Annotated in this window: 39 protein-coding genes, 1 tRNA gene and 2 pseudogenes; 16 read left to right on the forward strand and 26 right to left on the reverse strand. The window is 64.4% G+C overall.

The window, feature by feature from the left end; all coding sequences use genetic code 11:
* The 4 genes and pseudogenes from GH737_RS01100 to GH737_RS01115 all read left to right on the forward strand — a co-directional run.
* Window positions 1-282, forward strand: a pseudogene (locus tag GH737_RS01100) (molybdopterin molybdenumtransferase MoeA); the annotation flags it as partial.
* 83 nt (window positions 283-365) lie between these two features.
* Window positions 366-1,115, forward strand: coding sequence for a cytochrome b/b6 domain-containing protein (locus GH737_RS01105; RefSeq protein WP_230558552.1), 750 nt, complete (start codon window positions 366-368; stop codon window positions 1,113-1,115).
* Window positions 1,112-1,858 carry a molybdopterin-dependent oxidoreductase gene (locus GH737_RS01110; RefSeq protein WP_155263021.1) on the forward strand — a complete coding sequence of 249 codons (747 nt, stop codon included), beginning with the start codon at window positions 1,112-1,114 and terminating at the stop codon, window positions 1,856-1,858. The genes GH737_RS01105 and GH737_RS01110 overlap by 4 nt, the downstream gene beginning before the upstream one ends.
* 70 nt (window positions 1,859-1,928) lie before the next feature.
* Window positions 1,929-3,167, forward strand: coding sequence for an NnrS family protein (locus GH737_RS01115; protein ID WP_230558553.1), 1,239 nt, complete (start codon window positions 1,929-1,931; stop codon window positions 3,165-3,167).
* Between the two features lie 29 nt (window positions 3,168-3,196).
* On the opposite strand, the gene GH737_RS01120 is transcribed toward GH737_RS01115, so the two are convergent.
* The gene (locus GH737_RS01120; protein ID WP_155263022.1) at window positions 3,197-3,370 is read right to left on the reverse strand and encodes a hypothetical protein; all 174 of its coding nucleotides are present in this window, start codon (window positions 3,368-3,370) and stop codon (window positions 3,197-3,199) included.
* 109 nt (window positions 3,371-3,479) lie between these two features.
* On the opposite strand from GH737_RS01120, the gene GH737_RS01125 reads away from it, so the two are divergent.
* The 3 genes from GH737_RS01125 (at window position 3,480) to GH737_RS01135 (ending at window position 5,735) form a co-directional block, all read left to right on the forward strand.
* The gene (locus tag GH737_RS01125; protein ID WP_338061757.1) at window positions 3,480-4,616 is read left to right on the forward strand and encodes a sensor histidine kinase; all 1,137 of its coding nucleotides are present in this window, start codon (window positions 3,480-3,482) and stop codon (window positions 4,614-4,616) included.
* A complete protein-coding gene (gene fixJ, locus GH737_RS01130; RefSeq protein WP_155263024.1) occupies window positions 4,613-5,230 on the forward strand; it encodes a response regulator FixJ in 618 nt (205 codons plus the stop codon). The genes GH737_RS01125 and fixJ overlap by 4 nt, the downstream gene beginning before the upstream one ends.
* Before the next feature lie 79 nt (window positions 5,231-5,309).
* Window positions 5,310-5,735, forward strand: a complete 426-nt coding sequence (locus GH737_RS01135) for a hypothetical protein (protein WP_155263025.1) — start codon at window positions 5,310-5,312, stop codon at window positions 5,733-5,735.
* A gap of 111 nt (window positions 5,736-5,846) precedes the next feature.
* On the opposite strand, the gene GH737_RS01140 is transcribed toward GH737_RS01135, so the two are convergent.
* From GH737_RS01140 to GH737_RS16055, 9 genes and pseudogenes are all read right to left on the reverse strand, one after another.
* Window positions 5,847-6,074 carry a hypothetical protein gene (locus tag GH737_RS01140; protein ID WP_155263026.1) on the reverse strand — a complete coding sequence of 76 codons (228 nt, stop codon included), beginning with the start codon at window positions 6,072-6,074 and terminating at the stop codon, window positions 5,847-5,849.
* 47 nt (window positions 6,075-6,121) lie between these two features.
* Window positions 6,122-9,775, reverse strand: coding sequence for a DUF4886 domain-containing protein (locus tag GH737_RS01145; RefSeq protein ID WP_196232908.1), 3,654 nt, complete (start codon window positions 9,773-9,775; stop codon window positions 6,122-6,124).
* 47 nt (window positions 9,776-9,822) lie between these two features.
* Complete coding sequence (locus GH737_RS01155; protein WP_230558554.1) at window positions 9,823-11,115, reverse strand: MFS transporter; 1,293 nt, start codon at window positions 11,113-11,115, stop codon at window positions 9,823-9,825.
* Window positions 11,112-12,452: a glycoside hydrolase family 30 protein gene (locus GH737_RS01160; protein WP_155263028.1), complete on the reverse strand. Its 1,341-nt coding sequence runs from the start codon at window positions 12,450-12,452 to the stop codon at window positions 11,112-11,114. The genes GH737_RS01155 and GH737_RS01160 overlap by 4 nt, the downstream gene beginning before the upstream one ends.
* A 71-nt stretch (window positions 12,453-12,523) precedes the next feature.
* Window positions 12,524-14,017, reverse strand: coding sequence for a tryptophan halogenase family protein (locus GH737_RS01165; protein ID WP_155263029.1), 1,494 nt, complete (start codon window positions 14,015-14,017; stop codon window positions 12,524-12,526).
* A gap of 11 nt (window positions 14,018-14,028) precedes the next feature.
* Window positions 14,029-15,993 (reverse strand): glycoside hydrolase family 3 protein, encoded by a 1,965-nt coding sequence (locus GH737_RS01170; protein WP_155263030.1) that lies wholly within the window; start codon window positions 15,991-15,993, stop codon window positions 14,029-14,031.
* A 14-nt stretch (window positions 15,994-16,007) separates the two neighbouring features.
* A complete protein-coding gene (locus GH737_RS01175) occupies window positions 16,008-18,908 on the reverse strand; it encodes a TonB-dependent receptor (RefSeq protein WP_196232909.1) in 2,901 nt (966 codons plus the stop codon).
* 94 nt (window positions 18,909-19,002) lie between these two features.
* Complete coding sequence (locus tag GH737_RS01180; protein WP_230558555.1) at window positions 19,003-19,860, reverse strand: substrate-binding domain-containing protein; 858 nt, start codon at window positions 19,858-19,860, stop codon at window positions 19,003-19,005.
* 39 nt (window positions 19,861-19,899) lie between these two features.
* Window positions 19,900-20,040: pseudogene (locus GH737_RS16055) on the reverse strand (LacI family DNA-binding transcriptional regulator); the annotation flags it as partial.
* Between the two features lie 112 nt (window positions 20,041-20,152).
* On the opposite strand from GH737_RS16055, the gene GH737_RS01185 reads away from it, so the two are divergent.
* The 5 genes from GH737_RS01185 to GH737_RS01205 all read left to right on the forward strand — a co-directional run bounded on the left by GH737_RS01185 (window position 20,153) and on the right by GH737_RS01205 (window position 28,573).
* Window positions 20,153-21,670 carry a beta-N-acetylhexosaminidase gene (locus GH737_RS01185; RefSeq protein ID WP_155263033.1) on the forward strand — a complete coding sequence of 506 codons (1,518 nt, stop codon included), beginning with the start codon at window positions 20,153-20,155 and terminating at the stop codon, window positions 21,668-21,670.
* A 1-nt stretch (window position 21,671) separates the two neighbouring features.
* Complete coding sequence (locus tag GH737_RS01190) at window positions 21,672-22,457, forward strand: cupin-like domain-containing protein (RefSeq protein ID WP_196232911.1); 786 nt, start codon at window positions 21,672-21,674, stop codon at window positions 22,455-22,457.
* A gap of 109 nt (window positions 22,458-22,566) precedes the next feature.
* Entirely contained in the window at window positions 22,567-24,711 is a 2,145-nt protein-coding gene (locus tag GH737_RS01195; RefSeq protein ID WP_230558558.1) for a beta-glucosidase, read from the forward strand.
* Window positions 24,711-26,600, forward strand: a complete 1,890-nt coding sequence (locus tag GH737_RS01200; RefSeq protein WP_230558559.1) for a glycoside hydrolase family 15 protein — start codon at window positions 24,711-24,713, stop codon at window positions 26,598-26,600. Before GH737_RS01195 ends, GH737_RS01200 begins: the two co-directional genes overlap by 1 nt.
* Window positions 26,597-28,573: a glycoside hydrolase family 125 protein gene (locus GH737_RS01205; RefSeq protein WP_155263036.1), complete on the forward strand. Its 1,977-nt coding sequence runs from the start codon at window positions 26,597-26,599 to the stop codon at window positions 28,571-28,573. Before GH737_RS01200 ends, GH737_RS01205 begins: the two co-directional genes overlap by 4 nt.
* Before the next feature lie 55 nt (window positions 28,574-28,628).
* On the opposite strand, the gene GH737_RS01210 is transcribed toward GH737_RS01205, so the two are convergent.
* From GH737_RS01210 to GH737_RS01260, 11 genes are all read right to left on the reverse strand, one after another.
* Window positions 28,629-29,639 carry a cupin-like domain-containing protein gene (locus GH737_RS01210; protein WP_155263037.1) on the reverse strand — a complete coding sequence of 337 codons (1,011 nt, stop codon included), beginning with the start codon at window positions 29,637-29,639 and terminating at the stop codon, window positions 28,629-28,631.
* 138 nt (window positions 29,640-29,777) lie between these two features.
* Window positions 29,778-29,852 (reverse strand) — tRNA-Gln (locus GH737_RS01215).
* Window positions 29,853-29,940: 88 nt separating this feature from the next.
* Window positions 29,941-31,047 carry a branched-chain amino acid aminotransferase gene (locus GH737_RS01220; RefSeq protein ID WP_155263038.1) on the reverse strand — a complete coding sequence of 369 codons (1,107 nt, stop codon included), beginning with the start codon at window positions 31,045-31,047 and terminating at the stop codon, window positions 29,941-29,943.
* 69 nt (window positions 31,048-31,116) lie between these two features.
* Window positions 31,117-31,947, reverse strand: a complete 831-nt coding sequence (locus tag GH737_RS01225) for a pyrroline-5-carboxylate reductase family protein (protein ID WP_196232912.1) — start codon at window positions 31,945-31,947, stop codon at window positions 31,117-31,119.
* Window positions 31,944-32,453: a type III secretion system chaperone family protein gene (locus tag GH737_RS01230; RefSeq protein ID WP_155263057.1), complete on the reverse strand. Its 510-nt coding sequence runs from the start codon at window positions 32,451-32,453 to the stop codon at window positions 31,944-31,946. Before GH737_RS01230 ends, GH737_RS01225 begins: the two co-directional genes overlap by 4 nt.
* A gap of 2 nt (window positions 32,454-32,455) precedes the next feature.
* A complete protein-coding gene (locus GH737_RS01235) occupies window positions 32,456-32,758 on the reverse strand; it encodes an accessory factor UbiK family protein (protein ID WP_155263040.1) in 303 nt (100 codons plus the stop codon).
* Between the two features lie 119 nt (window positions 32,759-32,877).
* The gene (locus GH737_RS01240) at window positions 32,878-33,396 is read right to left on the reverse strand and encodes a TspO/MBR family protein (RefSeq protein ID WP_155263041.1); all 519 of its coding nucleotides are present in this window, start codon (window positions 33,394-33,396) and stop codon (window positions 32,878-32,880) included.
* Window positions 33,389-34,117, reverse strand: coding sequence for a TlyA family RNA methyltransferase (locus GH737_RS01245; protein WP_155263042.1), 729 nt, complete (start codon window positions 34,115-34,117; stop codon window positions 33,389-33,391). The genes GH737_RS01240 and GH737_RS01245 overlap by 8 nt, the downstream gene beginning before the upstream one ends.
* 5 nt (window positions 34,118-34,122) lie before the next feature.
* Entirely contained in the window at window positions 34,123-36,045 is a 1,923-nt protein-coding gene (gene dxs / locus GH737_RS01250; RefSeq protein ID WP_155263043.1) for a 1-deoxy-D-xylulose-5-phosphate synthase, read from the reverse strand.
* Window positions 36,046-36,118: 73 nt separating this feature from the next.
* Window positions 36,119-36,589: a Fur family transcriptional regulator gene (locus GH737_RS01255; protein WP_155263044.1), complete on the reverse strand. Its 471-nt coding sequence runs from the start codon at window positions 36,587-36,589 to the stop codon at window positions 36,119-36,121.
* Window positions 36,590-36,627: 38 nt separating this feature from the next.
* The gene (locus GH737_RS01260) at window positions 36,628-37,005 is read right to left on the reverse strand and encodes a MerC domain-containing protein (protein WP_155263045.1); all 378 of its coding nucleotides are present in this window, start codon (window positions 37,003-37,005) and stop codon (window positions 36,628-36,630) included.
* A gap of 106 nt (window positions 37,006-37,111) precedes the next feature.
* On the opposite strand from GH737_RS01260, the gene GH737_RS01265 reads away from it, so the two are divergent.
* Together GH737_RS01265 and cutA are read left to right on the forward strand one after the other, a co-directional pair.
* Window positions 37,112-38,179 carry a COX15/CtaA family protein gene (locus GH737_RS01265; protein WP_155263046.1) on the forward strand — a complete coding sequence of 356 codons (1,068 nt, stop codon included), beginning with the start codon at window positions 37,112-37,114 and terminating at the stop codon, window positions 38,177-38,179.
* Window positions 38,176-38,499, forward strand: a complete 324-nt coding sequence (gene cutA, locus GH737_RS01270; RefSeq protein ID WP_155263047.1) for a divalent-cation tolerance protein CutA — start codon at window positions 38,176-38,178, stop codon at window positions 38,497-38,499. The genes GH737_RS01265 and cutA overlap by 4 nt, the downstream gene beginning before the upstream one ends.
* A gap of 24 nt (window positions 38,500-38,523) precedes the next feature.
* Here the strand turns inward: cutA and GH737_RS01275 are convergent, their stop codons facing one another.
* Window positions 38,524-39,243, reverse strand: coding sequence for a Crp/Fnr family transcriptional regulator (locus GH737_RS01275; RefSeq protein ID WP_155263048.1), 720 nt, complete (start codon window positions 39,241-39,243; stop codon window positions 38,524-38,526).
* A 154-nt stretch (window positions 39,244-39,397) separates the two neighbouring features.
* Here GH737_RS01275 and GH737_RS01280 point away from each other — a divergent pair, with 154 nt between their 5' ends.
* Window positions 39,398-39,577, forward strand: coding sequence for a hypothetical protein (locus GH737_RS01280; RefSeq protein ID WP_155263049.1), 180 nt, complete (start codon window positions 39,398-39,400; stop codon window positions 39,575-39,577).
* A gap of 11 nt (window positions 39,578-39,588) precedes the next feature.
* Here GH737_RS01280 and GH737_RS01285 read toward each other — a convergent pair whose 3' ends face one another.
* From GH737_RS01285 to GH737_RS15065, 4 genes are all read right to left on the reverse strand, one after another.
* The gene (locus tag GH737_RS01285) at window positions 39,589-39,891 is read right to left on the reverse strand and encodes a hypothetical protein (RefSeq protein WP_155263050.1); all 303 of its coding nucleotides are present in this window, start codon (window positions 39,889-39,891) and stop codon (window positions 39,589-39,591) included.
* Window positions 39,892-40,037: 146 nt separating this feature from the next.
* Entirely contained in the window at window positions 40,038-40,559 is a 522-nt protein-coding gene (locus GH737_RS01290) for a hypothetical protein (RefSeq protein WP_155263051.1), read from the reverse strand.
* A gap of 118 nt (window positions 40,560-40,677) precedes the next feature.
* Entirely contained in the window at window positions 40,678-41,466 is a 789-nt protein-coding gene (locus GH737_RS01295; protein WP_155263052.1) for a Crp/Fnr family transcriptional regulator, read from the reverse strand.
* A gap of 175 nt (window positions 41,467-41,641) precedes the next feature.
* The gene (locus GH737_RS15065; RefSeq protein ID WP_196232913.1) at window positions 41,642-41,941 is read right to left on the reverse strand and encodes a hypothetical protein; all 300 of its coding nucleotides are present in this window, start codon (window positions 41,939-41,941) and stop codon (window positions 41,642-41,644) included.
* On the opposite strand from GH737_RS15065, the gene rplM reads away from it, so the two are divergent.
* The gene (gene rplM / locus GH737_RS01305) at window positions 41,919-42,398 is read left to right on the forward strand and encodes a 50S ribosomal protein L13 (protein ID WP_155263054.1); all 480 of its coding nucleotides are present in this window, start codon (window positions 41,919-41,921) and stop codon (window positions 42,396-42,398) included. The genes GH737_RS15065 and rplM overlap by 23 nt on opposite strands.
* The last annotated feature ends 123 nt before the right edge of the window (window positions 42,399-42,521 follow it).

The raw sequence follows: 42,521 nt of genomic DNA on the forward strand, positions 1-42,521 counted from the left end.
AGCGCGCGGCTGCTGCTCGCGCCGCTGCTCGCCGGGCTCGTGGGGCTGGCGACCGGTCGCGCGCTGGCGTGGCGAAGGGTGCCGCTTGCCTCTGTGCTGGCGGAATGCGGGGCGCGCGAAACATTCCATCGGGCGCGTTCAGTGCACGGCGACGCGCAAATCATCGAATTCCAGGATTCGAGCGCGCAAAAGGCGCTTGCCCAGGCGGACCTGCTCGTCCGCCAGCGCGCGAATTCACCCGCGCTCGAGCCCGGAGCCGAAGTGGACGTGCTCGACTTCTAGTCCTGACCGGCAAGCTATCGCCGGCGCCCCCCATTCGCTATTCTCGTCCCGCGGAGAGGCAGCGGATGGACCAGCCTGCGGCAATGAACGAGCCGATCGAGGCGGATGTGCCGCCGCCTGCGCCGCCCCGCATCGTCTATCGCCACCGCCTGCCGACGCGTATCTGGCACTGGGTCAACGCCCTCACCGTGTTCGTCATGCTGATGAGTGGCCTGATGATCTTGAACGCCCATCCGCGGCTCTACTGGGGCCAGTACGGCGCCAACTTCGACCATGCCTGGCTGGAGCTCGGCTCCCGGCCGTTCCCCGGCTGGGCGACCATCCCGTCGACCTACAACCTCGCCGCCGCGCGGCGCTGGCACCTCGCCTTCGCCTGGGTCCTCGTCGCCGGGCTGGTGCTGTTCCTGCTCGTCAGCCTGTGGAACCGTCACGTCCAGCGCGACCTCACCCCGACCGGCGAGGAGGTGAAGCCGAAGCACATCTGGAACGACATCCGCCAGCATGCGCGGTTGCGTTTTCCGACCGGCGACGCCGCGCTCCGCTACAACATCCTCCAGAAGCTCAGCTATGCGGCAGTAATCTTCGTCCTGCTTCCGCTGATGCTGCTCACTGGCCTCGCCATGTCGCCGGCGATCGACGCCGCCTGGCCGTGGCTGCTCGACATTTTCGGCGGGCGGCAGTCGGCGCGCTCGATCCATTTCATTTGCGCCGCCGCGATCCTCGCGTTCATCCTCGTCCACCTCGTGATGGTGGCGCTCGCCGGACCCATCAACGAGATCGTCTCGATGATCACCGGGCGCTTCCGCGTGCCGCCTGAAAGGACCGAGGAATGATCGGCCGGCGACGGTTCATCGCCGCGGCTTCGTCGGGGCTGCTGCTCGGCGGCTGCGACCGGTTGAACAACAGCCCGGGCTTCCGCTCGGTGCTGCGCTCGGCCGAGGGGCTGAACTTGCGCGCGCAGCGGCTGGTCTCGGCTCGCGACGCGCTGGCGCGCGAGTACAGCGAAGCCGACATGTCGCCGTTCTTCCGGTCGAACGGAACCGCCCATCCAGGCACGCCCGAATATGCGCGCCACCTCGCCGAGAATTTCGCCAACTGGCGGTTGGTCGTCGACGGCCTCGTCGCGCGGCCGCTGTCGATCCCGCTTCACGTGCTCAAGTCGATCCCGCACCGGGTCCAGATCACGCGCCACGACTGCGTCGAGGGATGGAGCGCGATCGGCGAGTGGCACGGGCTCGAGCTGTCGCGAATCCTCGAAGCCGCGGGCCTGAGCACGCGCGCGAAATATATCGTCTTCCACTGCGCCGACCGGTTCGGCGACAAGCCTTACTACGAGAGCATCGACCTGATCGACGCCTTTCACCCGCAAACGATCATGGCGTGGGGCATGAACGGCCATTTGCTCCCCGTCCCCAACGGCGCGCCGCTCCGCCTCCGGGTCGAGCGCCAGCTCGGCTACAAGCATGCCAAGTACGTCCAGCGCATCCAGGCGGTCGAGACCCTTGCCGGAATCCACGGCGGCAAGGGCGGCTACTGGGAGGATAATGTCGACTACGAATGGTATGCCGGCATCTGACTGCGCGAGGCAATGGTGGATTCGGTAATTACCTATGGGGGCGGCGGTAACGACGGGCTAGTGCAGGCCCATGCCTGAAGTATCGACCGGCGAGAGGATCGTGACTCGCGGCGAGCAGATGCTCGCGTTGCGGCGGCGGCGAATGGCCGCCTCGCACCCGTTTTTCCGCGGCGGCTTCCGGCCGTTCTTTTTCGGCGGAGCGGCCTGGGCGCTGATCGCGCTGACCTTGTGGATTTGTTCGCTCACCGGCGAGATTACGCTTCCGACTGCGATCGATGCGCTCTCCTGGCACCGGCATGAAATGCTGTTCGGCTTCGTCGGCGCGATCATCAGCGGATTCCTCCTGACCGCCGTCCCCAACTGGACCGGACGCCTGCCGATCGCCGGCTGGCCGCTCGTTGGCCTGTCCGCCCTGTGGCTCGCGGCGCGGCTCGCCTTGCTCTTCTCCGGACTGACCGGCCTTTGGCTCGCCGCCCTGCTCGACGTCGGCTTCTTCTTCGTGCTCGGGCTTCTCGCCGCGCGCGAGGTGCTCGAATCGAAGAACCGCAACCTGCCCATCGTCGGGGTGATCCTGCTGTTCGGAACCGCGGACGCGGTCGACTATCTCGCGATCACCGGCACCCTCGGGGCGCCCGATCTCGGATGGCAGATCGCCCTCTCGCTGGTCGTCCTCCTGATCTCGCTCATCGGCGGCCGGATCATCCCGTCCTTCACGCGCAATTGGATGGCCAAGCAGGGCATTAAGAATGGCTTGCCGACGCAGGCGGGCCGCTTCGACCTGTTCGTCATCGCCGCGACGGCGGTGGCGCTCATCGCCTGGCTTGCAGGCCCGGCGGAAGCGCCCATCGGAATCGTGCTGCTCGCAGCAGCGGTCCTGCAAGCAGCGAGACTGGCGCGCTGGCGCGGCTACCGGGCGGTCGCCGATCCGCTCGTTCTGGTCCTCCACGTCGGCTATGCTTGGGTGCCGATCGGCCTTGCGCTGCTCGGCTGCAGCTTGATGGGCCTCGTCCCTCGGAGCGCGGCGATCCACGCGCTGACGGCCGGCGCGATGGCGACGATGATCCTGGCGGTGATGACCCGCGCCAGCCTCGGCCACACCGCGCGCGAGCTCAAGGCGAACGCAGCGACGACCGCCGTCTACGCACTCGTCACCGTGGGCGCGATCCTGCGCGTCGCTGCCTCGCTGCGGCTGATCGACTATAATTTGGGTATCGAAGTCGCGGGGCTCGCCTGGGGCGGCGCCTTCCTGCTGTTCCTGATCGCTTACGCCCCGGTGCTGTGGAAGCCGCGGCTTGGCGAGAAGCGCTGATCGGCTTGGGCAACTGCTGCGACGGAAGCTTATTCGCCCGTTGCGTTCTTCTTGCCGGCATCCGCGATGGCGCGGTCGATAAGGCGCAGCGAGCGGGGCCGGCCCTCGGCCTCGACCCTTCGGCGATAACGGGCAAGGCGGTGCGCGAGGTCGGACGGGGGAAGCCCCTCGACGTCCTTTGCGGTGGAATCGATCTCTTTCATCCTAATCGAGGGAGTAACCGCAGCCACCGCGCCTTTCGATAAGTATGTTCCCTGATGATTCGGGCAAGGCAACCTGCCACCACGCCCAGGCAATGCTATGAGCCAACCCATGAACCCGCCCGCATCCCCGACGCCGGTCGAGGCGGAAGCCCATCTCCGCACGATCCTCGCGACCGTTCCGGACGCGATGGTGGTGATCGACGAGCGCGGCTCGATCCTTTCGTTCAGCGCGGCGGCGGAAAAGATGTTCGGCTATGCCGAGGCGGAAGTCGTCGGCAGGAACGTGAAGATGCTGATGCCGTCACCGGACCGGGAGCGGCACGATCAATATCTGGAAAACTATCTCACAACCGGAAAGCGAAAGATCATCGGCATCGGCCGGGTGACGACGGCGCTGCACCGCGACGGCAACACCTTCCCGATCGAGCTTGCCGTCGGCGAAGCCTGGAGCGCCGAGCGCCGCATCTTCACCGGTTTCATCCGCGACCTGACCGAGCGCCAGGAAACCCTGCTTCGGCTGCAGGACCTGCAATCGGAGCTCGCCCATGTCGGCCGCGTCAGCGAAATGGGGACGCTCGCTTCGTCGCTGGCGCACGAGCTCAACCAGCCGCTGACCGCCGTTGCCAGCTACTGCGAAAGCGCCCGCGACCTGCTCAGCGATGACCCGGACGAGGAAACGCTCGCCATGATCCGCGAGGCGATGGACGAAGCCGCAAAGCAGGCAGTCCGCGCCGGCCAGATCGTCCGGCGCCTGCGCGACTTCATGACCTACGGCGAAACCGAACGCCGCGTCGAAAGCCTGCAGCGGCTGATCAACGAGGCCAATGCGCTGGCGCTCGTCGGCTCGCGCGAGTACGGAATCGACCTGCAGATGTCGCTGGACGCGAGCGCGGACCTCGTCCTCGTCGATCGCATCCAGATCCAGCAGGTGCTCGTCAACCTGATCCGCAATGCCATCGACGCGATGATCGGCAGTGCTGTCCGTGTCCTCTCGATCCGCACCGCGGCGGGGCCCGACAGCTTCGTCACGATCACGGTCGAGGACACCGGCTCGGGAATCCAGCCGTCGGTCGCACCCCAGCTGTTCCAGCCGTTCGTCACCTCGAAGCAGAACGGGATGGGAATCGGCCTGTCGATCTGCCGGACGATTGTCCAGGCGCATGGCGGGCGGATATGGTTCGAGCCGGGCGCGCGCGACGGCACCGCCTTTCACTTCACCCTTCCTTCCGGAGAAACCAGGGCATGAGCAACGAAGAGCATCGGCTGGTTCACCTCGTCGACGACGACGAAGCGATCCGCCGCTCGGTCGGGTTCATGCTCAAGACTTCGGGCTTCCAAGTGCGCACTTACGAGAGCGGCACCGATCTCCTGAGGGCCGCGGCCGGCCTCGAGCCGGGCACCATTCTCCTCGACATCCGGATGCCGGGGATGGACGGGCTCGAGGTGCAGTCGGCGCTTCGCGACAAGGGCATCGCGCTCCCCGTCATCATCATGACCGGCCACGGCGACGTCAGCCTTGCCGTCCACGCGATGAAAGCCGGCGCCATCGACTTCATCGAAAAGCCGTTCGAGAAAGCCGTGCTGATCGGCGCGATCGAGCAGGCGATCGACCGGCTCGAACATGCTGCCGTCAGCCGCGACCGCGCCGACGAGGCGGCCGTCAGGCTCGAGGCGCTGACCCCGCGCGAGCGCGAGGTTCTCGACGGCCTCGCCAGGGGCCTGCCCAACAAGACCATCGCGTACGACCTTGGCATCAGCCCGCGCACCGTCGAAATCCATCGCGCCAATTTGATGACCAAACTCGAAGTGAGGAGCCTGTCCGAAGCGCTCCGAATCGCCTTCGCCGCCGAGAGCAAGTAGCGCCTCAGGGAAATTACGGATTCCGGGAAGGCACGTTCGCAATCCATATCGAGCGCCGTTCGATGAATGGGAGTGATCGATGACGACCCGCCAGCAAACTCAAGTCCTTGTTGCCCGCGACGAGATCGTCGCACCGCCTGAGCCACGCGCTTGCGAAGACCAGAGCTTCGAGCTTCCGGGCCGCCTCTATGTGGCGATGATCACGATGTTCACCGGCTTCGTGGCGGTGCTGGCCCTTGCCTTCACCGGCGGGCACATGGGCGTCGCTTATGGCGTGATCTTCGCCTTCATCGCCGCCTTCTTCGCGATCCCGGCGATGTTCCCGGGAATGGCGCCCGACGACCGCCGTAGCAAGGCGCTCAGCTGGGCCATGTTCAACTACAAGGGCGTGACGACCGCCACCGGCCGCACGAGCGCGAAAGACGCGACCGTCCTCGTGCTGCTCCTGCCGAGCCTGATCCTGTGCTTCGCGGTCGCAGTGGCGCTGATCGCAGCGGTCGTCTGAACTGCCGGACGCCGTTGCAGCGTTGGCCCCGGACCTAGCCGCTTCTGGGGCCAGCGTACCGCTGCTCGGCTGGCCGGCGGCGATCCTCATCGCCTCCGCAATGTCCCTGCCCTACTCGCTCTGGCGCGCGCGAACCTGGAAGTCGACAGTGAAGCCGGCGAACAGGTACCGGCCCATGGGACCGAACATCTGCGGATAGCTATTGCCATTGCCCTGCGCGAGGCCCTGCATCGGCTGATCGCGGTCGAAGATGTTGACGCCCATGCGCAGGTTGAGACCAAAAGCCGACGCGGCTCGCGGATTTACGCCGATTCGCGGCGGAACAACGAACTTAGCCACACAGCAATATCAATGACTTAGAAAATCCTTGCGGAACGAGGAAGGCCCTAATTCCGACGCCCGATGGAGTCGTTTAGTGAGGCACATGCGGCCGGTTTGATGCCTTCGATGCGAACGCGCCGATCCTGCCTCAGGTCGCGCGCATCACGGACCAGAGGCTCCGGGCCGCTGCCCAGCCCGCGCCAGAGCGCGCTGTTGAATGCTTCGCTGTCGAGACGGTCTTCGCTGGCGAAATTCTGGTCCTTCATCGCCGCTGCCCAGTATCCCGCATCGTGATTGCTGCAGTCGGTTGCCGGCGATCGGCTCGCAACGAATCGTTCGGCAGGGATCGGCAACTCGGTTGTTCGCAGCACTTCTGCCGCGTCCGCGCGATAACTCCATCGCGACTGGCTGGGATCAAAGATGTCGACCATCGGCATGGCGAGCGCATCGTTAAAGCCCAGCGGCTCCAAACCGAGCACCGTTTCGATCGTGCGCAGAATGTTGATGGTCGTGTAGCGCGTGGAAACCAGCACATTCTGGCGCACATATGGTCCCACCACGAAAGCGAGACTTCGACGGGCGTCGACGTGGTCGGCGCCGTTCTGCGCGTCGTCCTCGATGACGAAGATCAGAGTGGAATCCGCCGCCTTGCCGCGGGAGATCCGCTCCACGATGAGTCCCAGAGAATAATCATTGTCGGCGATTTGCGTCTCGACCGTGTTCACACCGTCGATCGCCTGGTCGAAGTCGCCGAAATGGTCGTTCGGCAGGCGCAGCAAAGTGAGCTGCGGAAGCGTTCCCGCCGCCTCTTGCTCGTCATATTCGCGCTGCCATTCGAGCACTCGCCAATAGTCAGGCAGCTTCATGTCGAACCCACGGAAATAGGGGTCGCTGCGGCCCGCGAGGAGCCGGTCCCCGGCGGTGAAAATCTGCCGCTTCTCCTTGAAGGGTTCGCGCACGACAGGCACGAAGCCCGGTGCGGCCGCGTCGTAGATACTTGCGTCGGCGAAGCCGTAGTTGCGGACCGAGATGCCCTCGCGGATCGCGGCGTCCCAGAGAAACCCCTCGTTCGGGCGGTCGTCGTCATCCGGATCCGCGGCAGTGAGCAAGGCCGGTCCCGGCAGGAGATCGGGATCGGGCGACAGCTTCGGGTTCGTCGCGACGCGTTCCGCGTGTGATTGCTGCGTGTAGATGAAGCGGTCCGCCTCTTCCGCTTCATAGGCAAGCCCGCGGTCCGCATAGTTTACGGGCGCCGTCTTCTCGATCAGGTCCGTGGCCCGCGCGGCCGTCGACCAGGCCCAACCCGTCGCCGACACTTCTCCTGAATCGTAGAAATTGTCGAGAGTCACAAACTGGCGGGCAAGGCGGTGATGGTTGGGCGTGAGCGCCCCGCCAAGGATCGCAAGATGCGGGTCGCCGTTCCCGATCTCCAGGTCACCGAGCACCTGATCATAGGTACGGTTCTCCTTGATGATGAAAACCACGTGCTTCACGCGCTTACGGATCTCCGCCATCCGCGCGTCAGCCGCTTCGCGTTCCGCCGTACCTGGAAGACCGATGTTTTTTGCGACCTGCGAAGTCGCCGCGGCGAGCGCGTGCTGGTCCGGGAAGGGGAACTCGAGGAGGCCCGACTTCTCGAGCTGATAAATATACTGGTTGGCCGCGCCGCACGCCTGGGACTGGCCGCGATAGATTGCGAGCTCGGGCGGGCAGCCCTGCTTGTTCGGGCCCGGTGGGCTCTTGCGGTTGACGACGAAAACCCGGCTCGCCTTCGCATCGGTCGCGACGGAACTCGGGTACCAGCCGGTCGGGATCAGCGCCTGAACCGGATTTGCAGCCTCACCCGGGTCGACGACAGCAACGGCATTGATTCCGCCGAGCGTCACCAACAAGCGTGAATTGGGTAAGACGGCCAGGCCATTGGGATTGAGGCCCTTCCCGAGTTGCGGAGCGACCAGTGATTCCGGAAACGCAAGGCGGGGCTCTGCGACAAGATCGCCAGTGCCCAAGTCGATTATCGCCAATCGGTCGGCATTATCTTCAGTCGCGATCAAGCGCTTCGATGCCGGGTCGACGAGAATCGCCGTGGGCTCGCCGATCGTCGCGACGCGACTGAAAACCTTTATCCGATCGCCTTCGACGACAAGCTCGACCAGCTGGCGGTCTCGCGGCGAAGACACCCAGGCGCGACCGCCGTCGACCCACGCGATCGCGAAGGGGAATTCCCCGCCCGGAACGCCCCTTGCCGACGGATCGATTTTTCCCGGCCTAAGGTCCTGCTCCGCAACAACTTTCCTCGCAGTTAGATCGACGAGGCTGACCGAGTCATTGTAATAATTCGCTACCAGCACCCGGCGGCCGTCCGGACTGAAGGCGACGCCGGCGGCCTGCGGACGCACGCCCGCGCCGAGCCCCGCTTTATGCCCGAGAATGACCTTCGCGGTGAGCCCGAACTTGGAGCCCTGCCGCGTGAAAAGGTACAGCGCGTCATCGACTCCCCCGCCGACGATGAAGGCGCGCCCGTCGGGGCCCCACGAGATCCCTCCGAAACTGTTCGGCACCTGCACGCTCTCGATCCAACGCGCGTCCTCGCCGTCGATCGCATAGCGGAACACGTATTGTGTGGACTGCCCCTCCGCGACTTTCCCGTCCATGCGATTGAAGCGATTGAAGCCGCTCGTCAGGATAAGCATTTCGCGCTTGTCAGGGCTCACAGCAACCGCAGCGGCGCCGTCGGCGACGTAGGACGGATAGGGTCCCGTGTTCACCACCAGCGGGCTAAATCGGGCGCCCGGTGCCGCAAGCGGAGTGATCGCTTGACCCGTCGGCAGGAGCTGCATCGCCGGTTGAGCGGCAGGTGCGGTCGACGCGAACGCCTCGCACTGGCCCATCGTCCGGAATGCAACGTCCTGCAATTTGACGGCCAAGGGTGGAGCAATGCCGAGATCTCGAGCGGCGGCCTCGGTTGCTCCAAGCTTTCGAGGGTCCGTGTGCGTGACCGCTGCGAAGATCGTCAGCGCTTCGAGATAATAGCCCTCGTTCGAAGCGTGGTAATGATCCGGCGCCCATAGATCGATTTGGCCCGGCGTCAGCCCATCATAGGGGTTGGGGTCGCCGATCTTTTGGGCGATCGCACAATTGAAGGCCTCACCGACAGGTACGATGCGGCTGATCGAAGGAACGGCCGCTCGCACCTGGTCGTCAGCCTTGCGCAAATCCACGGCCATGCGCTCGACCGGTTGACCAGACCAATGATTGCCTTCCGGATATGTGAGATCGGGCCGAGTCCATGTGGCGACGAGGCTGATGTCCACCCGTGGATTGCGTTGACGAAGAAGCGTCGCGAGACCCTTCGCTGCGGGAATTGTGTCGGAAACGTCTCCGGGTTTGTCGGGGCTCAGCGTGCTGTACTCCTGGAGAACGACCGCATCCCAGGGCCGATCGATGACGGTCCGCTTGTTGGCCAGGTGCCAGGCTAATGTCTGGCCGGCCGCGGTTTCGAGCGACACGTTGTAGCGAAGCCCCGCCTCGTCGGCGAAGCGCTTGAAGAGTGCGGGGACGCCGGCCATCCCGTCACCGTTCAGATCGCTCACACTGCCCGTGCGGTAGGTCATCGCGTCGGAATCGGCCCCGAACGTGAAGCTGTTGCCGACGAACAGGATCGATCTCGGCGGTTCAGCGGCCACAACGACGGCGGCAGCAAGCAATGCGGTGATCATCGCCGAATCTGCCAGTTGCTCGGGAACACGGACATCAAGATCTCCGATCAGCTTATCGGGGAGGCGGCCGTCGGCGGCTCAATCGCGGCTACGCGATTGGTGCGCGCCGCCACTGCAAAGAAGGCGACGAAAGCATATGCGGCGAGCGGGACGGCAAACGAGGCGCCAAGCCCGAAGCGGTCGGCGATCATGCCGACCGCGATCGGCAGCAGCGCACCTCCGAATATCGCCAGACACAACAGGCCCGACGTCGAGCTCTGCGAAACGCCCGACCGTTCGAGCGTTATCGTGAAGATCGTCGGGAACATGATGGAATTGAAGAAGCCGATCGCGAGGGCTGCATAGCCGGCAACTGGCCCCTGGCTCGTAAGGACGGTAAAGCAAAGCAGTGCGTTGACGCTTCCGCAGCCCGCCAGCAACCGTGCCGCCCGGACTTTCGTCAGAAGTATCGTCCCTACCAACCGTCCGCACAGCGCGCCGCCCCAGTAGAAGTTGGCGAGATAGACGCCGGCGGCCTCGAACGGCAGGCCGAGAACCGAGCGATGATTGAGGAAGTTGATCATGATGCTGCCGATCGACACCTCTGCGCCAACATACAGGCCGATGGCGGCAGCGCCGAACAGCGCCCACGGCGAGTGCAAGGCTTCGAACGTTCCTGCCGGGGCGACTGTCCGATGGTTCGGAGCTACACGGTCCAGGAATCCGCGCAGTGCGACAAACAAAAGAAGCAACCCGACCAAGCCCGCAGCCATGATCACGAATGCACGATCGACTGCAGTGAGCACCTCCGCCCGGTGGGCGAGATTCATTGCATGATGCGGAACGGCGCGCAGCGCAGGATCGCCAAGCATCACCAGAGAGCCGAAATGAACTCCGACGACCACTCCAAGCGAGTTGAAAGCCTGCGCGAAGTTCAGCCGTAGGTGGCTGTGTTCCGGTGCCCCGAGCTCGGCAGCCAACGGGTTGGCCGCAACCTGCAACGCCGTGAACCCGCCGGCGAGCACGAACAGCGCCGCAAGGATCGGCCAGAAACTGTCCGCATTCGTGCTGACGACCACGAGGAGGCAGCCCGCCGCCATAATGCCAAGCGACCCGAGGATCATGTCGACCGCTCCGATGCGGCTGATCATCCAGGCCGCCGGAAGCGACAGCAGGCCGTAGGCAAGAAAGAAGACGATCTGGGTAAGGAGCGCTTCGGTGTAATCGAGGCGAAAGGCAGCGCGGAGCGCAACGATTAGCGGATCATTGTTCGATGTGATGAAACCCCAGGCGAAGAACAGGCTTGTGACCGCCGCAAGGGCCAGCAACGTGCGCCGCTTGTCGGGATCGGCCGCACTCACTTGCCGCCGCTTCGCGCCTTCCATCGCAACGTCGCTACAGAGTCAACCGGAAGCGCGACTTCGTAACGTTCGCCGTCGAGGGCGATCGTCAAGGGGCCTGTTCCAGACTTGCGATGCAGGATGGCCACACGAGTTCCGTCCGGATTGATGAAAGCCGACGCCTCAACCGCCTCGCCTCGCTTCGCAGTGGCAACGCGATACGCGCCCGGAAGCACGAACCGGCTCGCGTGGCCAAGCACATAATATTCGACGTTGCGGATGATTGCGCCGGTTGACGGATCGATCGTCACGACGCCGCGGCAATCGCCGCAGCCGCCCGTGTGCGGTCCGTGCTTCGGATCGAGCGCGAGGTTCCAGAGCAAAGTCCCCCGCGACCAGTGATTCGAAGCGCCGATGATGAGCTTGTCCGTCATCCACCCCAGCACCTCGGCGTACTTCGGCGACCATTGCCCTCCCGAACATTCGGTGACCCACGCATCCTTGGCCGGATAGGCATCGTGGACCCGCGATTGCGCCGGGACATCGCCTTCGTAGCAATGCCAGGCGACGCCGGAGACATACTGCCGGGCGCGCGGATCCCGAAGCACCGTTAGCGGCATCTGCGGATCGTCCCAGTTATGGTCGTAGTCGAGGATCTGGGCCTTCAGGCCGCGCGTGCGAAATGTCGGCCCCACATAACCGCCGATGATTACGGCGCGGTCAGGGGAATTTACGCGCATTCCCGGATAGTCGTCGGGTTCGAAATCGGGCTCATTCTGGATCGTGATCATCGACACCGGCACGCCCTCGCGCCCGAAGCCCTCGACCGTCCGTGCGAGATAGTTCGCAAACGGCTGGTAATATTGCGGCTGGAGCTGCCCGGTGATCAGGCTTCGTGAAGTCTTCATCCACGCCGGGGCGCTCCACGGGCTGATCATCACCAGCAGGTCCGGATTGATCGCCAGGGCTTCACGAGTGCGCGGAAGGACGTATTTCTTCGCCGGCTCAATGGAGAAATGGCGGAGCTCGGGATCGGGCACGTTCCCGGGCGTGTCGTCGTAGCTGTAAGCGCGGGTGGAGAAGTCCGAGGCGCCGACCGTCAGGCGCGTGAAGGAAAGCCCGAGGCCGCTATTCGCCCGCCCAAACAGCTCGGCCATGATTGCCTTGCGCTTGCTGTCGGGAAGGTTGCTCAGAAGGATGGCGGATGCATCGGTCATCGCCGCGCCGAACCCGTGCATCTCCTGGAAACGCTTGGACGTATCGATCGTGACCGCTTCGTCTCCGGCGGCACGCCCGGCCGGGGCCTGCTGAGGCTGCCGAGCGAGTTTCTGCGCTTCGTCGGCCGTCGTCAGCCACATTTCTGCAGGCGACGGCTTGTCAGCGCAGGCGGCTGCCAACAATGCAGCGAAAGCGATTGCCGCGAAGCGCCTCACGCCATTTCTTCCGCCGGACAATATTTCCTCACATATTCGTCGTGTGGCGGCATGACATCGACGCAGCGTCCAATCGTCGTTGCGATGTTGCCGAGGAACTGCTCGATCTGCGCATCGCTCTTGATCGCGACGAGCGGGTCGTGGCTGCGCGGCACGATGCCCTGTCCGATGAACACCTCGATCCAGCTCTCCTCACTGAAAAGCTCTTCGTCCTCCCGAAAAATGCGACCGTTGGAGCACCACAGGTCGATCTTGCGTTGGAGGGTCGCCGGCAACTCCATCCTCCGACAATGCTCCCAGAAAGGGCCTTCCCGCTCGTTCGCCCAATAATGAAGAATGAGAAAGTCGCGGACGCGCCCCCACTCGAAATCCGACTGACGGTTGAACTCGTCGATCGTCGCCTGGTCGGTCTCAGCGTCCGGGAACAGGCGAACCAGCCGGATCGCCGCCGCCTGGACCAGGTGGATGCTGGTGGATTCGATGGGCTCAAGAAAGCCCGCGGCAAGGCCGATGGCTACGCAATTGCGGTTCCACATCTTGCGCCGCTTGCCGGCGAGGAAACGAAGCTTGTTGGGGTTGGCGAGTTGCTCGCCGTCCAGATTGGAGAGGAGGAGCTTTTCCGCCGCTTCCTCGTCGAGGTGTTTGCTCGAATAGACGAGGCCGTTGCCGGTGCGATGCTGGAGCGGAATCCGCCACTGCCACCCGGCATCGCGAGCGGTCGCCCGCGTGTACGGAGTGAGAGGGGCGACGCGGCTGCAGGGCACAGCGATTGCGCGATCGCACGGCAGCCAATGGCTCCAGTCTTCGTAACCCGTCTTCAGCACCTGCTCGATCAGCAGCCCGCGAAAACCCGAGCAGTCGATGAAGAAGTCGGCATCGAGATTACGGCCGTCCTCGAGTGTGACGGAAGCGATATCGCCGCTGTCATGCTGAGCGACATCGACGATCTTGCCTTCGGTGCGCCGAACGCCGTGTTGTTCGGCGAGGCCGCGGAGATATCTGGCGTAAAGCGTGGCATCGAACTGGAAAGCGTGTGCGATATGCCCGATTGGGGATTCCGCCATGTGAGGCCTGGCATGCATGAATTTGTTCGCAAGGGCCGCAGCGGTATTGATCGAATAATCGGCGAAGTCTCGTGCCCGCCCCCGGTGATGCGCCTGCAGCCAGTAATGGTGGCAGCGGAGCCATTCCCAGTCTTGCCCGATGATCCCAAATCCGTGGATATAGCTGTGGCCGGGCCGCCACCAATCGACGAACTGTACGCCGAGCTTGAACGTGCCCCGCGTGCGCTGCATGAACTCGACTTCATCGAGCTGCACCAACTCATTGTATTTCTTGATTGCGGGGATCGTCGCTTCGCCCACCCCGACGGTGCCGATCGCTTCGCTCTCGACGACTTCAATGTCGTAGAGACCCTGAAACAGTTTGCCGAACAAAGCGGCGGTCATCCAGCCCGCAGTGCCACCGCCGACGATGAGGATTTTTCGCATCGGCCGGCCGATTAGCGACTTTCGACTGGGCAGGCCATGACCGGTTGAGCTTCCGGCAGCCGCCCGAGTGTCGATCGGCTGCCGAGCGTGAGGCCATAGCCGCGGCGGAACTGTATTCCGCCCTTCTTGGCCAGGCAGTCGCCCGCGGGCCAGTCGAACGGTAGCCGGCCCGTAAACGCAAAAGCGGGGAGTCCGTCGGGACCGGCGACCAGCATGTCCGCGAGCCCCATTCCCTCGGTTCCCGGGAGCCAGGCGGCGATAAACGCATCGGATCTGTTGATCAGGTCGTTCGCTGCAACCGGCCTGCCGGAGAACAGCAGCGTCACAACCGGCACGCCCTTGCCGCTCACGCGCGTGAGGGCCGCCAGGTCCGCCGGATAGCGGCTCGTGTGGCGCACGCTTCTCGGGAAGCTGATGTCGCCGGCGCCTTCAGCGTACGGATTTTCGGCGGCAACCATCACGATGGCACTATAGCCGCCGAGGTCCGCCACTTTGCCGTCAGGGCTGTAATCGACGTTGCCGGCGCCGATCGTCTTCCGCAACGCCGACAGGAGCGTGTCGGCGTTCGGGTAGTCCGACGTCTTCGTATTGTCGCCCTGCCACGTCAGGGACCAGCCGCCGGCCTGCATCGGTAGACTGGCGGCGCCCTTGCCGACGACGAGAACCTTGCCGGTGCGCCGCAGTGGCAGGACGCCGTGATCGTTCTTCAAGAGCACCAGCGATTTGCGGACAGCCTCGCGCGCGAGCATGCGGACCTCAGGAGAGTGCATGACTGTCGCGTCGGGATGCTGGCCCGTCGCCGGGGAGCTATCGAACAGCCCGGACTCCAGCTTGACCCGGACGATCCGCGACACCGCGTCGTCGATCCGGCTCATCTTGATCCGCCCGGTCCGCACATCGGCGATCGTCGTGCCGATGAACTTCTTCCAATCGTCGGGGACCATGACGAGGTCGATGCCGGCGTTGATCGCCTGGGGGCAATGCCATTTGGTGCAGCCCGGCACCTGCTCGATACCGTTCCAATCGCTGACGACGAGGCCATCGAAACCGAGCCGCCGCTTCAGCACGTCGCCGATCAAGTGGGCGTTGCCGTGCATCTTGCCCCAATGCTTGCCGCTCGCCGTGTCGGTGAAGCTGGAATAGCTCACCATCACGGTCTGAACGTTGGCCATGAGCGCGCCGTAATAGCCTGCGGCATGCGTCGCCGCGAGATTGGCCTCGCTCGTGCGAGTCTCGCCCTGGTCCTTGCCGTGGAAGGTGCCGCCGTCCCCGAGCCAATGCTTCGCAGTTGCAAGGACCGACGTGGGCGAACCAAGCTGCCCTTGCAGTCCGCGCACCATGGCTTCGCCATAATCGCGCACGAGCTCGGGATTCGAGCTGTAGCTTTCGTACGTTCGTCCCCACCTGGGGTTCTGGACCACGGCCAAGGTCGGTGCGAACGCCCAGGTGATGCCGGTCGCTCGGACCTGGCTTGCGGTCGCGCGGCCGATCCGTCCGACCAGCGCGGGATCGTGCGCGGCGCCGAGCCCGATGTTGTGTGGGAAGAGCGTCGCCCCATAGACATTGTTGTGGCCATGGACCGCGTCGGTGCCCCAGATCACCGGCACCTTCACCTTCATGTCGGTCGACATGCTCGCGCGGTAGAATGCGTCGGACAGCTTGAGCCAGTCATCGACGCTGGAGTGCATGTTCATCGACGGCCAAGCGCCGCCGCCATTGAGGATCGACCCAATATAATAGCGGCGAACCTCGTCCGGAGTGACCGAGCGGATGTCAGCCTGCGTCATCTGCCCGACCTTCTGCTCGAGGGTCATGCCGGCGACGATTGCATGCACGCGCGCGTCGAGCGCCGGATTCCGCGGCGCCGGATTGACCGCCCTGGGCCAGGGATCAGCGGCCGTCGCCGCGGACGCGAGAAGCGCGCCCGCGACGCACAGCATCACTTTCGGCCGAAAACGACCGGCCAAAGCCTTCATTCGAAATCGCCTAGCTAGAAGTGGTAACTGGCGCCGAGCAGCCACGACCGTCCGTATTTCTCGACACGCTCCAAGGTCGGAGAATCGTTCACGATGAAGTAAGTCCGATAGGGGGAGTTCAGCACGTTGCTGACCTGGAGCAAAATGCCGAGCCCGTTAAGCCTTGAGCCGGGCTGGAACGTGTAGCCGATCTGCGCATCGACTTGTTCGTCTGGCTGGGTGAGCGGGTGATCAAGGTTCGCAAAGAGTGCGACGACTTCGCCCTCGAACTTCGACCGGTGACGCCACGACGCTCGCGCTTGGAAGCCGTACCTCTCGTAATAGGCAGTCACATCGTAAACCCATTTGGAGAAGCCAGGCAGCACGTTGTTGGCGAGTTGGTCTGCCGCTGCCTTGTCCAGCTTGTAGTCGGTGTAGGATATGCTGCCCGTTGCGCCAAAGCCTTCGAGTATGGGCGTCAGCCGCCCGAACTCGAACGCGCCGCTCACCTCGACGCCGCCAACCCAGCCGCCCTGTCCGTTTGCAGGCGCGCTGAGGGAGCCGATCGGACTGATCGTACATCCGTTACAACTGGCTTGGAGCGTGGCCAGGTCGGCCGGCGGGGCCGTTATCCCCGTGAAATCGGCGGCGAGAACCTGCGTATAGATGTAGTTATCCAACCACATGTAGAAACCGTGGACGGAGAAATAGCTCGCCTTGCCGCCATACCATTCATAGCCGATGTCCAGTTCCTTGGCGCGCCATGGCTCGAGCTTGGGGTTGCCGCCCCCCGCCGACCAGGGGTGGACCTCTACACCCGGGCCGCAAGGTTGATTGGGCGGGACGATGACCTTGCAAACCGACCCATCGAAGCCGGGAACCAGGTTTGCGCGCATGTCGTCCATGCGCGGTCGAGCCATGACCTTGGCCACCGCGAAGCGGATGCGGTTGCGGTGGTTGATGTCGTAGAAAAGGTTCAGGCTGGGCAGGATATCGGTGTACTTTGCGCCTTCATTGACGTTGATCAGCTCAATCGGTGAGACCGCCGTGTTGATACGCAGACCCGAGGACCTCTGCTTCTGCTGGACCACCTGTACGCCGACATTGCCGTGCAGGTCCCCGGAATCGATATTCGCCTTCGCCTTCCAGGTGAGGATGTCCTCTTTGATGTCCCACGCCTTGTCGAAGTGGGAGGCGTCTTCCAGCGGAACGATATCGAAAACATTTCCGTTGTTGACGAGGTCCGTGACCTTGACGCCGAGAATGCTCATATCGCCCGCGAAGCTCAACGACGTCGGGCCCGTCAGGAATTGCGGATCGACCAGGGTCTGCAGACGATCATTCTTCAGGAAGATGTCGAGCTCGTCGACCCTCTTGTCCTTGTGCCGATGCGTGTAGTCGAGGCCCGCTTCGACCGAGCTGAAGAAGTTGCCGATTCCCGTCCCTTGAAGGTCCTGCCTGAGCGTCAGATCGCCGGACGACAGCGTCTCCTTGATGTGGGGCGATTTCTTGTGCCCCTCAGACCCGTAGCCGCCCCAGGCCGAACGGTCGCCAAGGGACACATTGTTCGCATCAGCGTAATCGAGGCCGAAGTTCGTGACTTGCAGGAAGTCGTTATCGGGGATCACGCGGTCGTAGCTGTCGAAGACCCGGCCCTGCGAGAAATCGTCGAAGCTCAGCCTGCTGCAGCAGCCGTAACCGCCGAAGAGTTCGATGTCCGTTTCATCTCGCTTGTTGGTCGAATAGGACAGATCGGCAAGTAAATGGGTCCGCTCTGCAAGGCGGAAATCATTGTTCAGTCCTGCGGAGAAGAGGTGGTCGACGCGCTTGTTGTCGTTCCACCGCAGAAGCGGCGTGACATTGGTGACATGGTCGGCGACCTGGAACGGAACGCCGTCGCGGGTCTCGGTCTCGACGTCGCTGTAGGTGACGTTGTCGGTCCAGGCAGAGGAAAACCATTCGGCGCCCCGGGTGGTATTGTCCTGCTTGAACCGGGAATAATAGAGATCGAGCACGGAATGGACGGCGTCGCTCGGCCTCCATTCCACGGTGCCCGTTATGCCGTCGCGAATATCGCGCGAGTTGGAGGCACGCACTTCCTGGCCCGACAGGACCTGCACCCCGTCTCCATAATCGGCGTAAAACCAATTCTTGGTCTCGTTGACGTGGCCCGGTGAGTCGAGGTGCGCATAGCTCATCATCCAGCCGAGCGTGCCGGCCTCGTTCTGACCGATGTAGCTGGCACTGCCGCGCCAACCATATTTCGAGAAATCCTGATTACGCCCGCCGCCCTGGTCGAGCTGCCCACGCAGGTTTATCGCGATGGCGCGCTTGCCATATTCGAGCGGCCGAATGGTCCGCAAATCAACCGTGCCGGCGAGGCCCATGCCCGCAATGCTGGCGTCGGGAGTCTTGTAGACCACCACCGCGCCCATGAGCTCGGAGGGATATTGGTCGAACTCGACCGCGCGGTTGAAACCGGAGCTCGCCTGCTGGCGTCCGTTCAACAGAACCGTTGTAAAGTCGGGCGAGAAGCCGCGAATCGAGACGATCTCGGCACGTCCCTTAACGCGCTGCGCCGTGATGCCCGGGAGTCGAGCGATCGATTCGGCAATCGAGGTGTCGGGCAGCTTGCCGATCTCCTCGGCCGAGACGACTTCCACGACGCTGCGTTCCCGTCGCTTGATCTCGATCGAATTCTGCAAGCTGCGGCGAAGGCCGGTGATGACGATTGCACCCGGAGGTGCGGGCTGGGTCGCGTCGGGTTGGCCTGGCGTCGTAGCTGCCGGCGGCGGCAGCGGCTGTTGCTGCTGCGGTGCATTCGGATCGTTGGGGTCCGGGGTCGTCTGCGCGAATGCTGCTGACGGCAGCACGACCAATGACGAACAACCGGCAAGCAAGAGCGCTCGACGCGCTCGCGACGAAGGATTCGGCACCAGTGTCTCCCCTCTTCCGCCTGTCACGAATGCGCGCGACAAGCCGCGTTCCCACTCTCCATGGAAGCGCTTCCATTTTCGTGCGGCAAACATCTTAGGGAGTCAAGAACTCCGGCGGCGGCGACGTCGATTGGCGGACGATGAGTTCAAAAGGCAACGCATCGTAGTGCGGCGCACCGTTCGACTGGCTCTCGGCGAGAAGGTGAACCGCGCGCTCGGTCAGCTCCTTGATGGGCTGACGGATGGTTGTCAGCGGCGGCCAGACAATCTCGGACATTGGCGTGTCATCGAACCCCGTAACCGAAATCACACTCGGGATGTCCAGATGCGCTCGGTGTACTGCGAGCATGACTCCGGCAGCCATGTCGTCGTTCGCGCAGGCGATGGCCGTCACTTTGCGGTCGCCGAGGAGTTGCTCTCCGGCCTCCACCCCCGATCTGAACGTGAAGTCGCCGATGCTCGTCCAGGGCTCATCCTCTATGCCGGATTCCCTAAGCGCTTCCCGGAAGCCATCGTAGCGAAGCGCCGCGGCGCGGTGTTCTGCGGGTCCATTCACGAAACCGACGCGTCGATGACCGAGCGATACGAGATGCTGCGCGATAGCGTGTCCGGCCGCGCGCTCGTCGATTCCGACAGCCGTTACCACGTCGCGCGCGCGCTCCCCCGCAGATACGGCGACCACTTGAACGCCTGCCCGTTGTGCCGCTTCTATGAACTCGACGTCATCGGACAATGGCGGGGACAGAATGAGTCCGGTGGGCCGTTCGCGGTCGAGGATGGATGCGAGTAGGCGCAGGCGATTGGCGTCATCCGGGTCGACCGCGCGCGTGACGAGATCGAAGCCGAGCGAGGAACATCCGCGCAACGCGCCAAGCTCGAGTCCAGCGTTGTAGTAACTGTTCGGCTGAAGGTTGGGACTGTGGGCGTGGATCAGCATGATCTGCGTCCCCATCCCACTCGCAAGCGCCCGCGCCTGGCGGTTGACCGAATAGCCAAGTTCCTCGACCGCGCGCCTGACTCGGTCGCGCGTTTCCGGACGAACATTCGAGCCGTTGTTGAGGACGCGCGAGACGGTGACGCGCGCGACCCCGGCCACCTTGGCGACGTCGTCGATAGTCGAATTCCGCTTCATCGCGCGCGAGCGTGGCAAGCGTTTGGTCTGTTCGCAACGGCTTCAACGGGCTTGCCAGCAGTGGAAGCGTCACCCTAACAATGAAAATGGAAGCGCTTTCATTTGGATCCAGATGGTGCAGATCGTACGAGGCTTGTTGATCCTTTTGGCGCTGTGTCTGGGCGCGCCTGCAGCCGCTGCGCCTCCCGCCTTGATTCCCATGCCATTGGCTGCCGTTTGGCATGACGGGGAAGTCCGGATTGGGGCCGACACAGTCGTCGAAGGACGCGGCGAGGCTGCTTCGACCGCCGACTATTTGGCCCGGGAATTGGGGCTGAAATCGAAGCGCGGCGGGCCCTCGAGAATCCAGCTTTCGCTGGTGCCGACGAGCAAGATCGCGAACCCCGAGGGTTACTATTTGCGCGCGACCGGCAACGAAGTGCTGATCGAAGCATCCGATCCGCGCGGGCTATTCTATGGAGCGCAGACCCTTCGCCAGCTCGTCACGACCAAGTCCGCGTCCCGCACGGTTCCGAACGTAGAAATCAATGACTCGCCCCGCTTCCGCTGGCGCGGATTGTTGATCGACCTCGGCCGTCACTTCTTCGGCAAGCAAACGCTGTTCAAGATCATCGACGAGATGGCGGCGTACAAGCTCAACGTCCTCAAGCTTCACTTGACCGACTATCAAGGGTGGCGGCTGGAGATCCCCGCTTATCCCAAGCTGACGCAAGTCGGCTCGCTGGTCGACGGCAAGCCGCAATATCTCACGACGGCCGACGTGCGCGAGATCGTGCAGTACGCCGCGGAGCGCCACATCATGGTCGTGCCAGAGATCGAGATGCCGGGCCATGCCGGAGCCGCTGCCCGGTCCTATCCCGAGTTTTTCAATAAGACCGGCGACGCGTTCAATCCGGCGTACCCGAAGACTTACGATTTCGTTCGGGGCGTTCTCGCCGAAGTCGCCCGGCTTTTCCCCGCCCCGTATGTGGATTTCGCAGGGGACGAGGTTGGCGACGCGTGGGAGGGAATGGCGGATGTCGATCGGCTCAAGGCCGAGCACGGTCTAAAAACCTCAAACGACGTTCAGGCCTATTTCGGACGCAGGGTCGTTGCGATCATCGAAGGTCTCGGCAAGCGGCCGATGGCATGGGATGACCAGGTCGATGCCCATGCGCCCAATAGCGTGGTCATCCAGTGGTGGCGCAGGGACAAGCCGGAGGTGCTCAAGACCGCTGCAAAAGAGGGCCACGACCTCGTGATTTCACCGGCCGATCAGCTCTATTTCGACTATCACCAGGGTCCAGGCGAGCCGGGGGCGCCGTGGGAAGGAAACAAGGGCGGCCCGCAGTCGATCGGCAAGATGCTGGCGTGGGAACCGATACCCGGCGACTTCACGCCGGAGGAATCCTCTCGCGTGCTGGGCATCGAGGCCTGCGTCTGGACGGAATTCATCGCGACTGAGCGGTATCTGCAGTTCATGACCTTTCCACGACTGCTCGCTCTTTCGGAGATTGCATGGCGCCCCAAAGGCCAGCGCGACGAAGCCGAGTTCACGAAGCGCCTGGAGCCACATATCGAAGCGCTTCGCGCGAGAGGCATCAACGCGAGACGGGGTGAATGGGACGCTTATGAGTTCATCACGAACTGACATGCTCTCCCCAATCACCGAGCGCACAGCGCCGAGCCCCGCGCAGTTCCGCGATGAAATCCTGCCGAGCGGACAACCAGCCGTAATGCGCGGCGTGGCAAATGATTGGCCCCTGGTCGTCGCCGCGCATCACGATTCGCACACGGTCATGGCGTTGATGGCGGCGACCGCGAACGGCCGCCTGGCCAAGGTGCTTCGGGCCGACCCGGCGCAGCAGGGCCGGTTCCACTACGCAGATGACAGTTATGCGATGAACTTCACCCGCGGAGAGGGCAATGTCGCGGGGATCCTAGCGGGACTGCGCGAGCAGGAGAACAGCTACCAACCGTTCGCGATGGCAGCGCAGAGCATGATCGCGGAACATTATTTTCCAGGGTTCGCACAGGCGCATCCAATGCCCTTGGTTCCTCCTTCGGCGGAGCCACGCCTATGGATCGGCAATGCCGCGAAGGTCGCGACCCACAACGATCCCATCGAGAATGTCGCTGTCGTCGCCGCGGGACGCCGGCGCTTCACGCTGTTCCCGCCATCGGCAGAGCCCGATCTTTACCTGGGTCCGCATGACCCGACCCCCGCCGGAGCGCGGATCAGCATGGTGCATGTGACCGCGCCCGACTTCGACCGATATCCTCGGTTCGCTTCAGCGCTCAAGGTCGCGCAGGAAGCGGAACTGCGGCCCGGCGATGCCATCTTCATTCCGCGCGACTGGTACCATCATGTCGAGGCGATCGAGCGCTTGAACGTACTCGTGAACTATTGGTGGGACGAAAGCAAAAGCGACGCATAGGACTGCGCCAGGGGGAGATCTCATGAGGAAGGCAATTCTGCTGGCCGCGTCAGTTGCGATGTTGCTTTGCACGTCAGTCCAAGCAGCACAGCCAAGCGCAGCGCAGAGCATGCCATGGCTCAACAGCGAACTCGCGCCAGAGACACGCGCGAAGGCCGCGCTTGCCGCGATGACGCTCGACGAAAAGCTCAGGCTCATCTTCGGCTATTCAGACCAGGCGCTGACCGAGCTCGCAAAGGTCCCGGATGAGATCGTTGCTCCGGACCTGAAACGCTATGTCGTGAGCCACCAGGTAAAGGGTTCGGCGGGGTTCGTTCCCGGCGTTCCCCGGCTCGGGATTCCCGATCAAACCCAAACCGACGCGTCGATGGGCGTCCGCAACAGCTTCATCCCGAGCACTGCCCTGCCCTCCTCCCTTGCGACGGCGGCGAGCTTCGATCCCGAGGTCCCTCGCGCGGGCGGCGTCATGATCGGCGCCGAAGCGCGCGCTACCCGGCACAACACCATGCTGGCGGGCGGAATCAACCTCGCCCGCGAGCCGCGGAGCGGCCGGAACTTCGAATATGCCGGGGAAGACCCGCTCCTCGCCGGAATCATGGTCGGCGCGCTGATCAACGGCATTCAGTCGAACCATATCATCTCGACGATCAAGCACTTCGCGGTCAACGATCAGGAGACGCTGCGCACGTCGCTGGACGTGACAATTTCCGCGGCCGCGATGAGGCAGTCCGACTTGCTCGCGTTCGAGCTCGCGATCGAGAAAAGCTCGCCCGGCTCGGTGATGTGCTCCTACAATCTCATCAATGGCCGCTGGGGCTGCGAGAACGACTATCTGCTCAACAAAGTTCTCAAGCACGATTGGGGCTACAAGGGCTTCGTGATGAGCGATTGGGGCGCCGTCCATTCGACCGTGGACGCGGCCAACGACGGCCTGGACCAGTTCACCGGCTTTTGTTGCAAGGACGACAAGCCGTGGTTCGCGCCGCCGGCAATGAAAGCGGCGCTGCAATCTGGCGCCATTCCGCGGAATCGGCTCGACGACATGGTGGAGCGGATCCTGTGGGCGATGTTCGCCAAGGGAGTGGTTGACCATCCGGTTCAGGTCTCGCCGATCGATTACGCTGCCAACGCCGCCTTGTCGCAAAAGGCGGCGGAAGAATCTCTCGTCTTGCTGAAGAACGACGGCGACCTGCTTCCGCTGCGCGGCGTGAAGTCGATCGCGGTGTTAGGCGGCAGTGCCGACAAGGGTGTGCTCGCCGGCGCCGGATCGTCCGATGTGACTCCGGTCGGCGGCGCGGTGACGATCGACAATCACACCTATCTACCGTCGCCGCCCGTGGATGCACTGAAGCGGGAGCTGCCCAAGGCGAAGATCGCGTTCGACCCGGGCAGCGATCTCGCTGCCGCCGCTTCGCTGGCCGCGCAGTCCGACGTCGCCATCGTCTTTGTCACCCGCCACAACAGCGAAGGCTCGGAGGCAAGCCTGGAGATGGTCGGCAACCAGGACGCGCTGGTCGCGGCCGTCGCCAAGGCCAACCCCAGGACCATCGTTGTCGCCGAGACCGGCGGCGCAATCTACATGCCCTGGATCGACGAGGTCCCAGCGATCCTCGAAGCCTTTTATCCCGGAATCCGCGGGGGTCCCGCAATCGCCCGAATCCTTACCGGCAAGGTCAATCCGTCCGGCCATCTGCCGATCAGTTTCCCAGCTTCGGCCGACCAGCTCGCGCGCCCGGATATTGCCGGCCTTGGCAAACCGGACGGAACCCCGGAGGAAGTCCTGTATGACGAAGGCGCCGCGATCGGGTACAAATGGTATGACCTGAAAGGCTACAAACCGCTGTTCTGGTTTGGTCACGGACTCAGCTACACCAATTTCGAGCTCTCCAATCTCGCGGCACAGCCCGACGGCAAAGCGATTCGAGTCAGCTTCGCGATGCGCAATGTTGGCAAGCGGCAAGGCAAGGGCGTCGCCCAGGTTTATGTCGCCCCGGCCGACTGGAAGAAGGCCGGGTGGGAAGCGCCAAAGCGGCTCGGCGCATTTGCGAAGGCCAACCTCAAGCCGGGGCAGATCAAGAGCATCGAGCTGACCATCGATCCGCGGCTTCTCGCAACCTACGAGGCGGCCGGGAACAACTGGCACATCCGCGCCGGGGAGTATCGGCTAATGCTTGGCGAGGCGTCGGACGACTTGCTCAAATCGGTGGCCGTTACCTTGACTGACGCCGTCTGGAGTGCGTCGACGACAAATTGATGCTCGATCCCGCCGTCAGAATCGCGCTGCGTTTCATTGCCGCAAGCGCCGTCTGGATCGCATTGTGCGTGCCGGCCACGGCGTCGCATCTCGTCACCGGAAATGGCCATGGCTTTGCAGTCGTCGCGCCCGAGAGCGGGATGGCGACGAAGTTTTACGCGCACCCGCACAGTTTTACCCGACCCGATCCGCGTGATCCCCTGAGCGAAGGCATCGAGACCGCGAACTTCATCAAGTCGCTCCGCTTGGGAAAGCGCGACTCCGGAAACGCCGACTATGTCGATGACTCGCACGTCATCCGACTGCGCCGTCCGGGCGGAACCGGCTACTTCTTCATGCCGTTCGGGCTGGAGCGCTCCGCGCTGGTCATCAGCGGGACGGCGACGGCGTGGTACGTGGAATGGAACCGGCCGCTCCGCTCCCAAGAGAAATTCGTCGGCGGCGCGCGGTTGCTGCGGTTCGAGGGAATCGACGAATCGCTGCTGCTGATTCCGCTGGCCGCAGTGGGAAAAGCGCCGGATGCCCAACCGCTGGCGGCAAGCTCTGCATGGGCGATGGTCGCGCTCGAGGATGAACGTGACGCGGACGACGTCATCAGCGACGTCACACGCTGGCGAGCGGGACTTTCCCCATCGCAACTGATCAACCGGGAAGTCGCCGAATTCAACCGATGGCGCGCGAAGCCCGCCGTGCGCTTCGCGAGCGAGAAGGAACGGCACCTTTGGCGCCAAAGCGAAACGATGCTGCGAATCGCGCAAAGCCGCGAGCCCAACCGCGCCGACCGACACGGCAACGGACTGATCGTCGCCGCACTGCCCGACGTTTATTCGACGCCATGGGTCCGCGACATGGCGTGGGCGACGGTGGCGCTGGCGCGCATGGGTCATCGCGCCGAGGCTCGCGCCGCGCTTCTCGCCTACTTCAACGCGCGGCCGACCGGCAAAATGCGGAGCGAAGTCAACGGTGCGGACTATCAGATCTCCGTCGTTCGCTATTTCGGGAACGGCGAGGAGGAGCCCTTCTTCACTCAGGAGGGCAGCACCAACATCGAATTTGACGACTGGGGCGAGGCGCTGTGGGTGCTCGGCGAATATCTGCGCAAATACCACGATCCGGCGTTGCTCAAGGCCGCCACGTACCGCGGGTCGCTCTACGAAACGGCGCGCGACTTCATCGTCAAGCCGCTGATGGCCAACACCGAGAAGTACGGCGACGGATTGATCGTCGCGGCCGACACCTCGATCTGGGAGGAGCGGCAGAAGGACGAAAAGCATTTCGCCTTTTCGACAGCCATGGCGATCATGGGCCTCCGCGAATTCGCGGAAGTGGCGAGAAGGCCCGGCGATGAGGCCGCGCGCAGCCAGGCACTTGCCGACGCGGCGCTGCTTCAGAAAGGCTTCGACGCGGCCTTCATCCGCGACGGGAGGCTCCGCGGCGCGCTCGAGCCGGGCATGAAGAACGATATCGACGGAGCGCTGATCCCGATCATCAATTTCGGGATCGTCCGCGATCCGGCGGTGATCCGCGACACGGTCGAGCGAATGCGGCTGCTGAAGGTCGCGTCCGGCGGATATCGGCGCGTCCGCGGCACCTACACCGACCCCAAGATCTTCGAATATTGGTATGAGCAGGAGGAGTTCCTGTTCGTCGATTTCCAACTCGCGGAGCTGTACAGACGTCTCGGCCGAAGCCGTGAGGCCGACGCGATCCTGCAGCGGATCACCGACAAGTCAGCGGCCGACCACAACATCATTCCCGAAATGTACATAGCGGTGCCGTGCGAGCTGTTCCCGGGCCGGATCGGCGATCCCACGGGGGCGATGCCGATGGTGGGATACGGCGCGGGTGCTTACGTCCTTCATCTATTGGACCGCGAGAGGATCGAATGAAGCGAGTTGCATTGGCCACGCGCCGCTTCCTCATTGCGGGGACCTGCATTCCGTCGGTCGTGGGCTTTACCGTCCATGCGGCCGACAACAAAGGCGCTGCCGTCGACCAGCACCAGACCGCCGCGCGCACCGTCAATCTTACGCTTGCCGCCGATGACGTGATCCCCACCGGAAACGACTGGATCGCGCTTCCCTCCATTCGCGCCGCCGACGGCGCGCTTGAGAATTTCAACCTCGTTTCGATGCGCTATCGCGGGCTGCTCGAAGTGGCCGGCCTCCCCGACCGTCCGCTGATGGCGCCTTTCATCGAGATCGCCGGCGTTCGGCAGCCGCTCGCGCACCTCCATTGGTTGCTTCGCGATTACTGGATTCCTACCGGGACGATGGAAACGGACGGCGTTCGCGTGCGGCTTACTTACGTCGCGCCGCCAGACAGCCGCGCTGCGATCGTTCGATTTCAAGTCACGAATTTGCGTGCCACCGCATTGCGGGTTGCGCCCGGAATGGAGCTCGACTGGGGCAGGACCAACCGCGTCACCTATACGCCCGAACCGCTGAGGGGCAGGCGCACCATGTCGCCCACCCCGATCGATACGGACATGGAGGTCTTCGAATATGATACCGACGACACGCAGATGGCGTGGGGCTTCGCCTATGTCGGCTCGCAAGGCACGCTTCACACCGACAGCGACAATCCGGGCCTTACCGCGCGGCATGAGAGCGAACTGGCGCCCGGCCAGACGCTCGACATGCATTTCATCATCGGAGCGGGGCTCGAGGAATATAGCGCCGCCTATGCGATGCGCGTGCTCAACAAGAAGATCGACCGCTACGGCCTCGACGGAGTGATCGACCAGGCGGCCGACGACGCCCATCGCCGCACCCGCACCACCGGCGATCCCGACCTCGACCGGATCATGAACCGGAATCTCCTGTTCTCGACCTATTTCGCCTGGGGACGGGCGATCGATACCGAACAGTTCACTGGCATGACGTCGCGCAGCAACCGCTATTATGTCTCGGCGGCCTATTGGGACCGCGATGCATTGCTGTGGAGCTTTCCGGCCATCCTCGACAGCGATGCGCCGCGAGCGCGCGAGATTCTCGATTATGCGCTCGGCATCCAGGCACGCAATGCCGGCATCCACAGTCGCTTCATCGACGGCGTCGTGCTCGAGGATGGTTTCGAGCTCGACGAGCTGGTGGCCCCGTTCGTCGCGCTCGGTTCCTATGTCGACAAGACGCACGACATGAGCATGGTGGAGCGGCACCGCGGGGTCATCCACACTCTGCTCGAGCGGCTGCGCGCGCAACGCGATCCGGCAACGGGACTTTACGCGACCTTCCAGGATTCGCAGGACGAATATGTCCGCAAGCCCTTCTCGATCTACGACAACGTGCTGGCATGGAAGGCCTTCGGCGATCTCGCAAAGATCGCGGCGCTCGAGCACCGGACCGAGGAAGCGGCGTCGCTGACTTCCGAGGCTGCGAAGCTCAAGGCCGCGATTTACCGATACGGCGTGCTCGATGGCGCCGAGGGTGCGGGCGGCCCCATCTTTGCCGCTCTCGTCGATGCGACTAGCGGCGACTTTGTCGACGTTCCCCCCGGGTCGCTCATGAAGCTGCCCGCACTGGGTTTCGTTTCGGAGAATGATGCGCTCTTCCGCCGCACCTATGCCTGGCTGCATTCGCGGCATTACGCTTATAGTTATGCCGACCAGCCGTACGGGCTGCCCGGGAGCTATCGGCTGCCGTTCACGACCTCATGGGAAGTCGCCGACCATTTGCGGCTTGCCGCCGGCCGCGCCCAGGCGCTGAAAATCCTCAAGCAAAGTCCGTGGGACGGCGGGATCATCACAGAGGGCGTCAAGGCCGACACCGGCGTTCCCGACCAGGAGGGTCGCGCGTTCGCAACGGCAGCCGGCTACGTCGCCCACACGATCTGCCAGGAATTTTGTATCGACCGGAGGTAATTTCCGGGCCCGGCGAGTGTCGCCCCTTCAGCTGAACCGGGCGGCGAATGCCGGATCAAGGTTGGCGAAGCGCCTCGGTGAGCATCTTTTTCACGCGCGCGACCAGTTCCGGCGTGCGCTTGCCGAGCACTCCCCGCGCATTTTGCGGGAGGTGCTCGACGGGGTCGCCGTTGTCTCCGAAGATGTAATGGTTGAACATGTTCTGCCAGGCCGCGAGTTCCTTCGGCGGCAAGTCCCTCAACGTGATAACCGCGTGATAGAGCGCATTGAGCGGGGTCAGCAGCGGCGGCTTGGAATCGCGCCACCAGAAATTGATCAACGAGCCGAAATCCTCGAGCGACAGAACGTCGTGCCACCACATGGCGGGAATATAGAGCGCGTCACCGGGACCGAGCTCCGCTCGCTGTGCCGTTTCGAGCGCCTGCGCAAATCGCGGGTACGTCTCGAGGTCTGGCGTATCGATGTCGACCAGGCTGGTCGGCTGGCCAGCCAAGGTGAAATCGAGGGGCCCGACATACAGGTTCTTCAGCTGCTCCGGCGGGAACAGCGTAATCCGCCGCCGGCCGGCTACGACGCATGCGAGGTTCTGCGATTGGTCCCAGTGCGTGGCGGTGTGCGTGCGATTGCCGAGCCACAGCGAAATGAGCGTCTCGCGCGCCATGTCCAGCATCGTCACCGGAATATTCGGAATGAGGCTGGGCAGGTGCTTCCGGATCGGAATTCCCCCTGCATATATTGAGTAAGGCTTCTCGTCGCCGCGTTGGCGCAGCAGCAAATCGAGCAATTGATCGATCGTCGCCAGCTTGCGTTCGAAGTTGAAGCCGCTGAGGTCCGCATTGTAGTTGAAGCGGCCGTCGATCTCGGGCGGCGCGAACCAGGCCTGGAATGGCTCGTCCGTCGCGGCGAAGCGCAGCATTTCGGCGAGTGCCTCGGGCCCGTCTTTGGAGGCGCGGACCGCCGGCCAGTCGGCGACCAGGCCGCGGAACACGGCCGGCTCGCTTCGCGGGACGATCTCGCCCTCGAAGCGCGCGCGATCCATCGGATCATATTCGGCAATCGGCCGCATATCCGTTGGTTAGCAGCACCCACCTGGCTTCGCTATCGACTCCCGCCCCGGTGAATGTCGCGCGTCCCGCCGCGAAGTGCCCGACAGACACGGTAGGCAACAATTGCGGAACGGCTGTTAAGAGAGTCAGCTAAGTGCTGGCTGGGGCGGCAGGATTCGAACCTGCGAATGCCGGTACCAAAAACCGGTGCCTTACCACTTGGCGACGCCCCAGCAGGCGTGGGCCTCGTGCTCCGGGCCCGGAAGAACCGGGGCTTATACCGGCGAAGCTGCGTGTTGGAAGGGGGACGAGGCCCACCGGTCAGTCGATCGGTTCGGTCCAGCCGTAAGGGTCCGGCGCGGTGCCGCGCTGGATGTCGACCAGGGCCGTGCGAAGCCGCTGCGTGACCGGACCGGACGACTCGCCGCCGATCGAGAACTCGCCGTCCCTGCCCTTCACCCGCCCGATCGGCGTCACCACCGCCGCCGTCCCGCAGGCGAAGGCCTCGGTCAGCCGCCCGCTCTGCGCATCGGCACGCCACTGGTCGATCGAATAGAGCTCCTCGCGGACCTCCAGCCCCATGTCGCGCGCGAGCCTGATCAGCGAGTCCCTAGTCACGCCGTGGAGGATCGTGCCGTCGAGCGGCGGCGTCCGGAGCGAACCGTCGTCGAACACGAAGAAGATGTTCATGCCGCCGAGCTCTTCGACCCAGCGCCGCTCGACCGCGTCGAGGAACACGACCTGGTCGCATCCCTCGCGCACCGCTTCGGCCTGGGCGATCAGGCTTCCCGCATAATTGCCGCCGCACTTCGCCTCGCCGGTCCCGCCCGGCGCGGCGCGAACGTAATCGCGCGTCACCCACAGCGAAATGACCGGCGAACCGGACTTGAAATAGGAGCCGACCGACGAAGCGATCACGGCATAGATGAACTCGGTCGAAGGTCGCATGCCGAGGAAGGAACCGTTCGCGATCATGAACGGCCGCAGGTACAGCGATCCCTCTTTGCTGTCCGGAATCCAGTCGCGGTCGGCGCGCACGAGGCCGCGCACCGATTCGAGGAACATCTCCTCCGGCAGCGGCGGCATCGCCATGCGAATTGCGGACTTGGCGAACCGCCGCGCATTGGCCTCCGGACGGAACAGGGCCGCGCCGCCATTCGGCCGGCGATAGGCTTTCATCCCTTCGAAGATTTCCTGCGCGTAGTGCAGCACCGGCGAGGCTGGATCCATCGTGAACGGGTGGCGCGCAGTAATCCGCGCGTCACTCCAGCGGCCGTCCTCATATTCGATCATCGCCATGTGATCGGTGAACACGCGCCCGAAGCCCGGGTCGGCGAGCAGGCGCGCGCGTTCTTCGACCGGCACCGGCTTCGAGCTGGGCTCGAAGGCAATCGCCGCATGTTCTGGATCCAAGACTTCGCCGATCATTGAGGCCCTTTCCGGGCTTCAGCGCCTAGGACAGGCGGGCGGTGACGGCAAGTTGACGCAAGGAGCCCGTCAGCCGTCGACGCCGGCCTTCGCTTCCTCCGCGAGTTCCGCGCCGCGTTGCGCCGCGGCATCGATCGTGACCGCAACCAGCTCGTCGAGCACATGATCGTGGTCGAGCACCTTCAGCCCCACCTCGGTGGTGCCGTTCGGGCTCGCGACGCGCCGCGCGACCGACTCCATGCTCTCCTTGTTCGTCGCCGCCATCCACGCAGTGCCGAGCACCGTTTCGAGCGCCAGCGTGGCGGCGATCTGCTCGGTGAGCCCGCGCTTCACCCCGGCTTTGGCGAGCGCCGCGATGAAGCGCGCGACATACGCAGGGCCGGCGCCGGCGACGGATCCCAGCGCGGCGAGCTTCTGCTCGTCCGCCATCCACATCGCGAAGCCGAGCGCGGAGAAAAGGTTGTTGAGCTGTTCCCGGGTCGAGCCGTCGGCGTCGGGACTGTAGAGACCGGTTACGCCGCGGCGCACCGCGACCGGCAGGTTGATCGACGCACGCACGATCGCCGCTGCGCCCGGCAAGCGTTGGCGGAGGCTCGCGGTTTCGACTCCCGCGAGAAGCGAAACGACGACGGTCCGTGCGCTGAGATACTGGCGAAGTCCGGGCGCAATCTCGTCCAGCTTCTGCGGCTTGAACGCGAGCACCACGAGACTGGGCGGAGGACCCGCCGCAGCGAAGGACGTGACGACTCGCGCGCCTTCGACGGGGATGCCGCTCGGCCGGATAATGGTGAGCGGGGAAAGGTCGAGCCCGCCCGTGCGCCACCCGTCGAGAATCGCCCCGCCCATGTTGCCGCAGCCGACGAACCAGGTCGGATCCGGAATCTGCAACGTTCCCGTCATGCCTCGCCGTGGGTGTCGATCAGCGCCGCGGAAATCGCCTCGCCGGGGGACTTGCCGCCCCACAGCACGAACTGGAATACGGGGTAGAAGCGCTCGCATTCCTCGACCGCGGCCTCGCTGATCGCCTCGGCCTGCTCAAAGCTCAGCCCCTCGCCTTCGCCAGCGTCGAGAATGGTCGAATGGCGAAACACCACCAGGCCCGATCCCGACCACATCTCGAAATGGCCGAGCCACAATTGCTCGTTGATCAGGCTGAGCGCCTCGTAGATCGCCAGCCGCTTTTCCGGCGCGACCTTGATGTCCGGGAAGGCAAGAAACTGGAGCACCTGGTCCTCGGGCCGCCATACCCCGCGCAGCTCGTACTGCGCCCAGCTTCCGGTCGCAGAAGCCACGATCTCGCCCTCGGCCGTGCGCTCGCACGCCCAGCCGCGCGCCTCGAAATACTGCTCGAGGACGTCAATCGGCGGGCCGTCGTCCCGCTCGTCCTGGATTTCTTCGCCGCTCAGATTCACGCCCCCGGCGCGGCCTTCTTGCCGCCGCCGCGCTTGGCGGTGCCCGCGGCGGGGCCGGCAACCTTGGCTTCGAGCGCGGCGATCCGGGCTTTGAGGATTTCGTTCTCGTCGCGCGCCGCGGCGGCCATCGCCTTGACCGCCTCGAACTCGTCGCGCCCAACGAAATCGGCGCCGCCCATCCATTCCTTGAATTTTTCGCGCGCGCTCGATTCGGCTTCGCGGCCCATGCCGGCGAAGGTGCCGGCCATTCCGTTCACCATTTTCACGAAGTCGTCGAACAGCTTGTTCTCGGACTGCATCGCTCAATCTCCTTAGGGAGCGAAATCTCCCTTTCGGCGCGGAAATAGGGGGTCGCGGACCAATCTGCCAGCCCGGCGGCCCTACCTATCCCCAATTGCCTCTACTATCCCCAATTTTCTCAGCCGAGCAGCGGCATCCCCGCGCCCGGGTTCAACGCCTCGATCGTGGCGTTGAGCGTGGCCGCGAAGACGAGCCACACCAGGTACGGGACCAGCAGCAGCCCAGCGGCTCTCCGAAGCCGAATGAACTGGCGCGCCGCCGCCGCTGCGACCACAGCCATCACGAAAATCACCCATTTCGCCAGCGTGATGTCGTGGCCGGCAAAGAAGATCGGCGACCAGGCGAAGTTCAGCGCAAGCTGAACGAAAAACAGGGTCAGCGCCAGGCGCCTGCGCTCCGACCGCGGCTCCGCCATCACCATCGCAAGCGCGATCCCGAGCAGCGCGTAAAGGATCGGCCAAACGATCCCGAACGTCCACCCCGGCGGCATGAACAGGGGTTTGCGAAGGGACGCGAACCAATCGTTGCCATAGCCGCTGTTGGACAGCCAGCCGCTCAGACCGCCGAGGATCTCGATCGCGACCACCGCCAAGAGCGCGGTCTTCCACCAGTCCTTCCGCTGCACGGCCTCAGCCATTATTCACTGCCCCGAGCAGAAATTCGACATTCCCTTCCGACCCGGTGATCGGGCTTTGCGTAACGCCCACTACGCTCCAGCCCTGCGATTGGACCCACGCCCGGGCTTCACGACAGACCCGCTCGTGCACGGAGGGATCGCGCACGACTCCTCCCTTGCCCACCTCCTCGCGCCCCGCTTCGAACTGAGGCTTGATCAGCGCGACAAGCCTCGCCCCGCGCTTGGCGAGCCTGAGCGGCGCCTCCAGCACCTTGGCGAGCCCGATGAAGCTCGCGTCGCACACGATAATATCGACCGCCTCGGGGACGATGCCGGCGGCGAGCGAGCGCGCGTTGGTCTGCTCGTGAACCACGACGCGCGGGTCCTGGCGGAGCTTCCACGCCAGCTGGTTGGTTCCGACATCGACCGCATAAATCTTCGCCGCGCCGCGCGAGAGCAGCACATCGGTGAACCCACCCGTCGAGCTCCCCACGTCCAGCGCCACCGCGCCCGAAACATCGAAGCCGAAATGGGCCAGCCCGTGATCGAGCTTGATCCCGCCACGCGAGACCCACGGATGGTCCTTGCCGCGCACTTCGAGAACAGCGTCCTCCGCGAGCATTTCGCCAGCCTTGCCGAGCTTCTTCTCACCCGAAAACACCGCGCCGGCCATGATCAAAGCCTGCGCCCGCGACCGGCTCTCCGCAAGGCCGCGGCTGACCAGAAGCTGGTCTGCGCGGATCTTGGCTACGCCCGCACCCCTTCGACCTCGGTGCTGTCGACGCGCAGGGCCTTCAGCACCGTCTCGACGATGTGCGGCGCGTTCAACCCCGCCTCGTCATATTGCTTGTCGGGCTTGTCATGCTCCTGGAAGCGGTCGGGGAGGCGCAGGGTGCGGATCTTGAGGCCGGCGTCGAGAAGCCCATCGTCGCTCGCAAGCGTCAGCACATGTGCGCCGAGCCCGCCGATTGACGCTTCCTCGACCGTCACCGCGACTTCGTGATTGGTCAGCAGCCGGCGGATCAATTCGCCGTCGAGAGGCTTGGCAAACCTGAGGTCGGCAACCGTGGTCGAAAGCCCCATCGCGTCGAGCTGGTCGGCCGCTTTCTCTGCCTCCTTGAGCCGCGTGCCGAGCGACAGGATCGCGACCTTCTTGCCCTCGCGCACGATGCGGCCCTTGCCAATCTCCAGCGCGAGCGGCTGTTCCGGAAGTGCGACGCCGCTGCCCTCGCCGCGGGGGTAGCGCACCGCAATCGGCCCGCTGTCGTGAAGCGCCATGGTGTGCACCATGTGGCACAGCTCGGCTTCGTCCGCCGCCGCCATCACGGTGAAGTTCGGAAGCGTGCACAGGTAAGCCAGATCGAACGATCCGGCGTGGGTCGCGCCGTCGGCCCCGACCAGCCCCGCGCGGTCCATCGCGAAGCGCACCGGCAGGTTCTGGATCGCGACGTCGTGCACCACCTGGTCGTACGCACGCTGGAGGAAGGTGGAATAAATGGTCGCAAACGGCCTGTAGCCTTGCGCCGCGAGCCCCGCCGCGAAGGTTACGGCATGCTGCTCGGCGATCCCGACGTCGAAGGTGCGCTCGGGAAACTTCTCCTCGACCTTGTCGAGACCGGTTCCCGACGGCATGGCGGCGGTGATCGCGACGACCTTCTCGTCGCGCTCCATCTCGCCAATCAAGGCCTTGGCATATACGCCGGTGTAGCTCGGCGCCCCGGCGGCAGGCTTGGCCTGGACACCCGAAACCACGTCGAACTTCACGACCCCGTGATACTTGTCGGCGGCGTTCTCGGCCGGCGCGTAGCCCTTGCCCTTCTTGGTGACGACGTGGACCAGCATCGGCCCGATCTCGGCGTCGCGGACATTCTCGAGCACCTCGACCAGCGCCTCGACATTATGTCCGTCGATCGGTCCCACATAATAGAAGCCGAGCTCGTCGAAGAGCGTCCCGCCGGTGAACATCCCGCGGGCATATTCCTCCATCCGCCGCGCCGCGACGTGGAGCGGCTCGGGCATCGCCCGCGCGAGCTTCTGCGCGAGCTTGCGCGGCGCGAGATATTTGCCCGAGCTGACCAGCCGCGCGAGCGCGTTCCTGAGACTTCCGACCGGGGGCGCGATCGACATGTCGTTGTCGTTGAGAATGACGATCAGCCGGTTGCCCGCCGCCTCGGCATTGTTCATCGCCTCATAGGCCATGCCCGCGCTCAAGGCGCCGTCACCGATCACCGCGATGGCGTGATGCGGGTCGCCCGACAACTTGTTGGCGATCGCGAAGCCCAGTGCGGCCGAGATCGAGGTGGAGCTGTGCGCCGCGCCGAAGGGATCGTATTCGCTTTCGCTGCGCCGGGTGAAGCCGCTCAAACCCCCGCCCTGGCGAAGCGTGCGAATGCGCTCCCGCCGCCCGGTGAGGATCTTGTGGGGGTAGGCCTGGTGGCCGACGTCCCAGATCAACTTGTCGTTCGGCGTGTCGAACACATAGTGGAGCGCTACCGTCAGCTCGACCACGCCGAGGCCTGCGCCGAGATGTCCGCCGGTCACCGAGACGGCGGAGATCGTCTCCTGCCTGAGCTCGTCGGCGAGCTGGGGGAGCTGGTCCTTGTCCAGCCCTCTGATGTCGCTGGGATAGTGAACGCGATCGAGCAGGGGCGTGTCGGGCCGGTCTGACATGGCCCGCGGCTTATCGGCTGGCGGCGCCAATGTCACCAACGCACGGCGATTTCAGCGATTCCTCAGATATTGCTCAGCCGGCGGAGCGTTCGCACTCGCCGCAGGTGCCCCTCACCTCGATCACGGGCCGGGGCGCGGAGAAGCCGGCCTCGGCTGCCGCCTTGCGGATACTTGCCGAAAGGGCGTCGTCATCGACGTGCACCGTCTGCCCGCAGCTGTCGCAGATCAGGAAGATGCAGTCGTGCAGGCACTCAGGGTGCTTGTTCGCGACATAAGCGTTGGCGCTCTCGACTCGCCGCGCAAGATTGGCTCCGACGAACAGATCGAGGATCCGGTAGACGCTGTTCGCCGCGATGCGCCGCCCTTCCGCCTTCGAGGCCGCCTCGGCGACGTCATAGGCGCTCGCCGGCTTGTCGAAGCTCGCCAGGGCGTCGAACACGGCTGCGCGCATGCCGGTCCACTGCTCGCCCTGGTCCGTCAGGCGCTCGCGCGCCGCGTCCCTCAGCGCTTCCCCCTCGTGGAGCCGATGATCGTGGCGGGCCATGCAAAGGAGATAGAGCGCAGCCCTCGCCGCGACAAGAATCAGAAGCTCGGGTGCTTGGCCATCATGTTGAGCCGGTGCCCGAGCGCGAGGACCGCCACGCCGACGATCGTGAACGCCGGCTCCAGGCCGCTTTCGTGCAGAGTCATCGCATAAGCCATGATCGCGAGCCCGGCGATTCCGACGGCGCTTGGAAGCACGAATCCGTGCTCCCGGATTCCCCGGCCGAGCGCCACTGTGCCCAGCAACATCGCGAGGGTCAGGCCGACCTCATGGATGATCGGCCTGCCGAGCAGCCCCCCCGCGGAAGCGAGGACGCCGAGCAGTACCGCAGTGGCGACGCAATGGACCGCGCACAGGCCCGAAAGTCCAACTGCAAGCCGGTCGAGCCGGCCGGTCGAGATCGGTCTGGAAGCCATGTGCGCCGGCGCATATAGGCCGATCCCAATCGCGTTACAATATATCATCGGAGCTGCGTTGCCACTTGCCGGGCGGCCTCCGCGACGGGCATAGGCGCCGCGCGGCATGAGCACCCACGCCTCCTCCAGCATTGCGCCCGACGCAACCCGCGGCGCCGGTCCGCGCTCCTTGTCGAACCTGCTTCTGTTTGTCGCCGCGCTGGTCTTCGCGATGGTGGTCATCGGCGGCATCACCCGGCTGACCGAGAGCGGGCTGTCGATCACGCAATGGGACGTGGTCACCGGCGTGGTTCCCCCGCTGTCGCACGCCGACTGGGTTCGCGAGTTCGGCCTCTACAAGCAGACCCCGCAATATCAGCAGGTCGCCGGCCCCGCGGGCATGACGCTGTCGGGGTTCAAGTTCATCTTCTTCTGGGAATGGGCGCACCGCTTCCTGGGGCGCGTCATCGGGCTGGTGTTCTTCGTCGGTGTCGGCTGGTTCGCGGTGAAACGGGAGATCCCGAAGGGATATGGCTGGCGCCTCGGCGCATTGTTCGTGCTCGGCGGCTTCCAAGGCGCGGTCGGCTGGTTCATGGTGGTCTCGGGCCTCGAAGGTCCCCGCACCGAGGTCAGCCCTTACCGATTGTCCGCCCACCTGCTGTTCGCGCTGTTCCTGTTCGGCGCGCTGATCTGGACCGCGCTCGACCTGCGCGGAGTCGCGCGCAACTCCGACGCGCGCCCGGCGCGCCTCACCGGGTGGGGCGTGTTCGCGCTGGCTACCCTTTTCATCCAGCTGCTGCTCGGCGCGTGGGTCGCCGGCTTCCGCGCCGGCTACGTCTCGAACACGTGGCCACTCATGAACGGCGGTTTCGTGCCCGAAGGGATCGACTGGTCGCGCGGGCCGCTGTTCGCCGTTACCCACGACCTGTTCCTGCTCCATTTCCTCCACCGCTGGTGGGCATGGATCGTCGTCGCGGTGCTCGTCGTCTTCGCGCGCAAGGTGCGCAAGGTCGACGGCGCACGGCCTGCATCGATCGCGATCCACAGCGCATTCGGTACGCAGATCATTCTCGGCATCCTGACGGTGCTCTCCGGAATTGCGATCTGGCTCGCTGTTCTCCACCAGGCGACCGGCGCGCTGCTGGTCGCCGCAACGGTGTGGGGCGCGCATATCCTCGGGCGGCGGCAAGCATGAGCATCGTCTCCGTCTACGCCGTGTTCGCCAACGCCGAGGAGGCCGAGCGGATCGGGCGCACGGTCGTCGAGGAGCGCCTCGCCGCCTGCATCAACATCCTTGCGCCGGTCCGCTCGCTCTATCGCTGGAAGGGCAAGATCGAGACCGCCGACGAGGTCGCCGCGATCCTCAAAACGCATCACTGGCGCAGCGACGCCCTGATTGCACGCATTGCCGAGCTCCATAGTTACGACGTGCCGTGCGTCGTCAGCTGGCCGATCGACAAGATCGTCGGCGCCTACGCCGACTGGGTCGAGGACATGGTCATCCGCGACCGCTAGCGCATTGCCGATCCGCGGCCGCTGCTACAATCGGTGCTGGTCGAGATAGAGGTAGGCTGGGTCGAACTCAGCCAGCGCTTCGAGCCCGGCGCGGTCGCGGATCGTGAGCTGCCGGTTCTCGAGCTCGACGAGCGCGCGGCGGCGCAGCTCCTGCAGCGTGCGATTGACGTGCACGACGGTGAGGCCGAGGCATTCCGACAGCTCACGCTGGGTCAGCGGGAAATCGCAGCCGTGCTCGGTCCCCCGCCCGACAATCTCCAGCCGCCGGCAAATCTCGCAGAACAGGTGCGCCATGCGCGAAATCGCCGACCGCTGCCCGAGTGAGAGGACGAGCTCGCGGGTGATCGCCGCATCGACGTTGGTCATGAACCAATAGATGCGCCCGAGCCGCGGCAGGCGCTCGGTGATCTCGCGCAACCGTCCGTGCGGCACGAGGCCGACGGTCGAGTCAGTAAGCGCGACGACGTCGTGGTCGAGCCGCTTCAGGGTGAAGCCGTGCAGGTCGACGAAATCGCCGGGAAGGTGGAGTTCGGTGACCTGCCGCGCCCCGCCCTCGAGGTCCTTGACCCGCGCCATCCAGCCCTCGAGCAGCATGACGCTGTGGCTGAGCGGCTCGCCGCAGCGGACCATCACACGGCCGGCGGGCACGCTCCGCGTTTCCGCGACGGAATTGCGGATCGCCTGCTCCTCGTCGGCGCTGACGTGCGTGCGCTGGCGCAGCTTGTGCAAATGCGCAGTGATCAATCGCTGGCTCCCCCCGGAGCGGTCCGCCCGTTACGCCAGCGGCATGTTATAAAAAGACTGTATTTACAAGGACAAACAGGGCCCCGATGTAACTCATGTGAATCCCCCTCCGGCTTGGCCGTGTTATGGGTTCGGACTGTTTCGGGGGGTTTGCGTGCCTGCTTATCGTCTCTACCGGCTCGACGGCGCCGGGAAGATCTCCACTGCCGACTGGATCCATGCGGACGACGACCATGCCGCCCGCGACCAGGCGCGTGAGCGCGCCGACGGCACCCATTATGAGATCTGGCAGCGCAACCGGCTCGTCGCGAGGATCCCTGATCAGCCCGAGTGATCGAACGGCGGTCAGCCGCTCTTCGATTTACCCATTCTGTACGGCACCTCGTCGAGCTTGCGCCTCAGCTGCTCGATGCTCGCACGTTCGTCGTCATCGCCGGCATATTTCGACTCGAGCTCCACCTCGTCCAACGTCTGCTCGCGGAAGTAGCTGATCGTCAGCCTTCGCCCGAACACGTCGTCGCCGCGGATTTTGAGCTCGGCTTGGTGCTCGGCGGGCAGATTGTCGCGGATCGTCTCGAGATAGCGGATCAAATCATCGAGCGAGGTGTATTCGCTGATGTCGATGAAGTCCTTGACTCGTCTCGGCACGGGCGATGCTCTCCGGCTGCTACTGGACAGGCCTGGGCGAGGCTGGGTGAGCGGCGCCGCGGCACTAATCCCCATCCCCTGACGAGGCAACGCGCGATTGATCGGAATTTTCCGCCGGGGAGCGGCTGGGCGCGCCGCTCTCAACCTCAGACGGGATGAGTCGCGTCACGCGCCTCCCCGGCATCGCCGCTGCACCGGCCGCTGACATTCGACGTCACCTTGGGCGGCTTGCCAGTGCCCTGCGAGACGACTTCGGTCGTGCGCGTGCAGGTCTGGCCGTTGTCGCTGATGGACACGACCGTTGTGCTCGTCCGCCCTGCCGGCATGTTGCCGTAGGAAGCGATGTACGGCGCGGCGCCCGCGCGGCCGTGCGACATCTCCTGGGCCTGGCGCATCATCTCCTGAGTCCGCCGGTGCATCTCCTGCATCATCCGGTCGAAGCCAGCGAACGACGGGAACGGCATCGCCCAGGCGCTGGTCGCATCGGCGATCGGACGCGGTGCGATCGTCACCCTGGGCGCGACATCGCCGACATATTCCACGCGCGCGATCGAGCCGTCGGGCAGCGGCACGTTCATCACGTGGAACTTCGGCGCAGCGGCGAGTGCGGTTCCAGCCAGCGCCGCGGCGGCGACACCCGCAAAAGCGAAAGCGGGAAGCTTGCTCACGATTTCATCCTCCAGTGGTTTGCGATCGAGTGGAGGTTGAAAAATCTATTCGGCGATCCTGAACGCCAGATTGCTACGACGCCGGATTGATTTTCGTCATGGCAGCGGGTGACGACGCTCACGCCGCCGATGACATGCCCCTACCCATCTTGAGCCCTTGCGTGGCGCCCGCGCGCGTCGGCAAACCCAGCAGGAGATAGGCCGGATCGAAATCCGCGGCCTCGGCAAAGCACTGCCAATCGACGACGTCGATCGTGCGGCCGTGCGTCGCGAGCAGGCCCTCGCGACGAAGCGCCTGCATCGTCCGGTCCACGTGGACGGCAGTCAAGCCGAGCGCATCGGCAAGTTGCTCCTGCGTTGCGTCGAGAACGAAGCTGGTCCGGGTGCCGAGACCGGCAAGCTCGAGTCGGACGCCCATTTCGCACAACAAGTGCGCGAGCCGCGACCGCGCGTCCTGGCGGCCGAGGTTGCCGACCCATTTGGCAAGCACGGACGCGTCGGCGGTGCCGTCGCGCCAGAAAGAAAGCGCCACATTCGGATAAGCGATGGCGAGCTTGCGCAACTCGGCGTGCGAGAGGAACAGCACCGTGCTCGGAGAAAGCGCACTGATGCCCCATCCGGCGGTGGGCGCAACGACCGAATGAAGGTCGCACATGTCTCCGGGAATGTGGAAAGCGGCAATCTGCCGCTTGCCGTCGCGCATCTGGTCGAACCGCGCGACGAGGCCTTTCGCAACCAGGCACGCGTGGTTTACCGTTTCGCCCGGATAGACGATGTCGAAATGCGCCTGCGGCTGGGCAACTCGGCACGGAAGGTGCAGCAGCGCCTGCACCTCTTCGGTGCTCAGCGTTGAGCGTCGCAGCAGCCGCGCGACGAACTTCTCGAGTGCCGGATGACCGACGTTCATTGGCTCAGCTCCATCGCGGCGGGAGCAGGGCGCACCCGCTCTCCGGCGCCGAAGCGCGGCAATTGGTGCGGCTTGCCGACGCCGATCGCCGCGAGCGCTGTTCTGATCAGTTAGCGAAACAAGAAGTGAAGCGGCAGGTCGTCAGATGGCCTGCCGCCGCACAGCATCCAATCCGCTAGATGACGCCGAGCAGCCACAGGATGAGGATGAGGATTAGAATGCCGCCGAGACCGATATACATGACACGCTCCTGTATTGGTTTTGCAGCTGAAACGGTGAGCGGCGCATCGATGTTCCAGTCGTTACGGAGGCGGCAGGAAGGCGTTGAAGGTATCATTTTACCCGTCCAGAACATGCCGGATTTGCTTGACTTTCTCCGTCTCACCCGCAAATAGCCCGTCCGACGGCGGTGCCTGCAGGCGCCGCTTTTCTCGTTAGAAAGAAGGACGCCCATGAAGGCGCTGATGAAGACCACAAAGTCGGCCAGGCCGGCCGAGGTCGAGAAGAAATGGCATCTGATCGACGCCGACGGCCTCGTGGTGGGCCGCGTCGCGACGATCATCGCCAACATCCTGCGCGGCAAGCACAAGCCGAGCTTCACCCCGCACGTCGACTGCGGCGATCATGTCGTCGTGATCAACGCCGACAAGGTCCGCTTCACCGGCCGCAAGCTCGACCAGAAAATCTACTACAAGCACACCGGCTTCCCCGGCGGGCTCAAGGAAACGACCGCGGGCAAGGTGCTCGAGGGCCGCTTTCCGGAGCGCGTCCTCGAAAAGGCCGTGGAGCGCATGATCCCGCGTGGGCCGCTTGGCCGCGACCAGATGCGCGCGCTTCATCTCTACAACGGCACGGAGCACCCGCACGCCGGCCAGAACCCGCAAGTCCTCGACGTCGCGTCGATGAACCGCAAGAACAAGGTTGGTGCATAAATGAGCGACACCCGCGAAACCATCGCCGAGCAGCTCGGCGCGACCCCTGCCCCGCCGCCTCCGGCCGAGGCCGAAGCGCCGGCGGCCGAGGCCACCGAGGCTGCTCCGCCACCGCAGGAATCC

It is taken from the genome of Sphingomonas segetis, from assembly GCF_009720245.1.
Classification (GTDB): domain Bacteria; phylum Pseudomonadota; class Alphaproteobacteria; order Sphingomonadales; family Sphingomonadaceae; genus Sphingomicrobium; species Sphingomicrobium segetis.

What these genes read in the sequence shown, in the direction of transcription:
- GH737_RS01105 (WP_230558552.1), top strand. Translation starts at nt 366, where the DNA reads ATGAACGAGCCGATCGAGGCGGATGTGCCGCCGCCTGCGCCGCCCCGC.
- GH737_RS01110 (WP_155263021.1), top strand. Translation starts at nt 1,112, where the DNA reads ATGATCGGCCGGCGACGGTTCATCGCCGCGGCTTCGTCGGGGCTGCTG.
- GH737_RS01115 (WP_230558553.1), top strand. Translation starts at nt 1,929, where the DNA reads ATGCCTGAAGTATCGACCGGCGAGAGGATCGTGACTCGCGGCGAGCAG.
- GH737_RS01120 (WP_155263022.1), bottom strand. Translation starts at nt 3,370, where the DNA reads ATGAAAGAGATCGATTCCACCGCAAAGGACGTCGAGGGGCTTCCCCCG.
- GH737_RS01125 (WP_338061757.1), top strand. Translation starts at nt 3,480, where the DNA reads ATGAACCCGCCCGCATCCCCGACGCCGGTCGAGGCGGAAGCCCATCTC.
- fixJ (WP_155263024.1), top strand. Translation starts at nt 4,613, where the DNA reads ATGAGCAACGAAGAGCATCGGCTGGTTCACCTCGTCGACGACGACGAA.
- GH737_RS01135 (WP_155263025.1), top strand. Translation starts at nt 5,310, where the DNA reads ATGACGACCCGCCAGCAAACTCAAGTCCTTGTTGCCCGCGACGAGATC.
- GH737_RS01145 (WP_196232908.1), bottom strand. Translation starts at nt 9,775, where the DNA reads ATGATCACCGCATTGCTTGCTGCCGCCGTCGTTGTGGCCGCTGAACCG.
- GH737_RS01160 (WP_155263028.1), bottom strand. Translation starts at nt 12,452, where the DNA reads ATGTGGCTGACGACGGCCGACGAAGCGCAGAAACTCGCTCGGCAGCCT.
- GH737_RS01165 (WP_155263029.1), bottom strand. Translation starts at nt 14,017, where the DNA reads ATGCGAAAAATCCTCATCGTCGGCGGTGGCACTGCGGGCTGGATGACC.
- GH737_RS01170 (WP_155263030.1), bottom strand. Translation starts at nt 15,993, where the DNA reads ATGAAGGCTTTGGCCGGTCGTTTTCGGCCGAAAGTGATGCTGTGCGTC.
- GH737_RS01180 (WP_230558555.1), bottom strand. Translation starts at nt 19,860, where the DNA reads ATGGGGACGCAGATCATGCTGATCCACGCCCACAGTCCCAACCTTCAG.
- GH737_RS01185 (WP_155263033.1), top strand. Translation starts at nt 20,153, where the DNA reads ATGGTGCAGATCGTACGAGGCTTGTTGATCCTTTTGGCGCTGTGTCTG.
- GH737_RS01190 (WP_196232911.1), top strand. Translation starts at nt 21,672, where the DNA reads ATGCTCTCCCCAATCACCGAGCGCACAGCGCCGAGCCCCGCGCAGTTC.
- GH737_RS01195 (WP_230558558.1), top strand. Translation starts at nt 22,567, where the DNA reads ATGCCATGGCTCAACAGCGAACTCGCGCCAGAGACACGCGCGAAGGCC.
- GH737_RS01200 (WP_230558559.1), top strand. Translation starts at nt 24,711, where the DNA reads ATGCTCGATCCCGCCGTCAGAATCGCGCTGCGTTTCATTGCCGCAAGC.
- GH737_RS01205 (WP_155263036.1), top strand. Translation starts at nt 26,597, where the DNA reads ATGAAGCGAGTTGCATTGGCCACGCGCCGCTTCCTCATTGCGGGGACC.
- GH737_RS01210 (WP_155263037.1), bottom strand. Translation starts at nt 29,639, where the DNA reads ATGCGGCCGATTGCCGAATATGATCCGATGGATCGCGCGCGCTTCGAG.
- GH737_RS01220 (WP_155263038.1), bottom strand. Translation starts at nt 31,047, where the DNA reads ATGATCGGCGAAGTCTTGGATCCAGAACATGCGGCGATTGCCTTCGAG.
- GH737_RS01225 (WP_196232912.1), bottom strand. Translation starts at nt 31,947, where the DNA reads ATGACGGGAACGTTGCAGATTCCGGATCCGACCTGGTTCGTCGGCTGC.
- GH737_RS01235 (WP_155263040.1), bottom strand. Translation starts at nt 32,758, where the DNA reads ATGCAGTCCGAGAACAAGCTGTTCGACGACTTCGTGAAAATGGTGAAC.
- GH737_RS01240 (WP_155263041.1), bottom strand. Translation starts at nt 33,396, where the DNA reads ATGGCTGAGGCCGTGCAGCGGAAGGACTGGTGGAAGACCGCGCTCTTG.
- dxs (WP_155263043.1), bottom strand. Translation starts at nt 36,045, where the DNA reads ATGTCAGACCGGCCCGACACGCCCCTGCTCGATCGCGTTCACTATCCC.
- GH737_RS01255 (WP_155263044.1), bottom strand. Translation starts at nt 36,589, where the DNA reads ATGGCCCGCCACGATCATCGGCTCCACGAGGGGGAAGCGCTGAGGGAC.
- GH737_RS01260 (WP_155263045.1), bottom strand. Translation starts at nt 37,005, where the DNA reads ATGGCTTCCAGACCGATCTCGACCGGCCGGCTCGACCGGCTTGCAGTT.
- GH737_RS01265 (WP_155263046.1), top strand. Translation starts at nt 37,112, where the DNA reads ATGAGCACCCACGCCTCCTCCAGCATTGCGCCCGACGCAACCCGCGGC.
- cutA (WP_155263047.1), top strand. Translation starts at nt 38,176, where the DNA reads ATGAGCATCGTCTCCGTCTACGCCGTGTTCGCCAACGCCGAGGAGGCC.
- GH737_RS01295 (WP_155263052.1), bottom strand. Translation starts at nt 41,466, where the DNA reads ATGAACGTCGGTCATCCGGCACTCGAGAAGTTCGTCGCGCGGCTGCTG.
- rplM (WP_155263054.1), top strand. Translation starts at nt 41,919, where the DNA reads ATGAAGGCGCTGATGAAGACCACAAAGTCGGCCAGGCCGGCCGAGGTC.